The following is a 57,671-nucleotide window of genomic DNA, read 5'->3' as shown; positions in this document are numbered from 1 at the left end:
ATAATGAATACCGCATGTTACGTGCATAGAAGGAGGAATGGGAGGAAACGTGGCTGAGAACCTAAGCAACCAGTCTGTACCCGAAGCCGCGGCGCGCGTCGCTGCCGTGGTCAACCGCCTCGTTAACCGAATCGGCTCGAATGCCGAGTCCAGGGAGCGTCTCGCCGAGATCGAGATCCCCGAGGAGCTGCGCGACAATCTGGCGCTGTTCTTGCGCCTGGAGCGCCGTGTGCTTAGCGAGTATGATCCCGAGATCGCGGACCTGTTCGACAAGATTTTGACAGCCGAGATTGTGGTCAATGCCGGCAACCCCGGTACCTGCGCTGCCGACGAAGCCGTCGACGAGCAGGGCGTGCCCACCGCCGACGAGCCCACTGCCGTGGCATTTCGTGAGGTCGTCGATTTGATCGACAGCCTGCCGCTCGATAAGCAGCAGGTCATCGTTCGCGCCTTTACGAGCTTTTTCCATCTGGCAAACCTGTCGGAGGAGAACTACCGTGTGGCGCAGCTGCGCGAGCGCGAGGCCGGTGCGTCGACCGATACCGAGGTCGATCCTGCCAACGAGCTTACCGTTGCCTATCACCAGCTGGTGAATGAGCTGGGTGTCGAGGGTGCCAACGAGCTGCTCGACAAGCTCGAGTTCCACCCTGTCTTTACCGCACATCCCACCGAGGCCCGTCGTAAGGCCGTCGAGGGCAAGATCCGCCGTATCTCCAACCTGCTGGAGGAGCGTCCGCGTCTGGGCGGCTCCGACCTGGTGGAGAACGAGCGCCATATGCTGCAGGAGATCGACGCCCTGGTGCGTACGAGTCCCATCGCGCTCAAGAAGCCCACGCCGGTCGAGGAAGCCGATACCATCATCGACATCTTCGATAACACGCTGTTCGACGTTATCCCCGTTATCTATCGTCGTTTTGACGATTGGGTGCTGGGCGACAAGGCCGGTACTGTGCCGCCGCTGTGCCCGGCGTTCTTCCATCCCGGCAGCTGGATCGGTTCCGACCGCGACGGTAACCCCAACGTCACCGCCAAGGTGAGCCGTGAGGTCGCCGCCAAGTACTTTACGCACATGGTGCTCAAGCTCGAGGACAAGTGCCGCCACATCGGCCGCAACCTCACGCTCGAGGCTACCTACAGCAAGCCGTCGGCCGAGCTCATTAACCTGTGGAACCATCAGGTCGAGATGAGCCCTCGTTACACGGCCCGCGCCGAGCTGATCTCCGAGCACGAGCCGCATCGCGCCGTCATGCTCGTCATGGCCGACCGCCTGAACGCCACCGTCCGTCGTATCACCGACACCATGTACCACAGCGCCGACGAGTTCCTGGATGACCTGCGCGTCGTCCAGCGTTCGCTGGCCGCCTGCGGTGCCGTCCGTGCTGCCTACGGCCCGGTCCAAACCATCATCTGGCAGGTCGAGTCCTTCGGCTTCCATATGGTCGAGATGGAGTTCCGTCAGCACTCCGTGGTGCATGCCCGCGCCCTTAAGGATATCCACGAGAACGGTATCCATGGCGACCTGCAGCCCATGACGCGCGAGGTCATCGATACCTTCCGCGCTATCGGCTCCATCCAAAAGCGCTACGGCAAGAAGATGGCGCACCGCTACATCATCTCGTTTACCAAGAGCGCCCAGCATGTGGCCGACGTCTTTGAGCTTGCCCACCTGTCCTTTGCACACGAGGAGGATGTCCCCGAGCTCGACGTGATCCCGCTGTTCGAGCAGCTCGAGGACCTCGAGGGCTGCGTCGACGTGCTCGATCAGATGCTTACGCTGCCTGTGGTGCAAAAGCGCCTTGCCCAGACCAACCGCCGCATGGAGGTCATGCTGGGCTATTCCGACTCCTCCAAGGATGCCGGTCCTACCACGGCCATGCTCGCGCTGCACTCCGCGCAGGAGCGCATTGCCAAGTGGGCCGAGAAGAACGATATCGACCTGGTGCTCATGCACGGTCGCGGCGGTGCCGTGGGCCGTGGCGGCGGCCCGGCCAACAAGGCCGTGCTGGCGCAGCCCAAGGGTTCGGTCAACTGCTTCTTTAAGCTCACCGAGCAGGGCGAGGTCATCTTTGCCCGTTACGGCAACCGCACGCTGGCTCAGCGCCATGTTGAGTCCGTTGCTGCCGCAACGCTTTTGCAGTCGGCCCCGAGTGTCGAGAAGACCAACACCGAGACCACGCAGAAGTTCTGGGATATGGCCGAGAAGCTCAACACCGCAAGCCACGAGCGTTATCTGGACCTGCTGAACACCGAGGACTTTACACCGTGGTTCTCGACCGTGACGCCGCTGACCGAGGTCGGTCTGCTGCCGATCGGCTCGCGTCCCGCCAAGCGCGGCCTGGGTGCCAAGTCGCTCGACGACCTGCGTACCATTCCGTGGATCTTCAGCTGGAGCCAGGCACGCATTAACCTGGCCGCTTGGTACGGCCTGGGCACCGCCTGCGAGCAGTTTGGCGATCTGGACCAGCTTAAGGCTGCCTACCAGGAGTGGCCGTTCTTCCGCACCTTTATCGACAACATCGAGATGTCGATCGCCAAGACTGACCAGCGCATCGCCAAGATGTATCTGCACCTGGGCGATCGCCAGGATCTATCCGAGAAGGTCTTCACCGAGATGCAGCTCACTCGTAAGTGGGTCCTTGCCATCGTCGGTGACGAGTGGCCGCTGCAGCGCCGCCGTGTGCTTGGCTGTGCCGTTCGCGTGCGCAACCCCTACGTCGACGCCCTGTCCATCGCCCAGGTCCGCGCCCTTCGCGAGGTGCGTATGAACCAGGACGAGATGACCGAGGAGAAGAAGGCCGAGTACATGAGCCTGATTCTTTCGACTGTGACCGGCGTCTCGGCAGGATTGCAGAACACGGGGTAATCGATAGCCCTGTGGCTCTCACCGGGACCCGACGGGTTTCCCTCTGAATGCGTCCTCGCACTTGAAGCCCCCTTATCCTGCTCCTTCGGAGCTGCGGATAAGGGGGCTTCGTGCTGCGGAATGCATTCAGAGGGAAACCCGTCGGGTCCCTTCGTCCTCGGTCTTCGGGGATTGGGGCTGAGGGGAGAATGGCGCGCTTCGCGCGTTTTGGATGGGGCTTGTCCCGGCGGCGCGTTTGGCGCTTCACGCCTCGCGTCTTATCGATTGGGATTGAGATGCATGTGGCGCTTCTCGATTTACGACTGTAGCGGCCGCGGTCCCGTTTGGGATCGCGGTTGTTTTGTTGTGGGTCAAATATGAACGTTGTGTTAATGAGTCGGTGGACGGTGGTGTTTTTCGGTGAGCGGCGTATCCTTCCAACGGTTTATCTAGTGTGTCAGTTGAAAGGAAGAGGGCGCTCGTCATTGTTTGAATGTGAACTGCCGTTTGACCACAAGACGTTGCATCTGGAGCTCGAGGATAAGAACTTCGCGGGTGTGATGGAAGGTCATCAAAACGAGTTTAAGACCACGAAATCGCAGGAAGAGCTAGTAGAGGAGTCGCTTGCCAACCCTTATGGCTCGCCTTCGCTCGAGGAGCTTTGTGCTGGCAAGAAGGATATTGTCATCATTAGCTCCGATCATACGCGCCCCGTTCCCTCGCGTGTGACGATGCCTATTCTGCTGCATCACATCCATTCCGCTGCGCCCGAGGCTCGCGTGCGTATTTTGGTTGCTACGGGTATGCACCGTCCGTCGACGCACGAGGAGCTCGTCAACAAGTACGGCGAGGAGATCGTTGCCAACGAGGAAATCGTTATGCACGTCGCGACTGACGACAGCATGATGAAAAAGATCGGCACCCTGCCTTCCGGTGGCGAGTGCATCATCAACAAGATTGCCGCCGATTGCGATCTGCTGCTTGCCGAGGGCTTTATTGAGCCGCACTTCTTTGCCGGTTTCTCTGGTAGCCGCAAGTCCGTCCTGCCTGGCATCGCCAGCTACAAGACCATCATGTACAACCACAACGGTCAGTTTGTGAATGATTCCCACTCGCGTGCCGGCAACCTGTGCCACAACCACGTGAGCGAGGACATGTTTGCCGCTGCCGAGATGGCTCACCTTGCCTTTGTGCTTAACGTGGTGCTCAACGGCAAGCACGAGGTCATCGGCTCCTTTGCCGGCGACATTCACAAGGCGCACGAGGCCGGCTGTGAGTTCGTGAAGAGCCTTGCCGGCGTTGAGCCCGTCGAGTGCGAGATTGCTATCACCACCAACGGCGGCTACCCGCTCGACCAGAACATCTACCAGGCCGTGAAGGGCATGTGCTCTGCCGAGGCCACGCTTCCCGAGGGCGGCGTGATTATCGATGTCGCCGGTTGTGCCGACGGTCACGGTGGCGAGGGCTTCTATCACAACATCGCCGACAACGATCCTGCGGAGTTTGAGCGCGCCTGCATCGACCGTCCTAAGGACGAGACCCTGCCCGACCAGTGGACGAGCCAGATCTTTGCCCGCATCCTGGCGCATCACCCCGTGATCATGGTCACCGACCTGTGCGATCACCAGATGCTCAAGGATATGCACATGACGCCGGTCAACACTATCGAGGAGGCGCTCAAGCTCGCCTTTGAGATGAAGGGTGCCGATGCCAAGGTTGCCGTCATTCCCGATGGCCTGGGCGTTGTCGTCGCGCAGCACTAGTGTGCGGCCTAAACGAATCGTTTATAACCGACAAGAAAGATAAGGTTTTATGCTTACCAAACTCCTCTGTGAATTCGGCGCAACGGCCCTCATGATCATCTTTGGCGTGGGCGTGCACTGCGATACCGTGCTCAAGGGCACCAAGTATCAGGGCTCTGGCCACATGTTTGCCATCACCACCTGGTCTTTTGGCATCTCGGTCTGCCTGTTTGTCTTTGGCGGCGCCGTGTGCATGAACCCCGCCATGGTGCTTGCCCAGTGCATCGTCGGCTTGGTGCCGTGGGGCAACTGCATCCCCTTCATGCTTGCCGATATGCTCGGTGGCTTTGTGGGCGCCGTAATCGCCTGGTTTATGTATGCCGATGAGTTCAAGGCTTCCGAGGGCGTCGTCGACCCCATTGCCCAGCGCAACATTTTCTCGACCAACCCCACCACCGAGGGTACCAACTATGCCCGTAACTTCTTCTGCGAGGCTATCTGCACCTTTGTGTTCATCAGCGCCATCCTTGCTGCCGCTAGCCGCGCCGGCGAGAACGTTCTGATGCTCGCCATCTGCGTCGGTCTGATTGTTTGGGCTGTTGGCATGGGCATGGGCGGCATCACCGGCTTCGCCATGAACCAGGCACGTGACCTTGGTCCTCGCATGGCCTATCAGGTGCTGCCGATTAAGAACAAGGCTGACAACAACTGGAAGTATGGTCTGCTTGTTCCTGGCATCGCGCCGTTTGTCGGTGCTATCGTGGCCGCGCTGTTTGTGCATGGCTTCTTGGGCATGTTCTAGTCGAAGGCTACATAGTTGTCCGCTGGCCGCATGGGGTAACTTCCCAGCGCGTCCTCGGACATGCAAAAAGGCTCGCTGCGCACTTCGTGCGGCGAGCCTTTTTGCGTCCTGCGGAATGCGCTGGGAAGTTACCCCATGCGGCCAGCTGCGAGGTTTTAGTCGCGTTGGAACAAGCAACCCAACATATATATCTGAATATGGATGGGAGGGGCGCTTTGTTTTTGGGTGCCCTTACAAGAAAACGTGACTTGGGGAAGGGATGGGCGCTTTGTTGGGATGGCGCTTTGGGATGGGGGCCTTACTTAGCTGAAGAGGGGCTGTATGGCTGATAGGTAGTCTTTGGCTACGTCGGCTTTGTCGGCTTGGAAGTTGTGCCAGGCCCACCATTGGACCATTCCTACGAAGCTTGAGGCTATGTGGTGGAGGAGGAAGCTTCGGTCCATGGTGGCGGCGGGGCCGTTTGGGTCGGTGGGGACGGTTCCGGCTGCTCGTGACATGATGGTCTTGCGTAAGCAGTCGGCGAAGACGCGTGAACCGGCGCCGGCTACGAGGGCTCGTACGCCCTGGCGGCGTTCCCAGAGGTTGTTGAGGATATGCTCGACTTGTACGAGCGGATCATCGAGCGGTGTGCCATCGTCGTCGAGGGCGTGGGTGCAGATGTCGCTCACGAGTTCGGACAGTAGGTCATCTTTGCTCTTGAAGAGGCCGTAGAACGTGGCCCGACCCACATGGGCGCGAGCGATGATGTCGCCGACGGTGATCTTGCCGTAGTCCTCTTCGCGCAGCAGCTCGGAGAACGCCGCGACGATGGCGGCGCGGCTTTTTGCCTTGCGGGCATCCATAGCTATGCATCCACGTGAACAAGCAGGCAACGGAGCGTGCCAGAGCAGCCCTCGTAGGGGCGCTTGCCAGCGCCGTAGCCGACGGCCTCGATGCGGTAGCGGGCTGGCAGGTGCTCGGACGTGCGCAGTGCGGCGACGATGGCGGCACCCGTGGGCGTCACGAGCTCGCCGGCGACCGGTGCGGGCGTGAGGGCGATATTGCCCGCCTGGCACAGGTTGACGACAGCGGGGACGGGAATGGGCATGAGACCGTGGGCACAGCGGATGGTACCGTGACCCTCGGAGAGCGACTCGACCACGATGTCCTCAATACCAAGGTCATCGAGGCAGATGGCGACAGAGCAGACGTCGACGATGGAGTCGACGGCGCCCACCTCGTGGAACATGACGGTCTTGGGCGTTTTGCCGTGGGCCTTGGCCTCGGCGGCGGCGAGCGCGGTAAAGATGGCGATCGCGCGACGCTTGGCGCCATCGCTTAGCTGCGAGCCATCGATGATGGCGGTGACGTCCGCCAAAGAACGGTGGTGATGGCCGTGGGCGTGATGGTGACCCTCGTGGCCATGACCGTGGGCCTCATGGTCATGCTCGTGGCAGTGCTCGTGTTCATGCTCGCCATGATTATGATGGTGGTGCTCATGCTCATGTGTGTGCTCGGCAGCTGCTTCGTTACCGTAGAGCCAGGCCATGTCGTGGTCGTGGTTCTCGAGCTCCTCTGCCAGCTGAACGTCAAAGTCGCAGGTGTCGATGCCATGCTTGTTTGCGCGTGTAACGGCAATCTCAAAGCCGTCGACCGGCAGTGTGGCGAGCTGCTCGCGCAGATGCTCCTCGCTGGCGCCCAGGTCGAGCAGGGCCGCGACGGTCATGTCGCCGCTGATGCCCGAGGTGCCGTCGATGATAAGCGTGTGCTGATGGTTGGACATGAAATGCTCCTTAACGGGCGCTGGACGTGCCGGCGCTCAGATGATTGATAAGACTTGCCTGGTAGGCGGCACCAAAGCCATTGTCGATATTGACGACCGAAACGCCGCTGGCGCAGGAGTTGAGCATGGCGAGCAGCGCGGCTACGCCACCAAAGCTCGCGCCGTACCCCACGCTGGTAGGAACGGCGATGACCGGACAGCTCACAAGACCGCCGACAACGCTCGCCAGGGCGCCCTCCATGCCGGCGATGGCGATGACCACCTGCGCCTGGGCAAGTTCCTCGGCATGAGCGAGCAGGCGGTGCAAGCCGGCGACACCCACGTCGTAGAGGCGATCGACCTCGTTGCCGTAGAACTCGGCCGTCAGTGCCGCCTCTTCGGCGACGGGCAGGTCGCTCGTGCCGGCGCAGGCGACGACGATGCGTCCGTTGCCGTTGGGGGAGGGCTTGCCACCCACGAGGGCGAGCTGGGCGTCCGGGACATATCCCAGGTCGATGCCGTTGCCGAGGAGCTCCGAGGTGCGGGCTGCCTTTTCGTCGTCCAGGCGCGTGACCAGGATGCGCTCCTGGCCGGCATCGAGTAATGCTTTGATAATGGCGGCAATTTGCTCGGCGGTTTTACCGGCGCCGTAGACAACTTCGCCGGCTCCCTGGCGCACCCCGCGCGAAAGGTCGAGCTGCGCAAAGCCCAAATCGGCGGTCGGAGCCGTCTGGATGCGCGTGAGGGCGTCGGCAGGGGTGACTGCTCCGCCGGCAACATCGCTCAGCAGCTGCTCTAGATCTCGCTTATCCATATATGTTCCCTTCGACGGCGCAAAGTTTAGCACTCAAAGGGTATGTTTCCGAACACTAAGACAGAATTGTTCGGAAACTATAGGACAGACTGATTCAATTGCTAGACGGATTGGCTAGTCGCGCAGGATGATGTCCATGGCGAGCATCAGATTGCGCTCGTCGATGGCAAACGGGGCGGCCTCGCGCGTCTTGGGCTTGGCACAAAACGCGATGCCCGTGCCCGCGGCCTGAATCATGGGGATGTCGTTGGCACCGTCGCCGATCGCGACGGTGTGGGCCATATCGACGCCGCACTCAACTGCCCAGTCCAGCAGCTGGATGAGCTTGGACTCCTTGGTCACAATGTCGGCAGCCAACTTACCGGTGAGCTTGCCGTCCACGACCTCCAGACGATTGGCCAGGCAAAAGTCGATGCCCGCGGCGGCCACGATCTTATCGGCGACTTCGTGAAAGCCGCCACTCACGACGCCGACCTTCCAGCCCTTGCTGCGCGCCGAGCGCACAAGCTCCAGCGCGCCGGGAGTAAACGTCACGCGCTCAAAGGTGCGCTCGAACACGCTCTCGTCCAAGCCGGCAAGCAGCCCCACGCGCTCCTCGAGTGCCTGCTTAAAATCGAGTTCGCCGCGCATCGCACGCTCGGTAATTTGTGCTACCTGCTCGCCCGCGCCTGCCTCTTCGCCCAAAAGATCGATAACCTCCTGATTGATGAGGGTGGAGTCGATATCCATAACGATGAGGCGTGCAGTCATGTTGGGCCTTTCCGAGCGCGGTTGTATTGGGGCACATTGTCGCACGCGGCGTGCCTCGGCGACGACTGCGGTGCGCCAATTGTTTCGTCTCCGTCAAGTCTTTGGGCAGGAGCTACTTTTCCGCGGCACATCGACACAGGTGCGATAAGATAGAACGCCATGTCTGGCTGCGCGGTTTACGCAGGCCGGGCAAATCTGTACGACGCCGCCCGGAACGACACGGGGCGGCACAGATCCATAAAGGAGGATCACTGGTATGAGCCAGACCCGTCCCATTGACGAGCATTCCATGCACACCCGTACCTGCGGCGAGCTTCGCTTCGAGAACGTGGGCGAAGAAGTCACCCTCACCGGTTGGGTGAGCCGTCGCCGCGACCACGGCGGCCTTATCTTCTGCGACCTTCGCGATCGCGAGGGCATCACGCAGCTCACCTTCGACCCCGAGCATTCCGACGGCGATGCCTTTAAGATCGCCGAGACCATGCGTCCCGAGTGGCCCATCAAGATTCACGGCGTCGTGCGCGCCCGTGGCGAGGAGACCACCAACACCAAGCTCGCGACCGGCGAGATCGAGGTCCTGACCGATCATGCCGAGGTGCTCAACACTTCCGTCACCCCGCCGTTCCAGATCGAGGACGGCATCGAGACCAGCGAGGACACCCGCCTGCGCTATCGCTATCTGGACCTCCGTCGTCCCGAGATGATGGCCAACCTCAAGCTGCGCTCCGACTTTACCTTTGCCATTCGCGAGGCGCTGCACAACCGTGAGTTCATGGAGGTCGAGACGCCCTCCCTGTTCAAGTCCACGCCCGAGGGCGCCCGCGACTTCATCGTCCCCAGCCGCATCCAGCCGGGCAACTTCTATGCCCTGCCGCAGTCCCCGCAGCTCCTGAAGCAGCTGCTTATGGTCGGTGGCGTCGAGCGCTACTATCAGGTTGCCAAGTGCTTCCGCGACGAGGACTTGCGTGCCGACCGTCAGCCCGAGTTCACCCAGGTCGATATCGAGATGTCCTTCGTGGACCAGAACGACGTTATGAGCGCGCTCGAAGAGGTCCTGTCCGACGCCTTCGGCCGCATGGGTGTCGAGATGCCCACGCCGCTGCGTCGCATGGACTATTGGGAGGCCATGGACACCTATGGCTCCGACAAGCCCGATACTCGCTACGGCATGCACCTGGTCGACCTGACCGACATCTTTGCCAACTCCAAGTTCAAGGTCTTTGCGACTGCTGCAAACGAGGAGGGCTCTGTCGTCAAGGCCATCAACGCCAAGGGCGCCGGTGCCTGGGCACGTGCCAAGATCGATAAGCTCGCCGGCGTGGCCTCCACGTTTGGCGCCAAGGGCCTGGCCTGGATCGCTTTCCGCGAGGACGGCTCCATCAACAGCCCCATCGTCAAGTTCTTCTCGGACGAGGAGATGGCTGCTCTGCGCGAGCGCATGGACGTCGAGCCCGGCGACCTTGTGATGTTTGCCGCCGGCCCGCGCCTGCTCTCCGACGAGATCCTGGGCGGCATGCGTTCCCACATGGCCAACGCGCTCGAGATCAAGCGCGAGGGCCACGACTTCCTGTGGGTCGTCAACTTCCCGCTGTTCCACTGGGACGAGGATCGCAAGGCCTATGCAGCCGAGCACCAGCCCTTCACCCTGCCGACCGAGACCGACATCGCCAAGATCGAGGCCGATCCGTTGGCAGCCGGTTCGTGCACCTACGACTTTGTCATGGACGGCTTTGAGGCCGGCGGCGGCGGTATGCGTATCCACAACGCCGAGATGCAGATGTCCATGCTCAAGCTCCTGGGCTTTACCGAGGAGCGCGCCGAGTCGCAGTTTGGCTTCCTCATGGAGGCCCTCAAGTTTGGTGCGCCCCCGATGGGCGGTTTCGCTCTGGGTCTGGACCGCGTGTGCATGCTGCTCACCGGTTCCGACTCCATCCGCGACGTCATGGCGTTCCCCAAGACGGCCAGCGGCTCCGACCTCATGTCGGGTGCTCCGAGTGCCGTTTCCGGCGCCCAGCTCAAGGACGTCAGCCTGCGCCTGATGTAGGCGAGCGGCTACATATTGCCCGCAACGAGGGAAGGACGCGCGCCTTCCCTCGTTTTTTATGCGCCGAGATTGTGAGGGCATGGGATGACCGGGCGTCGCGGAAAGTGCGTCCCGGAATCTGCGTCCAGAACGGGTCGCGCTTTCCCAAAGGGGGTCCTCTGGGAAAGCGCGACCCAGAATTCGGCAAAATAATGGGACACAGTTTCCGGTTGAGCTGTCTAACGGAAACTGTGTCCCAGAATGAGCGCTCAAAACGGGCCGGGCTTTCCACAGCAACTGTCTGGCGGAAAGCCCGGCCCAGTTTCCTACAGCGAGTCTCTCTGAACGAGCTGCATGTGCATGACGGTGGTGGTGGGCTCGGCACCCTTGATCATGTCGAGCGCAATGTTGGCGGCCATGTGGCCTTCTTCGCGCAGGGGCTGGCGGACGGTCGTGAGTGCGGGGACGCAGCGCGTCGCAATCTCGTGATCGTCGAAGCCGACGACAGAAACTTCCGCCGGAACAGATAGGCCTGCCTCGTTGAGTGCGGTGATGACGCCAGCCGCGATACGGTCCGATCCGCAGAGCACGCCATCGAAAGCAATCTTGCGCGCGAGGATCTGGCGCATGGCCTGATAGCCGTCTCCGCTGTTCCAGCCGGTATAGATAACGTTTGCGTCTGGGAGGTCTTCGCCCAAGACGGCGCGGTAGCCGCGCAGGCGGTCGACAACAGCGGGGTTGTCTTGCGGTCCCAACACGGCGACGATATCTTTGCGCCCGCGCTCCTTCATGGCGTGTGCCGCAAAGCGTCCGCCCTCTTCGTCGTCAGAGTAGACCGTCGAGAACACATCGCGATAGGGGTGGCCCTCGAGCTGGCCGCACAACACGGTGGGTACGCCCAGCTCGCGCAGCACCTCGAGCAGCTCGCTGCCCTTGTAGGGGGAGACGTCGATCACGGCGTCGAACGAGCGGCGCTCAAAGTGCTCGCGTGCGCGGTTGCGCTCATGCGTAGAAGACGCCTGCAAGATAACGGGCAGATAGGACGACTCCGACAGTTCCTCGGTAATACCGCTCAAAAACTCGCTATAGGTGGGGTCGCTGAAGAGTTCACTCAGGGGCTCGGTCACGAGCACGGCGATGATTTCCGTGCGCCCGACAGCGAGCGCTCGGCCACGGGCATTGGGGACAAAATTGACTTTCTTGGCCGCCGCACGGACGCGCTTTTTGGTTTCCTCGCTAATGCGGGGCGAATCGTTGAGGGCGCGCGATGCCGTGGAGCGCGACACGCCGGCAGCTGCGGCAACCTCGGCAAGCGTAGGTGCGGTGCGAACTGGTTGGGTCATGGCGTCTCCTGGAAAATGCGGTCGATGTTGTCACTGATACGGGCTGGTGCGGATACAGCTTACTATAGTGCACCTGAACAGCGTTCATGATATCCGGTGACAGGTGTCGTTTTGCAACCAAGCCGCAATCGAATACGTCTCGTGTGGGTGAGATATCAGCGGGCGTGGCGGTTGCCTACGAGCTTAAGAACGATGTTTTGCGCTGAGTTTCGATACTCAGGGTGACATAAGTGTCGCAGCTGTACAACCGGTTGCACCGTTAATCCGACCAAATCGACCGTTCAGCGGACAACCGGTTGCACAATTTTTTGCATCGCCCGTAAGATAAGGACAACCGGTTGCACAAGAATCACTACGATGACGAAGGAGCATCACCATGGACGCCATTAACGATTGGGAAAACCAAGCGCTCACCCACAGGAACCGCCTGGCACCCCATGCGTACTTTATGGGTTACGAGACCGCCGATCTCGCCGCTACGTACAGCCGCGAGCTGTCGCGCGGGTTTGTCCAGCTGTCCGGCTCGTGGCAGTTCCGCCTCTTTGAGGGGCCTGCTGCCGTTTCCAACGAGGAGCTCTCCACGTACGAGCCCGAGTGGGATCACGTGGAGGTTCCGCACCTGTGGCAGGTGGATGGCTATGGCAACCTTGCCTACACCGACGAGGGTTTCCCGTTCCCGGTGGATCAGCCGTTCGTTCCCTCCGACGACCCCACGGGCGTCTACCAGCGCATCGTCAACCTTCCCGCCGTGCCTGCCGGCGCTCGCGAGATCATTCGCTTTGACGGCATCGAGAGCTATGGTGAGCTGTACGTCAACGGTCAGTTTATCGGCATGACCAAGGGTTCGCGCCTGTCTGCCGAGTTTGACGTGACCGACGCGCTCGTCGAGGGCGACAACCTGTTTGCGGTCAAGGCTCTGCAGTACAGTGATGGCAGCTATATCGAGGATCAGGACATGTGGTGGGCCTCGGGCATCTTCCGCGATGTGTACCTTATGCAGCGTCCCGCCGCGCACCTGGTCGACTTTAGGTTCCGCACGCACCGCGAGGGCGATGCCGCTCTGATCACGCTCGATACGGTGGCCGAGGGCGCTACCCGCGTTGTGTATACGCTCAGCGATGGCGGAAACGTGGTGGCTACGGGTGAGTGCGTCGACGGCCATGCCGAGTGCAGCGTTGCCGATGCCCACTTCTGGAATCCCGAGGACCCCTTCCTCTATGACCTTACGTTTGAGGTCTACGATGGCGACGAGGCCAGCGAGTACGTTCCGCATCGCCAGGGTCTTGCCGAGGTGACGGTCGAGGGCAATCATATCTACCTCAACGGCACCTACTTTAAGATGCATGGCGTCAACCGCCACGATCACGACGATCACAAGGGCCGCGCCGTGGGCCTCGATCGCATGCGCCGCGACCTGGAGCTCATGAAGCGGCACAACATCAACGCGGTGCGCACCTCTCACTATGCCAATGACCCGCGCTTCTACGAGCTGTGTGATGAGTATGGCATCATGCTGGTCGCCGAGACCGATATGGAGAGCCACGGCTTCGAGAATATCGGCAACATCGCCCTGGTCACCGACGATCCGGCATGGGAGCCGGCCTACGTCGACCGCATTGAGCGCCTGGTGATGCAGGAGCGCAACCACGCCTGCATCATTATGTGGTCGATGGGCAACGAGAGCGGCTATGGCTGCAACATCCGCGCGATGTACGCCAAGGCTCACGAGCTCGATGATCGTCCGGTCCATTATGAGGAGGACCGCAACGCCGATACCGTCGACGTTATCTCCACGATGTACTCCCGTGTTTCGCAGATGAACGACTTTGGCGAGCACCCATTCCCCAAGCCGCGCATCAACTGTGAGTACGGTCACTCCATGGGCAATGGTCCCGGAGGCCTGTCCGAGTACCAGGAGGTCTTCGATCGTTGGGATTGCATCCAGGGCCAGTTCATTTGGGAATGGTGCGACCACGGTTTGGCTGCTGTGACCGAGGACGGCGTTGCCTACGATATGTATGGTGGCGACAACGGCGATTACCCCAACAACAGCAACTTCTGCATCGATGGCATGGTGTTCCCCTGGCAGCAGCCGAGTCCGGGCCTTACCGAGTACGGCCAGGTTATCTGCCCGGTCCGCATGGCTTATGACGCCGAGGCAGGCGAGCTGACCGTCACCAACAAGCGTTGGTTCACCACCCTCGAGGATGTCTGCCTGTCGGCCGAGACCCTGGTGGACGGCGACGTGGTCTGCCGCAAGACGCTCATGCCCGGCGCGGTTGCCCCCGGCGAGTCCGTCCAGCTGCCACTGGTGATTCGCGAGGCCGCAGTGGGCGAGACCCTGCTGACCGTGCGCGCCTACACCATGGCCGCTCACGTCTGGTGCGAGCCGATGTTCCAGCTGGGCGCTAGCCAGTTTGCCATCGCAAACCATCCGGCGCCGACCATCGTGGCCCCCGCTCGTCCTGAGCTTACGGTTGAGGAGACCGAGCAGGAGATCCGCATCCACTCCCTCAACGGCGAGCTGACCTTCAGCAAAGTCAACGGTACCGTGAGCGAGTGGAAGGCATCCGGCCGCGACGTCATGGCCTCTGGTCCCCAGGTTGGTTTTTGGCATCCGCTCGTCGATAACCATGCCCAGGAGTATGACTCACTGTGGAAGGACAACTTCATCGATGTGATGCAGACGTCTACCCGCAAGGTTTCTTGGAAGCAGGATGGCAATGCGGTCGTCGTTACCGTGAGCCAGCGTATCGCTCCTCCCGTCCGCGCGTTCGGCATGCGCGTCGAGCTCGTCTACACCGTGCTTCCGAGCGGTCGCGTCGACCTCAAGGTTTCCGGCGAGCCCTACGGCGATTACTCGGATATCATCCCGCGCATCGGCATCTCCTTCGAGGTCCCCGGTTGCGATCGTGCCGTCGAGTGGTATGGCCACGGCCCGGGCGAGAACTATCCGGACTCGCTGCGCGCCAACCCGGTCGGTCATTACCGCACTACGGTCGACGACATGTTCACGCCCTACGTTATGCCTCAGGATTGTGCTAACCGCGAGGGCACCCGTTGGGTCGCCCTGCGCTCTAGCCACGGTGACGGTCTGGTCGTGACGCGTCCGAGCGACGCCGCTTCCAACCCGTTCTCGTTCTCGGCATGGCCCTATAGCTGCGAGGCCATCGATAACGCCAAGCACGTCTACGACCTTGTCAAGGGCGACACGGTTACGGTCAATATCAACGACCAGCTGCTCGGCCTTGGTTCGAACTCTTGGGGTTCCGAGGTGCTCGATTCCTACCGCACCCGTTTTGAGAGCTTCAGCTTTGAGGTGTCCCTGCGACCGCTGACGTCTGCCGATCTGGCTCAGGCGCTGGCACCCATTAAGGAGGCATAAGTCATGCATGTCTTTAACTCGCGCGCCGATTTCGACGCTCAGATGAAGTCCGTCAAGAAGTGGATGCGCACCGGTCAGGCGCTCGATGGCGTTGCCGACCTGCAGCACGACGTGGCTTACTCCATCGGCGACTCGTTGGTGTACTGGTGGGTCTATGCCCGCGAGGCCGCTACCGCCGATCTGGTCGGTCACCGTCGCTACCATGCCGTGCTCGCTCCGCTCGACGGCGACCTGACCGTCGAGGTGGCTTCCAAGGCGGATCTTACCTGCACGCGCACTTACAGCGATATCGACGATCGCGAGCGCTTTGAGGGTATGGGGGAGACCGTGACGATTCCCGCCGGCGGCGTTGCCGTCGTCGAAATTGACGAGGCCTACCGTGTCGTGGCCGATGTCGCGGATTCCCGCGTCGTGGTACTGCACGTGACGGTTGAAGGTTATTCCTTCCCCAACAAGTAGTATTCGTCCGTTTGGGCGTTTGCTTAGCGCCGTTAAGGGGGATGGCTTTGTTGACTCCCTTTTCCCCATTCCCCTTAGCAGGTGCGCCGTCCACGATTGCGCTTGCAGTCCGGACGGTTTTAGATGAGATATAACGGATGATTGGGAGGGCTTATGAGCTCTGAAAAACGAGGAACGATTGGTTCGTTCGCTCTGCTGGGCATGACGGTCGCCGCCGTGTTCGGTATCAAGAACATCATCAACAACAACGCGGCCATCGGCTTGGCAGCTGCGCCGTCGTTCTTCTTCGCCACGCTTTTGTACTTTGTCCCCTATACCCTGGTTACCGCCGAGTTCGTCGGCCTTAACAAGGACTCCGAGTCGGGCGTGTACGCCTGGGTCAAGACCTCGATGGGCGGCCGCTGGGCATTCCTGACGGCGTTTAGCTACTGGTTCGTTAACCTGTTCTACTTTGCGTCCGTCCTGCCTAACGTCATCATTTACGCGAGCTACGTGTTCTTTGGTGCCAATGCCGAGCTCTCGCAGCTGTGGATCACCATTATCGAGATCGTCGTCTTTGCTATCGCCACGTGGGTTTCGACCAAGGGCGCTAAGTGGATCGGCTCCATTTCCTCCTTCGGCTCGACCGCGGCTCTCGGCCTGACTGCCGTGTTCATCTTGCTGTCCCTGGCTGCTGCCTTTGGCGGCGTCGAGTTCGCTACGGCTCCTACCCCCGCTAACATGGCTCCCGACACGACCAACTTCGCAACTATGTGGGGCTTCTTCGGTACGCTTGCCTGGATCATCCAGGGCGTTGGCGGCGCTGAGTCTGTCGGCGTGTTCCTTAACGACCTTAAGGGTGGCGTCAAGGCCTTCGTGCGCACCGTCGTTATCGCCGGCCTGACCATCGGCCTTCTGTATGCAGGCGCTTCGCTGCTGGTCAACCTGTTCATTCCCGAGGGCGGCGTTGCCATCTCCACCGGTATCTTCGACGTATTCGGCGCTGTCTTTGCCCACTTTGGCATTCCCATGGAAGTGTCCACGCGCGTCATTGGCCTGATCCTTCTCGCTGCCACGCTGGGCTCCCTCATGATGTGGACCTCTGCTCCCATCAAGGTCTTCTTCACCGAGATCCCCAAGGGCGTCTTTGGTAGCAAGATCGTCGAGCTCAACGAGCACGGCATTCCTGCCCGCGCTGCCTGGCTGCAGTTTGCCATCGTCGTCCCCATCCTGATCATCCCGGCCCTGGGCTCCGGCAACCTAGACGACCTGCTCATGATCGTCACCAACATGACGGCTGCCACCGCTCTGCTCCCGCCGCTGCTGATCCTGCTTGCCTACTTTATGCTGCGCAAGAACTTCGACGCTGCTCCCCGTGGCTTCCGCATGGGTTCGCGTACCTTTGGCCTGGCCATTGCTGCATTCCTGCTTGTGGTCTTCTGCTTCGTGCTTATCTGCGGCACCATCCCGCTCGATCAGCCTCTGTGGCTGACACTGGTCTACAACGTTGGCGGTGTAGTTATCTTCCTGGGCCTTGCCGTGATGTGGTACAACCGCTACATCAACCGCCTGCGCGAGACCGATCCCGAGGCTGCCGAGAGCGAGCTTCGCCCCTCCGTCCTCGACATGATGGAGTAGCGGCTAGGATTAATCTGCGGCTGTGGAATAAATCGATTCCCTTTCCTAAGGAGGGGCCTTACGAGGTCCCTCCTTTTGTGTTTTGGGACATGGTTTTGGATCCCGTGGTCAAAAAATGCCAAATATGAGTACTGTTGCAAAAGAGGTGTCATATTTTTCGGCCCGTTCTGAGCGAAAATGGGCTCAAAATCAATTTATCTAACCCCCTTTAAAGGGCGTTTGACGGCTTTCAACCTCTTCGAATCGCTCAAAGTAGGCACTTTGCTCTCGATTTTGCTGCTACTAAATTGGTGACAGTACTCATATTTGCCACTTTTTGCCCACGAGGTGTTCAGAGGAGCTCTCGACAAGCATCTAACGCTACAATAACTACCACGTGGCTGGGTTTGCTGGCCGAATGTGCGATATCGTGGGAGGGGACATGGTCGAGTTTACAAAGACGATTAAAGATCCGTTGGGACTGCATGCCCGCCCGGTTGCGCTGCTCTACGACATCATTGCCAAGCACCGTAGCGACGTGTCGGTCAGTATCGGCGAGCGCCATACCGACGGTCGCGATGTGATGGGGCTCATGGCGCTCTACGGCGAATGCGGCGAGGACATCGTCTTTCGCGTTTCGGGCGTGGACGAGGCCTCGTGCGTCACGTCGATCAGAAACCTCTCGCTCTAAAGCGCAACAATGTGACGAAGGGACAGTCCCTTTGTCACATCTTTCTTTGTTGCATATAGGAAACTTTTCCGAAAACTGAATAGGAACCCTTTCCAAAAAGTTAGCCACGTGCTAGTTTACTGTAGCGAACATAGACGTGGTTAACTTTTGCTGCGTCGATGTTGAGGACGAACTGACGTTAGGAGCTCACTCATGTCTTGCGGACCGCAGATGCCGGCTATGCCGCTTTCGATGGTAAAAGCGGGCGAAACCGTGCGCGTGTCTCGCGTAAAGGGCAATGAGGACATGAAGCACCACCTCAAGGACCTCGGCTTTGTCGAGGGCAACGAGATTCACGTGGTGAGCTCGAGTGGCGCCAATATCATCGTCACCGTGCTCGGCGCGCGCTTTGGCATCGATTCCAAGGTTGCCATGCACATCATGACTGTCGGTTAGTTCGCAGCATTCCATAAAAGCTGAAAGGGGGAAAAGAATATGAAGACGTTGGGTGACGTTAAGGTGGGCGAGAGCTCTACCATCGTCAAACTTCACGGCGAGGGCGCACTTCGCCGTCACCTTATGGACCTGGGGCTCATCAAGGGCACTTCGTTCAAGGTCGTAAAGGTTGCACCGCTCGGAGATCCGGTCGAGATCAACGTGCGCGGCTACGAGCTCTCCATCCGCAAGGAGGAGGCTGCCGTCGTCGAGGTCCAGTAAGGGCCGGTGGCACATATTTCTGCAGATAAAGTTAGGTTTTTCTAACTCAATAATGCAGTGTTGAAGCACATTATCCAGCCCGCGCGGAGAAAGCAGCGCGGGCACACAAGGAAGAAGGATTGAATGGCGGATTCTCAGATCCATGTCGCGCTGGCGGGTAACCCCAACTGCGGCAAGACCACGCTTTTCAACCTGATCACCGGCGCCAACGGCTACGTTGGCAACTGGCCCGGCGTCACGGTTGAGAAAAAGGAAGCCAAGCTCCTGAGTGACAAGAACGTCACGATTACGGACCTCCCCGGCATCTACTCGCTTTCCCCCTACAGCCCCGAGGAGCAGTGCTCGCGCGACTACCTCATGAGCGGCGAGCCCGATGTCGTCGTCCAGGTGGTCGATGCCACCAACCTCGAGCGCAACCTGTACCTGGCGCTTCAGGTTATCGAGACCGGCCTGCCCGTGGTCGTCGCCCTCAACATGGCCGACCTGGTCGAGAAGAACGGCGATAAGATCGACACGGACAAGCTCTCCAAGAAGCTCGGCTGCCCGGTCATGATGATCTCGGCTCTTAAGAACAAGGGCATCACGGAGCTGTTCGAGCAGGTCAAGAAGTCCGCTGCTTCCAAGGGCCAGGTGCCGGAGCACAAGTTCGATTCCTCCATCGAGGACGTTCTGGACCACATCGAGAACAACCTGCCGGCGAGCGTTCCCGCCAACAAGCGTCGCTACTACGCCGTCAAGCTGTTCGAGCGCGACGCGGACGCCTGCAAGCTCATCAACCTCACTAAGGAGAAGGCCGCTCGCGTCGAGCAGCTGGTCGCCCAGTGCGAGCAGGATTGCGACGACGACGCCGAGTCCATCATCACCGGCGAGCGCTACGGCGTGATCGCCCACATCATCGACGAGTGCCTCACCAAGGCTCCGGCCAAGATGAGCACCTCCGAGAAGATCGACCGTGTGGTTACCAACCGTATCTTGGGCCTGCCGATCTTTGTGGTCATCATGTTCTGCGTGTACTACATTGCCGTCTCTACCTTGGGCGGCACGGTGACCGACTTCACCAACGACCAGCTCTTTGGCACCGACGGTTGGTATGTGCTCGGCCAGGGTCGCGACGCCTATGACGCAGCTGTTGAGGCTGCGGGTGACGCCGCCGACTCGGTCGACCCGGCACAGTACGGCCCCTATGTTCCGGGTATTACCACCGTGGTGCACGATGCCCTTGTGGCGGGCGGCACCGAGGACGGTGGCCTGGTCGATTCGCTGGTCTGTGACGGTATCGTCGGCGGTCTGGGCGCCATCTTCGGCTTCGTGCCGCAGATGTTCCTGCTGTTCGTGATGCTGTCTTTCTTGGAGGACTGCGGCTACATGGCCCGCGTCGCCTTCATCATGGACCGCGTGTTCCGCCGCTTTGGCCTGTCCGGTAAGTCCTTTATCCCCATGCTCGTGTCCTCGGGCTGCGGCGTCCCCGGCGTCATGGCTACCAAGACAATCGAGAACGAGAAGGACCGCCGCATGACGGTCATGACCACCACGTTCATTCCCTGTGGCGCCAAGCTGCCGATCATCGCCCTGCTCATGGGCTCCATCATCGGCGATTCTTCCACCACCGCCGCATGGATCAGCCCGCTCTTCTACTTCTTGGGCGTCTTTGCCGTCATCGCCTCGGGCCTCATGCTCAAGAAGACCAAGCTCTTCGCCGGTCGCCCGACGCCGTTCGTCATGGAGCTTCCCGCCTATCACTTCCCGGCGATCCGCTCTTGGGCGCTGCACGTGTGGGAGCGCTGCTGGGCCTTTATCAAGAAGGCCGGCACGGTCATCTTCGCGTCCACTGTCGTGGTTTGGTTCCTGTCCAACTTTGGTAGCTACAACGGTTCCTTTGGCTTCCTACCTGCGATGGACGGCATCCCCGAGGAGTTCATGGACTACTCCGTGCTTGCCATGCTCGGCAACCTGGTCGCCTGGATCTTCGCCCCGCTCGGCTTTAGCACCTGGCAGGCAACCGCGCTGACCGTCTCTGGCCTTGTCGCCAAGGAGAACGTTGTCGCCACCGCCGGTTCGCTGCTGTCCGTTGCCGACGCCGCCGAGACCGACCCGAGCCTGTGGACCGCGTTTGCGGCTATGTTCCCGACCATGGGCGCTTGCGTTGCCTTTGGCGCTTTCAACCTGCTGTGCGCTCCGTGCTTTGCCGCTATGGGTACCATCCGCAACCAGATGGACTCCGGCAAGTGGACCGCAATTGCCATTGGCTACGAGTGCGCCTTTGCTTGGGTGATCGGCCTGTTCATCAACCAGTTCTACAACCTGTTTGTGCTGGGACAGTTTGGTATCTGGACGATTGTGGCCATCGTGCTGCTCGTTGCGATGCTCTTCCAGATCTTCCGTCCCATGCCCAAACACGCATGGACCGACGAGGACGAGACCAACACCGCTTCTGCCACGGTTTCCGCTTAAGTCCGAATAAGGATTAGCCCCTTTTCACGAGCCCGGGTGTCCCAGCGACACTCGGGCTTTTTGGTGCAATGGGGGACAGATTGCTTTGCTCCAGAAGTTAAGATGTGACGTTTCCGCAGATAAAACCGACCAAAATAAACCTGTCCCTTTTTGGCAGGTGGAAGATGGGGTAAAGTAAGTGGTGGTTAACTAGAGGAGGCTTGCTATGGCACCTATCGATATTGTTGTGCTGGCCGTTATCGGCATTGCGTTTGTCGCCGTGTGCGTGCGCATCTACCGTAAGGGCACCTGCGCCGACTGCGCTCAGGGTGGCGTTTGCACGGGGCATTGCTCCAACAAAAAGACCTGTGCCGCGCTTAAGGGCGTGGATAAAATCGCCGAAGACTTGGGCCGCGGTATCAAATAAGGCCCGGACATCAAAGCGCCCCGCGAGCATTCGTTCGCGGGGCGCTTTGCGCATTTGGACGCGAGCGCGGCGAGTTGAAGAGTATTTTTAGGGTATCGTTAAATCAGTTGCGGTGAAATACGGACTGTTTTGGCTGTCAAAGGCCTTATCTACTCCGTATTCCACCGCAACTTTTTGTGGGGTGGGCTAGAGACGCTGCATGCGGTACCCGACACCCATGTGCGTCTGAATCATCTTAGGGTGAGAGGGGTCTGCCTCGATCTTCTTGCGCAGGGTGCGCATGAACACGCGCAGGCTCGCCAGATCGCTGTCCCAGCTCGTGCCCCATATCTCGCGGGTGATGAAGGTGTGGGTGAGCACCTTGTCGACGTTTTTCGCCAGAAGGACGAGCAATTTGTACTCGGTTGGGGTGAGCGAGAGCTCGCGTCCGTCTTTCGTCGCGTATCCCGCGGCGTAGTCGATATGCAGCGGACCGTTGTCGAACGTGCTCGCTTCTGTCGACTCACTCGACGCCATCGAGGAGCGCCTCAAATTCGCGCGGACGCGCGCGAGCAACTCATCCACAGAAAAGGGCTTGGTGAGGTAGTCGTCTGCCCCTGCGTCAAGTGCTGCAATCTTGTCGGAATCTTCGGTGCGCGCCGAAATGACGATAATGGGGACTGCCGACCAGCTTCGGATCTTCGTGATGACCTCGATACCGTCAATGTCGGGAAGGCCGAGGTCGAGCATGATGAGGCTAGGGCCGTGCGACACCGCATCCATGATGGCGGCCTGGCCGTTGCAAACCTTGCTCACGACATAGCCGTGGAGGTCAAGCGCGGTCGAAACGAGGTTTTGAACGGTCAGGTCATCTTCGACCAGGAGGATGCGTGGCTTAGCGGCATTATTCATGAATCTCGATCTCCTCGGCGGGCAGGGTAAAACGGAAGACGGCCCCATGGGGGTGGTTGTCGCGAGCTTCGATGACGCCGCCATGCGCCTCCACGATGGAGCGGCAGAGCGACAGCCCAAGGCCGATGCTTCGACGCGAATCCACGGGCCGCATATTGCGTGAGGTGAAGAAGCGCTCAAAGATATGAGGCTTGTCGCAGTCTGCCACACCCGGCCCATCGTCTGCGACGTCCACCACGACGAACGCGCCCTCGCGACGTGCGCTGATGGTGACAGTCGAGTCCTCGGGCGTGTATTTGAAGGCGTTCATGATGAGATTCGTAAGCACCTGCATGATGAGATGGACGTCGATGCGTACCAGCAGGATGTCGTCAGTGTGCTCGATGGTGACAACACGTCCATGCGATGCTTGTGCGACATGGCTGAGGGCGGCCTCGATGACCTCGTCGATAAGCTCGGATGTGAAGTTGAGGCGAATGGTGCCGTCCTCGACGCGTGTGATGGCGAGGAGGTTCTCCACGGTATCGATAAGCCAGAGGGAGTCGTCGTAGATGGCATCGGCGAGATCGCAGCGTTGTTCGAGGCTGAGCTTCTCGTCGCTCTTCCGAAGGATTGCCGCAGATCCGGATATAGCCGTGAGGGGTGTCCTCAAATCATGGCCGATGGAGCGCAAAAGGTTGGCGCGCAGCTGCTCGTTTTTCGCCAAGACCGCAGCCTCTTCGCGCTCTTGCGCCGCCCGGTCACTTTCGAGCGCCAAGGCGCATTCACCTACGATAGATAGGACGATCGAATGCTCGAAGGCTTCGATCTCGCGCCCCTCCAGGGCGATGCCGATGACACCGAATACCTTGTCGCCGGTGCGAACCGCGAGGTAGAGACAGCGCGCCTCAGGCAGGGTCCGCGTGCTTGCGCCCGCGCGCTTGTTGTTGGTGAAGGTCCAGGTTGCAACGGCGCGCTCGTAGTCGGTGAGCAGCGACGCGGATCGGTTTTCGGTGCCAGCGGACTCATAGAGCGCCTTGCCGAGCGTGCCGTGTTCGGCGGGGTAGAAGACCACGTCGAGTTTTAGCAGTTTGACGAGTTGGTTCATGGCGACGCGGGCGCACTCCTCCGCGCTATGGGCTTGCTGTAAGAGCTGGTTCGTTTCGAGGAGTACGCGCGTTTTGAATGCGTTCTCGGCGGAGGTACGGGCATTGTCGGCGATGCGCGCAGTTAACTCGCCGGCGACCATAGCGGTAGCGAACATGATGCCGAACGTGACCAGATAGCTTCGGTCGTAGCTGGCGAGCGAAAACAGAGGCGTTACGAAGCAGAAGTTGTAAAGCACTACAGAGAGCACGCTCGATACGATCGTGCAGATACGCCCCGTCGTGGTGACGGCGGTCAGCAGGGCCGTGAGGATATAGAGGGATATGATGCTGGAATCGGCAAATCCCAGATGGCGGAAAGCCGTGCCGATCGCCGTGGCGACAAGAGAGAGGGCCAGCGTGCGAAGCACGTTTCGGCTGCTGGGCGGCTGCAGGGCGAGCGCATGGCGGCGTCCTTTGGGTCGGGAGGGCGGAGTCGACTGGTCTGGAATGATGTAAATGTCGAGGTTCGGGGCGAATGTTATGAGCTGTTCTACGAGAGATTTGCGGCCAAAGAGGGCCTGACGGACGCTGCTGTGCTCGCCCGTGCGCCCCATGACGATCTTCGAAATACCCGACAGGCGCGCGAACTCGGAGATCTGAAACGCGACGTCGTCGCCATAGACGGTTTCCATATGTGCTCCGAGCTGCTCGGCTAGGGCGATATTGTCTGCAAGCTTGGCGCGCTCATCATCGCTCATGGCTTGCGTGCGTGGGCTCTCTACGAACAGGGCGACGAGCTCGCTGCGAAACGCTTTCGCCATGCGTGCGGCGGCACGGACGATGCGGGGATTGGTCGGCGCCGGGGAGACACAGACTAAGATACGCTCCTTGGTGTAGTAGTCACGGTTTCCCAGCACGCGTGCGGCGTCTGTGAGGTGGCCGGTGCGATCGGCGCAGCGGCGCAGCGCGATTTCTCGGAGTGCGGTGAGGTTCTCGACGGTAAAAAAATGCTGTTGCGCTCGCTCGGCTTGTGCGGGACGGTAGACGAGGCCGGCGCGAAGGCGCTCAAGTAGGTCTTCGGGCTCTATGTCGACGAGCTCGACCTGGTCGGCATCATCGAAGATGCGGTCGGGGATTCGTTCGCTCACGACAACGCCGGTGATGGATGCAACCATGTCGTTTAGGCTCTCGATATGCTGAACGTTCACGGTCGTATAGACGTCGATGCCTGCATGTAGAAGTTCCTCGACGTCTTGATAGCGTTTGTCGTGGCGAGACCTCGGCGCATTCGTATGGGCGAGCTCGTCGACAAGGATGAGCTGAGGGGCGCGTTCGATAGCCGCATCTAGATCGAACTCGCTGAGCGCAATGCCGTTGTGCTCGATGAGTTTGCAGGGCACGTTCTCAAGCCCTTGTGCAAGATGGGCAGTTGCCGGACGTTCGTGCGGCTCGATGTATCCCGCGACGACGTCGACACCTCGCCGCTTGGCGGCGTGGGCGGCTTGAAGCATCGCATAGGTTTTGCCTGCACCAGCAGCGTAGCCAAAGAAAATCTTGAGGTGTCCCCGGCTGGTTCGAGCGTCATCGGCGACCTCGTCTTTCTCAATTGCCTTGAGGATGAGGTCTGGATTGACGCGAGTGTCCGATGCGTCGCGCTGCATAGCGTAGCCTTTCTGAAACGTTGTCCATGCGTGCATGCGCGGTGAGGACGCCACTGTATGCTCGCGAGGTCGAGTATAGGCGCACTGCAGCCGCAATAGTGCTTTCTACCTGCATCTTTACGGCATCTTAAGGTCGTGAGCCCCAGCCCTCACGCCTCTTTAACACCTAGAAGCGTTTACTGTCCCCAGACGCTTGCGAGGGCAGGCGTCCGAGACATCGGACCGCGCGTGAAAGGGGCGGTAATGGACATCCTCATTCCCATTATCGGAGTCGTCTGCATTGGACTCCTTATCTATTACATCTACATTCTGATGAGGAGTGATTCGTAAACTATGGACGCTGCGATTCAGTACATCTTGTACTTTGCCGTGCTCGTCGTCCTGGCCGTTCCGCTCGGTCGGTTCATGGCCCATATCATGGATGGTGAGCATACGTTCCTGTCGCCTGTGATTGCTCCTGTGGAGCGTGGCGTCTATCGTCTGCTTCGCATCGACGCGGCAGAGCAGATGGGGTGTAGGCGCTATCTGGCAAGCGTGCTGGCCTTTTCGGGGATCGGCCTCGTGGCTCTTGTGGCACTCCAGGCGCTTCAGTCCTTCTTGCCAGGCAATCCCCAGCACCTGCCGGGTGTGCCATGGGACCTGTCGTTCAATACGGCTGCTTCCTTCATAACCAACACCAACTGGCAGTCCTACTCCGGTGAGACCACCCTGTCCTACTTCGTGCAGTTCATGGGCCTCACCGTGCAGAACTTCGTTTCCGCTGGTACCGGTATCGCGGTCATGTTCGCGCTGATCCGCGGCTTCCGTCAGATCAAGGAGCAGGGTCTGGGTTCCTTCTGGGTCGACCTCACCCGCACCGTCCTGTATGTGCTCATCCCGCTGAACCTCGTGTTCGGCATCTGCCTGGCTGCCGGTGGCGTCATCTCCAACTTCCAGCCGGCTCAGAAGGCTGAGCTCGTAGAGCCCGTCGCTGTCCAGCCTAATGCAGACGGCGGCTGGAGCGTCATCGACGGCGCCCAGATCGAGGGCGACACGGTCAAGGTCGACGGCAAGGTTGTCGAGGGCGCGCGCGTGGTCACCGAGCAGTTCCTGCCCCAGGGGCCCGCGGCTCCTCAGGTCGCCATCAAGCAGTCCGGCACCAACGGCGGCGGCTTCTTCGGTGTGAACTCCGCCCATCCGTATGAGAATCCCAGTGCCTTCACCAACATCATCGAGATGACCAGCCTGCTGCTGATCCCGGCCGCCTGCTGCTTCACCTTCGGTATCGGCGTCAAGAACACCAAGCAGGGCAAGGCCATCTTCGCGGCGATGCTTATCCTGCTCGTGGTCTTTACCGGCATCATCGCCGTTAACGAGCATATGGGTACGCCGCAGCTGGCCGATGGCGGCGCGGTCAACATCGAGATGACCGATGGCCAGGCGGGCGGCAATATGGAGGGCAAGGAGAGCCGCTTTGGCATCGCCTCCTCTTCCACCTGGTCCGCTTTCACGACGGCTGCTTCCAATGGCTCGGTCAACTCCATGCACGACTCCTACACCCCGCTCGGCGGGTTTGTCCAGATGCTCCAGATGGCTCTGGGCGAGGTCGTCTTCGGCGGCGTGGGCTGCGGCCTGTACGGCATGATCGGCTTCGCCATCCTCACAGTGTTCATCGCCGGCCTTATGGTCGGACGCACGCCTGAGTTCCTGGGCAAGAAGATCGAGCCGGGCGAGATGCGCTGGGCAGTTGTCCTGTGCCTGGCAACTCCGTTTGCCATTCTGGTGTGCTCGGCCATCGCCTGCATGGTGCCCGGTCTTGCCGACCAGCTCAACAATGGTGGCGCGCACGGCTTCTCCGAGGTGCTGTATGCCTTCACCTCATGCGGTGGCAACAACGGCTCGGCGTTTGCAGGCATGAACTGCAACAATCCCTGGATCAACGTCATGCTCGGCCTCGAGATGCTGTTTGCCCGCTTCATGCCCATCATCGGTACGCTGGCTATCGCCGGCTCGCTGGCCAAGAAGGGTAGGGTCGCCGAGAGCGCCGGTACCCTGTCTACCACCAACGGCATGTTCGTATTCCTGCTCGTGTTCATCGTTCTGCTGATCGGTGCCCTGAGCTTCTTCCCGGCCCTGGCGCTTGGCCCCGTTGCCGAGTTCTTCCAGATGATTGCGTAAAGGAGGACGCAGATTTATGGCTATGCAAAAAGACATGATGGGCCGCGCGGTCCGCGACTCGTTTGCCAAACTGGATCCTCGCGTCCAGATTCAAAACCCGGTCATGTTCCTGGTGTGGCTTTCCGCCGTCATGACCTCCGTCCTGGCCGTCGCTTCCATCTTCGGTGTGCAGGACGCGGGTGTGCCCACCTACTATGTGGTCACCATCGCGGTCATCCTGTGGCTCACCGACCTGTTCTCGAACTTCGCCGAGGCGCTTGCCGAGGGCCGCGGTAAGGCTCAGGCCGATTCCCTGCGTGCGGCCAAGAAGGATGTCGAGGCCCATCGTATCGAGTCCGTTGAGGACAAGGAGCACTTCACCGTCGTTCCCGGCACCGAGCTCACGCGCGGCGACCTGGTGATCGTACGCGCCGGCGAGCAGATTCCCGGCGATGGCGACGTCATCGAGGGCGCTGCCTCCGTTGACGAGTCCGCCATCACCGGCGAGTCCGCCCCCGTGGTCCGCGAGGCCGGCGGCGACCGCTCTGCCGTTACCGGCGGTACCACGGTGCTGTCCGACTGGATCATCGTCAAGATCTCCAGTGAGCCCGGCCAGAGCTTCCTGGACAAGATGATCGCGATGGTCGAGGGTGCCGCGCGCAAGAAGACCCCTAACGAGATCGCTCTGGAGATCTTCCTGGTGGCCCTTTCCATCGTCTTTATCCTGGTCACGCTGGCCCTGTATTGTTACTCCTGCTTCTCGGCCGGTCTTAACGACATGGTCAACCCCACGGCCGTGACCACGCTCGTGGCACTGCTCGTGTGCTTGGCTCCCACTACCATCGGCGCCCTTCTGTCCGCCATCGGCATCGCCGGCATGAGCCGTCTGAACGAGGCCAACGTGCTGGCCATGTCCGGCCGCGCCATCGAGGCCGCCGGCGACGTCGACATCCTCATGCTCGACAAGACCGGCACCATCACCCTGGGTAACCGCCAAGCCGCCGAGTTCATCCCGGTCGACGGCGTCGATCCCGCGGAGCTGGCCGATGCCGCTCAGCTTTCCTCGCTGGCCGACGAGACCCCCGAGGGTCGTTCCATCGTCGTGCTCGCCAAGGAGCAGTTTGGGCTGCGCGGCCGCACACTCGAGGATAAGGGCATGGAGTTCATCCCCTTCACCGCGGCGACTCGCATGTCCGGTGTGAACTACGAGGGCAATGAGATCCGCAAGGGCGCTGCCGATTCCGTGCGCACCTATGTGGAGGCAGCCGGCGGCGTGTTCTCCCAGGAGTGCGACGAGGCCGTCGAACGCATCGCCAAGGCCGGCGGCACCCCGCTGGTCGTGACCAAGAACTGCCGCGTGCTGGGCGTTGTGTACCTCAAGGACATCATCAAGTCCGGCGTTAAGGAGAAGTTCGCCGACCTGCGCAAGATGGGCATCAAGACCATCATGGTGACGGGCGACAATCCGCTCACCGCCGCGGCAATCGCCGCCGAGGCCGGCGTTGACGACTTCCTGGCCGAGGCCACCCCCGAGGGCAAACTCGAGAAGATCCGCGAGTTCCAGCGTGAGGGTCACCTGGTCGCCATGACCGGCGACGGCACCAACGACGCGCCGGCGCTCGCCCAGGCGGACGTCGCCGTGGCCATGAACACCGGAACCCAGGCTGCCAAGGAGGCCGGCAACATGGTCGACCTCGACTCCAGCCCCACCAAGCTCATCGAGGTCGTGCGTATTGGCAAGCAGCTGCTCATGACCCGCGGCTCGCTCACGACCTTCTCGGTGGCCAACGACGTGGCGAAGTACTTCGCTATCATCCCGGCCCTGTTCTCGCCGATCTATTCGGGACTGGGCGCCCTCAACATCCTGGGCCTCACCAACCCGTTGACGGCCGTGCTGTCCGCCATCATCTACAACGCGCTGGTCATCGTCGCGCTAATTCCGGCGGCTCTCAAGGGCGTTAAGTACCGCGAGGTCCCGTCCGGACAGCTGCTGACCCACAACCTGCTGGTGTGGGGTCTGGGCGGTATCGTGGCGCCGTTCGTATTCATCAAGATTATCGACATGCTGCTGGCCTTGTTCGGCATTGGCATGATGTAGACGGAGGTTTGTATGTTCAAAGGTATCGCACCGCGCGCACTTGGCGTGTTCGCGTTGTTTACCATCGTCTGCGGCCTGGGATACACGCTCGTGGTGACCGGCATCGCTCAGGTTACGTTCCCGTATCAGGCGAACGGATCGCTCATTACGGTCGACGGCAAGGTTGTGGGTTCCGAGCTCATCGGCCAGAACTTCGATGACGATGCCCACATGTGGGGTCGTATCCAGAACGTGTCAATTGTCGAAGGCGAAGACGGCGAGCTCATGGCGTATGGTGCCCCGTCCAACCTGTCCCCGGCGAGTGAGGAGTATCGGCAGCTTGTGGATGCGCGCGTGAAGAAGATCCGCGCCGCCAACCCCGATGCCGATATGGACGCTGTGCCCGTCGACCTGGTGACGTGTTCGGGGTCCGGCCTCGACCCGGAGATCTCCCCCGATGCCGCCGAGTACCAGGTACCGCGCCTGGCGAAGGCCACGGGCAAGAGCGAAGGCGAGGTGCGCGACATCATCGCCCGGTGCACCAGGGGCCGATTCCTGGGCGTCTTCGGCGAGCCCACGGTCAACGTGCTCAAGGTGAACCTTATGCTGGACGGCGCGCTGTAGGTGAGGGAGTGGCGGATGAGGGCATGACTGACTATCTGAGCCCTCAATTCCACCCCGCCCATCAGTTGCGGTGAAATACGGACTGTTTTTGCTGTCAGATGCCTCATCTATTCCGTATTCCACCGCAACTTTTTCGTGAGGGTCGGGATTGAAGGTGGGGAGTGCGAGCGAGTGCAGATACGGCAGTTGCTGATACGATAGGTACATCAGCAACTGCCGCCGAGCGGCTCAAACGAAAGGAAGCCTGCATGGAGTCTTCAGCCTACCCGATGCTCTTTAGCCCGATCAAGGTCGGTACGACCGAGGTCAAGAACCGCGTCTTTATGCCGCCGGTGTCTACCAACCTGGCCGATCACGGCTATGTGACCGACGATTTGGTCGATCATTACCGCGCCCGTGCCAAAGGCGGCGTGGGCCTGATCATCACCGAGGTCGTGACGGTCGAGCCCACCTATACCTATCTGCCGGGCGACATGTGCTGCTACGACGACACGTTTATCCCCGGCTGGGAAAAGCTCGCTGCGGCCGTCCACGAGTACGGCTGCAAGATCATGCCGCAGCTCTTCCACCCTGCCTACATGGCCTTTAACATTCCGGGCACGCCGCGCCTGGTCGCTCCGTCCTTTGTGGGTCCGTCCTATGCCCGCGAGGCGCCGCGCCCCATCACGGTTGATGAGATCCACGAGCTCACGCATCAGTTCGGCGACGCCGCCGTGCGTATGCAGAAGGCCGGCGTCGATGGCGTCGAGGTCCATGCGGCGCACGCCCACGGCATGCTCGGTGGCTTTTTGACCCCGCTCTACAACAAGCGTACCGACGAGTACGGCGGCTCGCTCGACGCCCGCATGCGCTTCTTGCTCGAGGTCATCGCCGAGATTCGCGAGCGCTGCGGCAAGGACTTCATCATCGACGTCCGTATCTCGGGTGACGAGTACACCGATGGCGGCCTGACCCTCAACGACATGATCTACGTCTCGCGCCGTCTGGAGAAGGCCGGCGTCGACATGATTCACGTGTCGGGCGGTACCACCATCAAGCGCGGCTCTGCAATTCCGGCCGCCGGCACCCAGCAGGCCTCGCACGCCGCCTGCTCGCGCGAGATCAAAAAGCATGTGAACATTCCCGTTGCCACCGTCGGCCGCATCAATGAGGCATGGATTGCCGAGGAGCTGATTGAGGACGGCGCCGCCGATATCTGCATGATGGGCCGCGCCAATCTGTGCGACGCCGAGTTCTGCAACAAGGCGGCCGCCGGCAACGCCGACGAGATCCGTCCCTGCATCGGTTGTCTGCGCTGCCTGAACGGCATCATGTTTGGCAAGCGCATCTCCTGCACCGTCAACCCGGACGTTGAGCGCGACGAGGCCGGCTACGAGCCTGCCGCCGAGGCAAAGAACGTGCTGGTTGTGGGCGCCGGTCCTGCGGGCATGGAGGCAGCCTACATTGCCGCCAAGCGCGGCCATAACGTGGTGCTCGTGGATAAGCAGGACGAGCCGGGCGGCGAGATGCGCATTGCGGCCGTTCCGCCGGCAAAGCAGGAGCTCACCCGCGTAATCAAGTATCAGTACCGTCGCCTAGCCGAGGCAGGCGTCACGTGCGTCTTTGGTACCGAGCTTTCGGCCGAGGACATTCAGCGCGACTACGCGGGCTACGAGGTCGTCCTGGCTTATGGTGCCGAGCCCATCGCTCCGGCCTTCATGCAGGGCTTTAAGCAGGTTATGACGGCCGACGACCTGCTGGGCGGCAAGGCTTTCCCGGGCAAGAAGATCGTCATCGTGGGCGGTGGCACCGTTGGCTGCGAGACGGCCGATTACCTGGCCCCGCTGGTCAACGACCTTTCGCCGGCCAATCGCGATGTCACCGTTATCGAGATGACCAAGACGCTCGCCGCCAACGAGGGCGGTGCCGGTCGTGCGGTGCTCATCACGCGCATGCTCTCCAAGGGCGTTCACGTGCTGACCGAGGCCAAGGTGACCGAGATCACCGAGGACACCATCAGCTACGAGAAGGACGGCGAGGTCCACACCATCGCCGATGCCGATACGCTGGTGCTTGCCATGGGCTACCGTCCCAATACCAAGCTGGCCGATGACCTTACCGCTGCCGGCGTTGCCGCCCACGTGCTGGGTGATGCCCAGAAGTGTGGCAACATCCGCGACGCCATCGGCGATGGCTACAAGGCTGCCTGCGAACTCTAGTCAACCCCTTGCTGCATGAGGAGGGGCGTCTCTGCGCCATCCGATAGCAAAACAGCGGTGGTGTCCCGGGTTTTGGGATGCCGCCGCTTGCTCTTGTGATCCTGGCGACGCGAGCGCGCCCTATTTCACCTCAACTGAGGGAATGGGGGATGCGATAGTATTGCATGGTGGTATTCGACAAACCGTGGGCTTCATCCGAGGGCTTTATGGAACAACACCAGCATTATCAGAGCCTGCAAGACCAGGCATACAACGCATTGCGCTCCAAGATCATCTATGCCGAGCTCAAGCCCGGCACGCGCCTTTCGGCGATTGGTCTGGAAAAGGAGACGGGAATCGGGCGCACGCCCATTCGCGAGTCCTTTGTACGCCTGCGTGAGCAGGAGCTGGTGGAAACGCGCCCCAAAAGCGGCACCTACGTCTCTAAGATCAGCATGGAACACGCCGAAAACGCCTGCTTCTTGCGTGAGAAGCTCGAGAGAAGCGTGCTTATTAAATGCTGTTCGGCCGCCACGCCCGAGCAAAAGCATCGGCTCGAGCAGATTCTTGCCGAGTCCGAGTCGCTCGACCATAGCGAAACGCGTCGCTTTTTCGATCTGGACAACCTGTTCCATGAGACGTGTTTTGAGATTGCCGGCCGCCACATGTTGTGGGATTGGATGAAGAGCGTCAATACGCATTTTGAGCGATACAACTGGTTGCGTATGGTGTCGCAGAATCTGGATTGGGAACCGATTCGTCGGCAGCATCGCCGGATTCTCGAGGCCATTAAGAAGGGCGACACCGACACGGCGAGCTATCTGGCAGAGACGCACCTGCACCTGATGCCCGAGGAGCAGGGCCCGGTTATCGCCTTGCATCCCGACTATTTTGAGCTGTCCAAAGACTCGTTCATCTAATCAATCCCCATATAAGTTGCGGTGAAATAGGGACTGTTTTGCGACCTAGGTGGCGCAAACAGTCCCTATTTCACCGCAACTGCGTTGGGGCGTAACCGGGGCACGAAAAAGCTGCGGCGCCGCTTGGAGGAAAAGACCGGAAGCAAGGGTCTATTCCTCCAGACGGCACCGCAGCTGTTTTGGTGGCTCGGCTTTTGTCGAAGTGGCTTAGTTGAGCGCGACGGCCAGCCGAGTAGGCAAAGCGGCTTGGAGGCGTGTCGCTTCCGTCACGTTCTATCAGCATACAAGACGGTTTTGGTTCTTGTTCGTGACGGAAACGGCGCGCTTCCGAGCCGCTTTAAAAGAAAGGGGGCGAGGTTTAGGGCACGCCCCCTTTCACGATAGAGAGCTAAACCTAGCCGCGGACCTTCTTGACGACGTCCATGGCCTCGTGGGCGATCTGCTCGACCTTGGAGAAGTCGCCGTCGGCAAACAGGGCCGGCTTGACCATCCAGGTGCCACCGCAGGCGATGATGGCGGAGGAGCTCAGGTACTCCTCGACGTTGGCGGTGCTCACGCCGCCGGTAGGCATAAAGCGGTGACCGACAAACGGAGCGGCGAGGGCCTTGATGGTGTTCAGGCCGCCATACTGGGACGCGGGGAAGAACTTGGTGACCTTGAGGCCCAGGTTCTCGGCTGCGGTGACCTCGGAGGGGGTCACGGTGCCGGGAAGGACGGGCAGGTCGATGTCGATGCAGTGCTTCACGACGTCCTCGTTGTAACCCGGGGAGACGATGAACTTGGCACCGGCTGCGCGGGCCTGCTCAACCTGCTCGACGGTCAGGACAGTGCCGGCGCCAACGCACATCTCGGGCTCGGCCTCGGCCATAGCGGCGATGCACTCGGCGGCGCAGGCGGTGCGGAAGGTGACCTCGGCTGACTTCATGCCAGCTGCCATAAGGGCGTGGGCGAGCGGAGCGGCGTCCTCGACCTTGTCGAGCACAACGACCGGCACGATGCCCAGGGACTCAAGCGTGGTGTAGAACTGATCGAACATGATGTTCCTTTCGATGTGTGGCGCGCATGGGCGCGTGATTGCCAAATGTGCTGGTCAGGAGCCGATTTTGGATTGGTTATCGGAGGCACTGCTTGGGGTTCAAGCAATTCCAAAACCGGCTGCTCGACCAGTCATGTAGGGAATGCCAGGCAAAACCGGAATGGGACTGGTGGTTTTGCCCGGTCGGAGGAATCGGGGAGCGGGCCGCAGGGGTATGGGATTGGAAAGCTGCGGCCCGCGGAATGGAGACGGACTAGCGCGCGACGCGGGTGCCACCGTCGGCGGCTGATGCCACGGCTGCGATCTCGTCTGCGGTCACCAAGTTGGAATCGCCCTTGATGGTGAGCTTGAGGATCGACGCTGCAATGGCGTAGTTGACGGCGTCCTGCGGGTCAAAATCGTTGATGAGGGCATGGACGAGGCCGGCGTTGAAAGCGTCGCCGGCGGCAACGCCCTCGAGCGCGTGCACGTCGTGAGCAGGGGAGAACCAGTGCTCGCCGCTCTCGGCGTCAAAGAGCATGCCCATCCAGATGGAGCGCTCGACGCAGGAGATGTTGCGGACGACCGAGGCGACCTTCTTGCAGCCGTACTCGGCGCAGATCTGGCGGGCCATCTCGACGTAGGTGTCGCGCTCCTCGATGCCGTGGGCAAGGGAACCGGAGACGCAGGTCATGCCGAGGCCGGCAGGCGCATCCTCGTCGTTGGCGATGCAGATGTCGACGAGCGGCAGGAGTTCCTTCATGGTGGCCTGCGATTTCTCGGGCGACCACATCTTGCCGCGATAGTTCACGTCGCACACGGTGGTGATGCCCTTGGCGCGGCAGGCGGCGAGCGCCTCCTTGCAGGCGGCGGCCATCTCGTCGGAGACGGCGGGGGTCACGCCGGAGAAGTAGAAGACATCGATGCCCTTGAGGATCTCGTCCCAGTCAAAAACATCGCGCTTGGCCATGTTGATGGCAGAGAACTTGCGGTCGTAGACGCAGCCGTTGCCGCGCTGCGAGGCGCCGACCTCAAACACATAGGAGCCAAGACGGTCGCCCTGACGCACGACGCGCGTTGTGTCGACGCCGTAGGCCTTCAGCGAGCGCAGCGCGCACTCGCCTAGGCGGTTGGCCGGAACAACGGAGACGTAAGCGGCCTTGTCGCCCTGGTAGGCCAGGGAAAGCGCAGTGTTGGCCTCGGCGCCGCCGTAGCGGACGTCAAACTCGGTTGCCTGCTCAATACGCAGGTGGTCTTTGGGCGAGAGTCTCATCATGATCTCGCCGAAGGTAAGAACCGTTTTACCCATGGTCGCGCAGCTCCTTTTACTCATGCGTACACCTTTGATATGGCGTTGGCACGCAGGTGCCAAGACGGTAGGGTGCGTCTTTGCACCTGCGTGCCAACGCTCGCCGAAATCGGTTTACGAAATCGGTTTCGTTTCGAGTTGTAGTATACTCACCTACAACGTTTTGCAACCGAGATTTTTAAAAAAATGCCTAAAATGGCTCAGATCGCCGACAATTGGGAAACGGGGTGCGTTATGGCGCAGATGAGAATCAAGGACATTGCCGCCGAGGCGGGCGTGAGCCCGGCCACGGTCTCGCGCTATCTCAACAACCGCCCCGGGCAAATGACCGAGGAGACCCGTGCTCGCATCGCGGCAGTTATCGAGCGCACCGGCTATCGCCCACGTGCCGCCGCGCGCAATCTGCGCAGCTCGCGTACGAACCTCATCGGTGTGATTCTGGCTGACATCGCCAACCCGTTCTCGAGCGCCATGCTCGAAGGGCTTTCCGCCAGCGCCGCCGCGCGCGGCTGCTCGCTCATGACGGCCATTAGCGGCAACGACCCCGCTAAGGAGGCCGAGTCGCTCGCCAGACTTATCGATGCTGACGTGGACGGCCTGGTCGTTAACACCTGCGGAGGCAATGACGAGGCGATCGCCGCGGCAGCGGGACGTCTGCCCGTCGTGCTGCTCGACCGCGACGTTGCCGACGGCGGTGTCGATCTAGTGACATCTAACAACCGTGAGCTGGTCGCCGGTCTGGTAGACGCCTTGGCCGCTGCAGGCAGCGAGCGCCTGTGCCTGCTCACCGAGGCAAGCGACGACAGCCCCGTGCGTCGCGAGCGTGCCGAGGCCTTTGCCGACGAACTTTCGCGACGCGGCCTTGCGGGTGAGGTCGTCACTCTGGCCGACGGTGGCGCCTCGGGCGTCGGCCGCTTGGACGAGACCATCCGCGGCTATGCAGGCAAAAAGCTCGGCCTCATTGCTGTCAACGGCCTGGTTTTCCTGCGTCTGACCGAGGCGCTGGCGCAGCTTGGTCCCTCGCTGCCGGCGGGGCTCAAAATCGCGACGTTTGACGACTACCCCTGGAACCATGTGCTCTTTGGCGGCGTGACCACGGCCGCGCAAGACACCCTTACAATCGCCGAGCGCGTGGTCGAGCGCCTCTCCGAGCGCATCGACGTTGTTACCACTACCGTGGGCGAGGCCGCAAGGCTGGCTCCCAAGCGCATCGAGATCCCCGGCCGCATCGAACACCGCGCTTCGACCTCGCGCTAGTCTGTGTGATAATATATAGACAATGTCATACAGGAGGTATCCATGGCTGCGTCTGTACTGAGTGTGCGAGTGGACTCGTCAATTAAAGATTCATTTGCCGAGCTGTGCGAAGAACTTGGCATGACTTCGTCTGTTGCAGTCAATATGTTTATGAGACAGATGCTGCGCGAGCGTTCGCTGCCGTTTGTCCCTTCACTCGGTAAAAGCTCTGCGAGCGGAAGCGTCGCGGCGGGCATTTTGGATACCGCTCAGATTGAGTCCGCTGTCCGTGAGGCGGCCAGCCCGATTCCCGCCATCAAAAGCGTGATTCTTTTTGGCTCGTATGCTCGTGGCGACGCGCGTGCCGATAGTGACATTGACTTGCGTCTCGAAGTCGATCGCGATCAGGGCTTTGGCCTTTTCGCGTTGTCGGCATTCGGCGAGGCGGTGCGCAAAGAAACTGGGAGGCAGGTTGATCTTGTCTCGAGCGACCATCTTGATGCCGATCTTGCCGCGGTAATCGAGCGCGAAGGAGTGATCCTTTATGATCGCGCGTAAGTCAGACGGCCTGTTCGCGCACGTTTTTTGAGCGCTTGATACGCTTTAACCCTGCGGAAACATTTTTCTGCGATAGTATCTGCGATATAGACCAGTCGAAACCCGCCCGAAAGAAAGGGGAGCGACATGAACCAGCAGAACATCGATTACGTACTCCGCTCCGTAGAGCAGCGTGACATCCGCTTTGTGCGTCTGTGGTTTGTCGACATTCTCGGCCGCCTCAAGAACTTTGCCATTAGCCCCGAGGACCTCGAGGTCGCTTTTGAGGAGGGTATTGGCTTTGACGGCTCCGCTATCGAGGGCTTTGCCACGCCCGAGGAAGCCGACATGCTGGCGTTCCCTGATGCCTCGACCTTCCAGATTTTGCCGTGGCGTCCGAGCCACAACGGCGTCGCCCGTGTGTTCTGCGACGTGTGCACTCCCGATCGCGAGCCCTTCGCCGGCGACCCGCGCGCTGCGCTGCGCCGCATGTTCCATAAGGCCGAGAAGGCCGGCTACCTGCTCAACGTTGGTGCCGAGCTGGAGTACTACTATTTCCCCGACGAGCGCACGCCCGAGCCGCTCGACAACGTGGGCTACTTCGATCTTTCGGTGAGCGACGCCGCGCGCGACCTGCGCCGCAACACGGTCCTTACGCTCGAGAAGATGTCCGTGCCCGTGGAGTACACCTTCCACGCCGCCGGTCGCTCGCAGCACGGCATGAGCCTGCGCCACGCCGAGGCCCTGAGCATGTCCGACGCCATTACCACGGCCAAGCTCATCATTAAACAGCAAGCTTACGAGAGCGGTTGCCACGCCTCCTTTATGCCCAAGCCGTTGGCGGGCGAGGATGGCAGCGCCATGTTTTTGCATCAGTCGCTGTTCGACCACGACGGCAACAACGTCTTTTGGGGCGAGGCCGACGAGAGGTACCATCTCTCCGACGTCGCCAAGCACTACATGGCCGGTATCTTGGCGCACGCGCGCGAGATCAGCGCCATCACCAACCCCACCGTCAACTCGTACAAGCGCATCACCACGGGCGGCGACTCCGTGCCGCAGTACGCCACGTGGGGCCTGCGCAACCGCGCAAGCATGGTTCGCATCCCGGTCTACAAGCCCGGCAAGCAGCTGTCCACGCGCATTGAGCTTCGTAGCCCCGATCCCATGGCCAACCCGTATCTGGTCAACGCCGTCACGCTGGCTGCTGGTCTCGACGGCATCGAGCGCAAGCTGGAGCTCCCGCCCGAGGCCACGGCCGAGACGCTCAAGCTCAACGACCGCCAGATGCTTGAGGCCGGTTATACGCCGCTGCCGCGCTCGCTTAAAGAGGCACTCGACGTCTTTGAGGACTCGCAGTTTATGAAGGATGCCCTCGGCGAGCACATCCATAGCTTCTTCCTCAAAAAGAAGCGCGACGAGTGGCATAAGTTTGAGTCCACGATCACCGAATGGGAGATCAAGCACTACCTGGCGAACTCCTAATCGCGCTGGCTTGTCCCAGTACGATTGAGCTCATTTCTTTGGAGGCCGATATGTCCGAAAAGAGTGCCCTGTTCATGGCGCGCACGACGCGCTTCCACGAGTTTGCCCGCAGCTTGACGACCACCCTGGGTGTCGAGGTGAGTCTGGCCACCCCCGATTCGCCAACTGCGGCGCACGACTTTGACCTGCTGATCCTCGATTCCGATGGCATCCGCAGCGACCGCATCGATCAGATTGCCAAGTGGCTCGACGATCGCGGCGGCGTTCCCATGCTGGTGATCGTCGACGACGAGGCGCTCGGCACCCTGCGCCTGCCCAATCACGCGCATGCCGACTTTGTATGTCCCACGGCGACGCCCAACGAGCTCAAGGCTCGTGCGCAGCGTCTGATGGGCGAGGAGGAGCCCGTCGCCTCCGATGATGTGCTCAACATCGATAACCTTGAGATCAACCTGGCCACCTACCAGGTGACACTCGATAGCGAGCCCATCGACCTGACGCTGATGGAGTACTCGCTGCTGAGCTTTTTGGCGACGCACCCCAACCGCGCCTACAGCCGCGAGGTGCTGCTGCACCGCGTGTGGGGCTTTGAGTACTGCGGCGGCACACGCACCGTCGACGTGCACATCCGACGCATCCGCTCCAAGGTGGGCCCGCAGATCGCGGCACACATCACCACCGTCCGCGGCGTGGGCTATCTGTTTAAAGACTAGATTTCCACCACAAAGGGGACAGGCACTTTTGTGGTGGTTTTGACGCAGGTACGGATTCCTTTCGGGTCTGCGGCAGAACTTAAGCCTTCCTAAAAGATTGCGTTCTCATACACTTGCGCCCGCATATTGGGGTACAACTCAACGTGAACAATGATGGCCCGCCACATGTTTGGCGGGCCTTTGGTTATTTGACGAAAGGATCGCAGCCATGAGCGAGTACGATTCCCAGCGTCCCCAGGATGCGGGCAACGCCGGCGAGACCCAGCAGCAGCCGCGTGTGCAGGTGGAGTCGACGCCTGCCGGCAGTAACATTCCCTACGTGCAGGCCTACGACACGCAGACCGGCAAGCCGCTGGGTGGCCAGCAGGTCGTGAACAAGCACACGGTGGTCAAGACCAAGACCAAAAAGCTGCCGATCTTTATTACGGCGCTTGCCGGCTGTGCCTGCGGAGCCCTGCTGGTCATTGCGCTCATTATGAGCGGCACGCTCGATATCGGTGGTGGCAAGAATGCCGTGACGGCGGGTGCTTCGGGTTCGTCGACGCAAAAGATCACCATTGACTCCGAGGACACCACGCTGGCCGAGGCCGTTTCTGCTAAGGCCCTGCCCTCCGTCGTTTCCATTACCGCCACTTCGAGCGGCAGCCAGAATGGCTCGCTTTCGCAGTCTGCTGATGAGTCGGATAGCTCGGGCAGCGTCGGTTCGGGCGTCGTGCTCGATACCGAGGGCCACATCCTCACCAACAACCACGTGGTCGATGGTTACGACCAGTACGTGGTGACCATGGACGACGGCACCACCTACGAGGCTGAGTTCGTGGGCAACGATGCCTCGAGCGACCTGGCCGTCATCAAGCTCAAGGACGCCGACGCCTCCAAGCTCACGCCAATCGAGATTGGTGATTCCTCCAAGCTCAACGTGGGAGAGTGGGTTATGGCGATCGGCTCGCCGTTTGGCAACGAGCAGTCTGTCTCCACGGGCATTGTGTCGGCGCTCTACCGCTCCACGGCCATGAGCTCTACCAGCGGTAACACCATCTATGCCAACATGATCCAGACCGATGCCGCCATCAACCCGGGCAACTCCGGCGGCGCGCTCGTCAACGACAATGGCGAGCTGGTGGGTATCAACTCGCTCATCGAGAGCTACTCGGGCTCCAGCTCAGGCGTGGGCTTTGCTATTCCCGTTAACTACGCCAAGAACATTGCCGACCAGATTATCGACGGCAAGACGCCGGTGCATCCGTACATGGGCGCTACGCTTTCGAGCGTCAATGCGCTCAACGCCCGCACCAACAAGCTGAGCACCGATAGCGGCGCGTATGTGGCGAGCGTCGTCGAGGACGGTCCTGCTGCCAAGGCCGGCATTCAGGAGGGCGACGTCATCACCAAGCTGGGCGACGACGAAATCACGAGCGCCGATGGCCTGATCATCGCGCTGCGCAGCCACGAGGTGGGCGAGAAGGTCGAGATCTCGCTTATGCGCGGTAAGGACGAGAAGAAGGTCACCGTCGAGCTGGGCTCTGACGAGGAGCTGCAGAACCAGCAGCAGGACGACAGTTCGACCGACACCGGCAACGGCGGTATTACCGACGAGCAGCTGCGCCAGTACCTGGAGGAGCTGCTAGGCCAGCAGGGCCAGGGCCAGGGCTACGGCCAGGGTTTCTAACGAGCTGTATCGCATATGCCGAAGCCAGAGGGGCTGTCCCGCCAAGTGTGGGACAGCCCCTCTTTTCTTGTTGATCCGTTGGGGACGGAGGAAAACGGATCACTTGGGGCTGACAAGAGGCCTGGTTCGTAATGGTCTGGACAGTTAGTTCAGATACGTATAAATCTGGGGCAGCTTGGGATGCGTTTTGAGCAATTTTTGATTGGGATGGGGCTCGAATGGGTGTTTGGAAGGGAGAGCGGGACGTTTACATGGTCTCGAGGAGCCCAAATTAGTTGAAACAGGGGTGTTCGTGCCTGATTCAGCTCTAGGATTTATACGTATCTGAACTAACTGTCCACCCCGGTCTGGCGGCTGCCGATTCGGTGCGGTTCGAAAGGGCTATTCGACCCCATTGCGACCGGTGGTACTCTAGTATCCGTTTGAAATCGAGCGAAGGAGTGCTGCTATGGAGCAATCGAGCCTGTTTGGTGACGGTGTGGACATCGATACCGAAACGCCCGCGACCGCGGAAGCCACCGCACCGACCGATGCCCGTGCCCAGGCGGCAGCGCGCGCGGCCGAACTGCGCCACGAGCTCGACTACCACGCCTATCGCTACTACATGCTCGATGCGCCCGAGATCACGGACGCCGCCTTCGACAAAATGCTTGTTGAACTGCAGGAAATCGAGGCCACCTACCCCGACCTGGTGACGCCCGACAGCTATACCCAGCGCGTGGGCGGCTACGTGAGCGAGCAGTTTACGCCGGTCACGCATATGGCGCGCATGTATTCCATGGACGATGCCATGGACCTGGACGAACTCGACGCGTGGCTCCAGCGCACTGAGGATGCCCTCGGTGCCGGTAGCGTCACCTATACCTGCGAGCTTAAGATCGACGGTCTGGGCGTGGCCCTTACTTACCAAAACGGCACCTTCGTACGCGCAGCCACACGTGGCGATGGCACCACGGGCGAGGACGTGTCGCTCAACGTCCGTACTATCAAGGATGTGCCCATGCACCTGTCCGAGCCGGCGCTCGCCCACATGGGCGCCGACCGCGAGCGCACCATTGAGGTACGCGGCGAGGTCTATATGCCCAAGGGCAGCTTTGTGCGTCTGAATGAAGAGGCCGATGCCGAGGGCCGCGACCCCTTCGCCAACCCGCGCAACGCCGCCGCCGGCAGCCTGCGCCAAAAGGACCCCAAGGTCACGGCGCGCCGCGACCTGGCCACCTTTATCTATGCCATCGCCGATACCGACCCGTTGCACGTCCACAGCCAGCGTGAGTTTCTCGATTGGCTGCGTAGCGCCGGCTTTAGCGTCAACCCCAACGTGGCACGCTGCGCCACGCCGGCCGAGGTCCACGAGTTCTGCGCCCAGGCCCTCGAGCACCGCGGCGACTTGGACTACGATATCGACGGCGTGGTCGTAAAGGTCGACAGCTTCCAGCAGCAGCTCGACCTGGGCTTTACCGCCCGCGCGCCGCGCTGGGCCATTGCCTTTAAGTTTCCGCCCGAGGAAAAGCAGACCGTCCTGCGCGAAATTCGCATCCAGGTGGGCCGCACCGGTGTGCTCACACCGGTCGCCGAGTTCGACCCGGTGACGGTCGCCGGCTCCACCATCGCGCGCGCCACGCTGCACAACATCGACGAGATCCGCCGCAAAAACGTGCGCGAGGGCGACACTATCATCGTGCACAAGGCGGGCGACGTAATCCCCGAGGTTGTGGGCCCGGTGCTCGACAAGCGCCCGGTCGATTCGGTCGACTGGCACATGCCCGAGGTCTGCCCCGTGTGCGGCAGCCCCGTTGTCCACGAGGATGGCGAGGTCGCTTACCGTTGCGTCTCCATCGATTGCCCCGCACAGCTCAAGGAGCGCTTGCTCCACTGGGTGAGCCGCGGCTGCATGGACGTCGACGGCCTGGGCGACGAGATCGTCGACAAGATGATCGCCGCCGGCCTGATCCACGATGTCGCAGACTTCTACCAGCTCACGGTCGACGACATCGCAGGCCTGGACACGGGGCGCACCTATGCCAGCTCCAACAGCAAAAAGGGCGTCAAGAAGGGCGACCCCATTCCGGTGGGCCTCAAGACGGCCGAGAAAATCATCGCCGAGCTCAACAAGTCCAAGAGCCAGCCGCTCGGTCGCGTGCTGTTTGCCCTAGGTATCCGCCATGTGGGCAAGAGCGTGGGCGAGGTCATCGCCGAGCGATTCCTGTCGATTGACAAGCTTATCTTGGCGAGCGAAGAGGACATCGCCGAATGCGAGGGCATCGGTCCCAAGATTGCGGCGAGCGTTAAGCAGTTCCTGGCCGTGCCCGAGAACCTTGCCGTGCTGGAGCGCCTGCGCCAGGCGGGCCTGTCGCTCGAGGTCGATTTGGGCGCCGCGCACGCGCAAGCCGCAGCCGACGCTGGCGTGGCGGGCGAGCTCGCCGACGCACAGCCGCTTGCGGGTCTGACCTTCGTGCTCACCGGCACGCTCGTCAACCGCACGCGCGACGAGGCAGGCGCGGCGCTCAAGGTGCTTGGTGCCAAGGTCTCGGGCAGTGTTTCAAAGAAGACGAGCTATCTGGTCGCCGGCCCCAAAGCGGGCTCCAAGCTCACCAAGGCCGAGCAGCTGGGCGTGCCCGTGCTGGACGAGGACGCACTCGAGCAGATCCTGGCGACTGGTCAGGTGCCCCAGGCTTAGGACATCGATAATCAAATTAGAAAACCTCCCGGAAAGGTTGATACTTTCCGGGAGGTTTTTATTTGGGCGTGGTGGCGGGCAGCATGATCCGCGTCATGTAGGTTGCTGAGGGTGACCCTGCGGAGCGGTGTCGTTCCGGAGCGATAGAAGATTCATACAAAGCAAAGGGGCCCCGCAGTGAGGTCCCACAACAGGGCTGCCCCATCGTGATGAGTTTTATACACTTTAACATTAACATTAACGTGTATACTTAGCAGTAAAGATATATGTTGAGAGGAGCAGTTATGGTTACCGTCGCGTTTTCGGAACTGCGCCAAAACCTTACGCAGGTGGCCGAAAGGGTTGCCAATGATGGCGAGGAGGTTGTGGTCTTCAAGCGGAGCAAGCCGTTGTTCAAGATCGTGCCGCTCGACTATGAAAGCCCCGTTGCGGTGGAATATGACGCTGCTCAGGAGCGTGGGGGCGCAAAGCCGGCGTGCGGCACGGACAAGCCCAAGCGCGACGTGGGTACGATGTGGCATCCCAAGATCACCTGGAAGGAGATCCGTGAGATGCTCGCGGAGAATGAGGACTACCAGGAGTATCTCGATATCGTGGCTAACATGCCAAAGGGAACGCCGCTCGATACGATGACGGTTGAAGATGAAAAGCGCGTCGCGAGGGAGCGCTACCTATGAGGGCATTTCTTGATACCAACTTTCTGCTCGATTGCGTGCTTCCGGGCCGGCTGGAGCACGCAGCGGCGCAAACGATCAAGGGGCTCGTTGACGTGGGACTTATCGAGGGTGTTGTTTCGGCCTGCTCTCTCAAGGACGCGTACTACATTCTCACTAAACAGACAGACGAGGCGCGCGCCCGCGAGGTAGTGCGCGACTGTCTTAAGAGCTACTCGGTAGAGCCTCTCGACCAAGAAGCTTGTTTTACCTCCGCCTATTCCGATGAGCCGGACTTTGAGGACGGCTGTATCCGTGCGATGGCCGAGCGTGCCGGCGTGGACTTTATCATCACGCGTGACCGCGCCGCTTTTGTGCGCTCGACCATCAAGACCTTCTCGCCTGCAGAGTTCATCCGTGCGTTTCCGATTCCGGAGGAGTAAAACCGCCATATCGGGGATTGTCCCCGGCGTTTGGCGAGCTTGTTGGGAGGCTCCTGGTCCAGTGACTGTTACAAAAAACGGCTATAGCAAATTTGTTGTACTTCGATCTGAAGACTATGACTTCATGGTTCAGGAACAGGCTAAGGCTCGTCTGATGGCTCGTATAGCTGTGGCCGAGCGGGAGCGTACTGCTGGCATGGCGCGTGATGCCTTTGAGGCTCTCGATGACCTTGAGGCAAAATATGGCCTATAACGTCAAGATTCTGCTTTCAGCCGAACGTTTTCTGGGCAGTTCTTATTTGGACGGGGCAACCGGCACCGTGATCTGCGTCACGTAGGTTGTGGGATCGTCGCTGATGATGTCGTCGATCAGGGCAATCTCACGTTGCCCCGCTACGCTGCCAACTTGTCAAAAGCCCCGCGCCGGTTGAGCACGGTAAACGCGACAACACAGATGACCGCCGACAAAATCGATCCGCACGGCGAGGCGATGCCCATGGGAAACAGCGTGTCGGAATAGGCGTTCGACAGCAGCCACGCGCCCGGCACGCGAATGAGCGCCACGGCTAGTACGTTGTGCGCAAAGCCGATGTAGCTCTTGCCATACGCAGCGAAAAAGCCGCTAAAGCAAATGTGGATGCCGGCAAAAATCGCGTCGAAAATATAGCTGCGCATATAGCCGGTGCCGGCCGCGACTACCGCGGCGTCCTTGGCAAAAAAGCCGATAAACGCCGGCGCCACTAGCCACATCAGCACCGTGATCAGACAGCCGTACACCACCGAGATCGTCATGGCGTCTTTGAGCACCTGACGTGCACGGTCGCCCTTGCCCGCGCCGGCGTTTTGCGCCGTGAGTGCACTGACGGTAGCGCCCATGGAACTCGGCACAATGAACAAAAAGCTGATCATCTTTTCGGCCAGGCCCACGGCGGCAGCGTCGACGAGCCCTCGGTGGTTGGCAATGACGGTGATGAACATAAACGCCACCTGGATGCAGCCGTCCTGCACGGCCACGGGCACGCCGATCTTAAGAATGCTGCCGAGCACCTCGGGCTGGGGGCGCAGGTCGCTACGCTTAACGTGGATGTTCGTGCGACGGCTCTTGAGCCACACGAGCGCGAGGGCAACGCTTGCCGTCTGGGCGGTTACCGTGCCGAGCGCCGCACCCACGGGGCCGAGTCCCATGTGGCCGATAAATAGAAAGTCGAGCGCGATGTTGATGATGCATGCCACGCCGATCACGTACATGGGCGAGCGCGAATCGCCCAGCCCGCGAAAGATGGCCGAGAGGATGTTGTATGCGGCGATAAACGGAATGCCGACAAAGCAGATGCGCAGGTAGGCGGCGGTTCCTTCGACCGCCTCGGCCGGCGTGCCAATGAGTGCCACAATCTGCGGACACAATGCAAGCAGGACAGCGGCCAGCACCACCGAGACGCCCATAAAGAGCGTGATGGTATTGCCGATGGCGGTCTCGGCGCGGTCGAAGCGGCGCGAGCCCACGGCGTGGCCGACGATCACCGTCGTTCCCATGGCCAGGCCCACGAGCGTCACGGTAATGATATAGAGCGTCTGCGCGCCATTGCCCACGGCGGTGATACCGGCGGCGCCGCTAAACTGCCCCATCATGTACAGGTCGGCCATGCCGTAGAGCATCTGCAAAAAGTACGAGAGCATATAGGGCAGGGCAAAGACCGCGATGGTCTTAAGGACATTGCCGCGTGTGAGGTCGTGTTCCATGGGCGGGGCTTTCTGGCTGGGTTTGTTTACGTACCAGTGTAGTGAAAACCCTACAACGATTGTAGAGTCAAGGTTTGTGTTGACGCCGGAGCGAAAAAGTCTCGCGCACCATTATTCCGAGTGAATATGGACACACATCACGAGAACTCGCCGCCGGCGCTAACCTTGCAGAAAACGATTTCGGAATACTTGACACCATTATTCGGCGCGCAATAATACGTGCGTTTGCGAACAACGTTTGATGGGGGTTGAACCTGCGTGCGCAATCTCAAAATACTGTTTTCCTATCTAGGGGCATACCGTCGCGATGCCATCCTCGGCGTGTTCTTTGTGTCGGTCGAGACGGTGCTCGAGCTGTTTATCCCGGTCATCATGGCCAACATCATCGATGTGGGCGTGCCTGCGGGTGATATCAACTACATGCTGCTGCAGGGCGCGTACATGCTGGTGTGCGCTGCGCTTTCGCTGGTACTGGGCTTGGGTTATGCCTGCACGTCCGCCCGCGTTGCCTCGGGCCTAGGCGCTAACCTGCGCGAGGCCGAGTACAAAAAGATTCAGACGCTCGCTTTTGGTAACCTGGACAACTACGACGCCAGCTCGCTCGTCACCCGCATGACCACGGACATCACCGTTATCCAAAATGCTGTGGGCAACGGCTTTCGCCCTATGGTGCGCGGCCCGGTGACGCTTATCGTCGGCCTTATCTACGCGCTGATGCTGTCGCGCCCGCTCGCCACCGTCTTTGCGATCATCTTGCCCGTGCTGGCAATCGTACTGGGCGCCATCACCTATCGCGTCAGTCCGCTCTACCGCCAACTCCAGACCTCGATGGACCACCTCAACGGCGTGGTACAGGAAGACCTCACCGCCGTGCGTGCCGTCAAGGCGTATGTGCGTGCCGAGCACGAGGAGGCCAAGTTCGACACCGTCAATACCGAGCTCGCCGGCACTGCGACAAAGACCTTTGGCAGCGCGGTGCTCAACCTGCCGGTGTTTCAGCTGTCGATGTACGTGGCTGCGCTCTCTATCCTGTGGATTGGCGGCCGCATGATTCTCGCCGGCAAGCTGGGCGTGGGCTCGCTCACGGGCTTTATGAGCTACGTGCTGCTGATCATGAATTCGCTCATGATGATTTCCAACGTGTTTTTGCTGCTCACGCGCGCTCTTACGAGTGTGGGCCGTATCGCCGAGGTGCTCGATGAGGAACCCTTTATCGCCAACCCCGCGGGAGACCTCGCGATTGCGGCGCCAGCGGACGGCAGTATCGAGTTTCGCGACGTTTCCTTTAAATACCGCGCGGATGCAGCCGAGGATGTGCTCCAGCATATCGACCTTCGCATCGAGAGCGGCTCGACGGTGGGCATCCTCGGCGGCACGGGCTCGGGCAAGAGCTCGCTTGTGCAGCTGATTGCGCGCCTGTACGACGCCACCGAAGGCGCCGTGCTTGTGGGCGGACGCGACGTGCGCGACTACGACCTCGCCGCCTTGCGCGACGCTGTGGGCATTGTGCTGCAAAAGAATGTGCTGTTTACGGGTACCGTGCGCGAGAACCTGCAGTGGGGCAATCCGCAGGCGTCGGACGATGAGCTCCTCGCGGCTTGCCGCGCGGCGTGCGTGGACGAGTTCCTTGATCGCATCGGCGGGCTGGACGGCGAGTTGGGCCAAGGCGGCGCCGGTGTCTCGGGTGGCCAGAAGCAACGCCTGTGCATCGCGCGCACGCTGCTCAAGCATCCGCGCGTGCTCATTTTTGATGACTCCACCAGCGCGGTCGATATGGCGACCGACGCTAAGATTCGCGAGCACATCGCTCGGATTCCCGATGCGACCGTGCTCATCATCGCCCAGCGCATCGCGAGCGTCATGGATGCCGATCGCATTGTGGTGCTGGACGACGGTCGTGTCCACGGCGTGGGCACGCACGAGGAACTGCTGGCGGGCGACAACATATACCAGGAGATTTACGCCTCGCAGATGGAGTTTGCGAGGAACGCGGACGCCGGCGACGGCAGCGACGATGGTTGCGCGAATGATCCGTTTTCCTCCGTCCCCAGCGAATCGCCCTTGGAAGGGGGTGAGCGCCATGCCTAAGACCGCAGCCCAAGCACGCCCGGCCGACCTCAAGCGCACTGTGCGCCGCTTACTCTCCTACATGGGGCATGCCAAGTTCTCGTTGCTGGCGGTGGGCGTGCTCGCCTCCGTCGCCGCCATCGCGAGCCTCGCCGGCACCTACATGGTGCGCCCTATCGTTAACGGTTTGGCTACGGGCGGGGAGGAACTGCTCGTCAAGCAGGTCATCCTGACGGCGATCATCTACGCCGCGGGCGTGCTCTCGGCCCTGGGCTACTCGCAGATTATGGTGCGCGCAGCCCAACGTGTGGTGTCCGATATTCGCCGCGACCTGTTCGCGCACATCCAGACGCTGCCGCTCAGTTACTTTGACAGTACGCGCTCGGGCGACATCATGAGCTTCTTCACCAACGACGTCGACACGGTCTCCGAGGCACTCAACAACAGCTTTGCCAACGTGATTCAGGCGACCATTCAGGTGATCGGCACCACAGCCATGCTCATCATTCTTAACTGGCATCTCACGATTATCACGCTCGCGTGCGATGTTGCCATTGTGCTGTACGCGCGCTACTCGGGTGCCCGCTCCAAGCGCTTTTTTGCCGCCCAGCAGGCATCGCTCGGCGACTTGGACGGATACGTCGAGGAGATGGTCTCGGGCCAAAAGGTCATTAAGGTCTTTAACCACGAGCAGGCCAATGTTGCCGGTTTTGACACGCGCAACCAGGAGCTGCGCCGTACCGGTGGCGCCGCACAGGCCTACGCCAACTCGATGGTGCCTATGACCGTGGTGATCGGCTACGTCAACTATGCCATCGTCGCCGTGGCGGGCGGCATGCTCTGCATCAAGGGCCTGGCCGACGTGGGTGCGCTTGCAAGCTACCTGGTCTTTGTGCGCCAAGCCGCCATGCCCATCAACCAGTTTACGCAGCTGGGCAACTTCTTGCTCAATGCGTTGGCCGGTGCCGAGCGCCTGTTTGCGGCTATGGACCTTAAGCCCGAGGTGGACGAGGGCTGCGTGGAGCTGGTGCAGACGGGCGACGCCGCGTGGGCGTGGAAGATTCCCGAGGGCCAGGGTGTGGGCACGTATGGACATCTGCACGACGTGGCCGCCGTTGATGAATCGGGTCGTGCGGTGGCGGCCGATGGTACCGAGCTTGTTACCGGTCTGGTCCCGCTCGCCGGCGACGTGCGTTTCCACGCCGTGGACTTTTCCTACGTGCCGGGCACGCGCGTGCTCACGGACCTCAACCTGTTCGCCAAGCCGGGGCAAAAGATCGCCTTTGTTGGCTCGACGGGCGCCGGAAAGACGACCATCACCAACCTCATCAACCGCTTCTACGAGGTCGATGACGGCGAGATCACGTACGACGGCATCGACGTCAAGCACATTGCCAAGGCCAGCCTGCGCGGGTCGCTCGGCATTGTGCTGCAGGACACACACCTGTTTAGCGGCACCATTGCGCAGAACATCCGCTTTGGCAAGCTCGACGCGACCGACGAGGAGGTACGCGCCGCTGCCGAGGCCGCCTGCGCCGACTCGTTTATCCGCCGTCTGCCGCGGGGCTACGACACACCGGTCACGGCCGACGGCGCCAACCTGTCGCAGGGTCAGCGTCAGCTGCTCGCCATCGCGCGCGTGGCCGTCGCCGATCCGCCGGTGCTCATCCTGGACGAGGCCACGAGCTCCATTGACACGCGTACCGAAAAGCTCATCGAGCGCGGTATGGACCGCATCATGCGCGGTCGCACCACGTTTATGATCGCGCACCGCCTGTCCACTGTCCGCGGCGCCGACGCCATCATGGTCCTCGAACACGGCCGCATCATCGAGCGCGGCACGCACGAAGAGCTACTCGCCCAGCACGGCGAGTACTGGCAGCTGGCGCATGGCTTAAAAGAGCTGGATTAACCCGTTCGAGCACGATACTTTGACCCCTCCGTGCCCCTCACCTCGCCTCAAACCGTCACAACATTCGACGTTTTTTGCCAAAATCGGGAAAAGCATCGAATGTTGTGATGGTTTTTCTGCCACTCGACCGGGTGGAATCGCTTTCTTGCGCACGAAGGTGTGCGGACCCGTGGGCAGGGGAATAAGGTTGGTTATCCGACTCCATTGGAGGGCTCATGGACCTGCCGATCGTCCTGTCCCATAAGACTGCCTGGCTGTACCACAACGTGGCGCGCCCGTCCGAGCCGCTCTCGCGAGCAAGCAGCCTATACGATGAGGACTCGCTTACTAACGAGGCGGAGCCGACCGCGAGCCTGCCCAAATTGGGGCTCGATGCCAAGGGGCTGAGGGCTTCAACGGCAGTTGGGATCGTTACCGACTATCTGGTTGCGCTCGGTATTCCACGAGAAGAGCTCGATCATATCGACACGCTCGTCAACTTCGATTTTGAGCGCTCGACGCCGGCTGGATTTAGGTGCCACGTGTTTGGGGCGCCGGTACCTCCAGGCCATCTTATCGAGGTGGCAGAGGGCCTTCTGGTGGTTGATGAGGCCATGTGCTTTGTCCAGGCGGGTTCGTGGATGAGTGAGCCCGAGCAGCTGGAATATGGCTACGAAATCTGCGCCCGATACCATTTGAATCATCTGTCGACAGGCGATTATATCGAGATGGGGCAGAGGTATACCGTTGCCGACTTGATTGCCTATTGCAATGAGAACCGATCTCGTCAGGGGGCTATACGCGCGGCCGCCGTGCTCAAGCGCGTGCACGATGGCGCGCGGTCGCCCATGGAGACGGCCACCGCAATCATGGTCGTAGCAAAACGTTTCCAGGGCGGGCTGGGATACGCCAAAATCGAGCTCAACCATAGGGTCGATGTTCCCAACGAGTTCAAGTGTCTCGCAAAGGCCGGGTATTTCGAGATCGACGTATATGCGCCTGCGAGCGGTACGGGGATTGAATACAACGGCTCGGACCATCTTGATAAACAGCGCAGCGCGTCGGATGCGGAGCGTATGACCGTACTGAGCGCGCTGGGCTTTAGGATGATCGTCCTCACCGGGACTCAGTTTGCCCATCAGCTGCAATTGCACCGGGCGATGAACGCCATTGCGCTCGCTATGGGCCTCAAGTGCGACCGAAGCGAAGCGTTCCAAAAGCGGCAGAACGACCTTCGAGAATTCGTGATTCGCCACTGGGACGGCGGCCTCTAGGGGCGCTTTGGTCTTTCTACGGGGTGCCGTGGGCAGGCAAACCATCACAACATTCGACGTTTTATGCCAAAAACGGGAAAAGCATCGAATGTTGTGATGGTCTGTGTGTTGAGGATGGGCTTGGGAAGTCCGTTTTGCTCGAAGCGACCTGTCCTGTCGTACGGGTGTCGGCATGATTCTCTCGTGGGGTATTATGTTTTCCGAAGAATAAAACGCCGCGTGAGGGGAGGGCTGCGTGGACGGGCACGTGCAACATGACGGCTTTGGCCGCGATATCAACTACCTGCGCATTGCCGTTACCGACAAGTGCAATTTCCGCTGCATTTACTGCATGCCGGCCGATGGCGTGGCGCCCCGTGCACACGACGAGCTACTCAGCGCCGAGGAAATCGCCCGCTTTGTGCGCTTGGTGGCGGGGGAGGGCATTCGCCGCGTACGCCTGACGGGCGGCGAGCCGCTGGTCAGCCGCCGTATCATCCCGCTCATTCGCGACATCCGCGCGATTCCGCGGATCGAGGACATCTCGCTCACCACCAACGGAGCCCTGCTGCCCAAGCTGGCGCCGCAGCTCAAGGACGCGGGGCTTAACCGCGTCAACATTTCGCTCGACACGCTCGACCCTACGCTCTTTGGAAAGATCACGCGCCTGGGTCGACTCGAGCAGACCATGGCTGGCATCGACGCGGCGCTGGCTTGGGGCTTTGAGCCCGTTAAGGTCAACTGCGTTGTTGTGCGCCGGCTCAACCAGGATGTGGCGGCCCTCGCACGACTGACCGTCGACCGCCCCATCCACCTGCGCTTTATCGAATACATGCCCATCGGCGACGAGCGCACGAGCTCGCATTGCGCCGTGGACCCTCACGCACCCACGCTCAACCCCGAGTTGTGGGATGCGAGCGACAGCGTGCCGAGCGACGAGCTGCGGGCGCGCGTCAATGCCGGGGCCGCCGCGATGGGTCTGGGCGAGCTCGAACCGCTTGACATCACCGACGCTCCTGCCGGCGCGGGCCCCGCGCGCTATTGGCGCTTTCCGGGCGCGGCGGGAACGGTCGGCTTCATCAGCGCCATGTCCAACCATTTTTGCGCGAGCTGCAACCGCCTGCGCCTGACGGCCGATGGCAACGTGCGTCCGTGCCTGTTCAGCGATGCCGAGTATTCGGTGCGCGAGGCGTTGCGCCGTGGTGATGATATGCAGGTACTTTCGATTTGGCGCGATGCTGTGGCCCACAAACCGCAGGAACACGCGATAATTGAGGGCACGCAACGATTTATGTCCCAAATCGGAGGATGATCATATGGCCAAGAGCAGGTACGCCGATGCCACCAAGGCCGCTCGCAGGGCCGCGATGTCTGCCCATAAAGCCACGGCTGCTGCCAGCAACACCGCTGGGTCCGCGGCGGTACAGCCGTCCGCCGGCACTGTTGCCGAGCCCGCCCGCGACGCCCGCCGCGACGAGCTGACGCACGTGGATGCCAAGGGCGAGGTGCGCATGGTTGACGTGTCCGACAAGGCCGAGACCCATCGCATTGCCATCGCCGAGGGCACGATTCTTATGCACCCCGAGACGCAGGCCATGGTGCTGCAGGATGGCGCTAAAAAGGGCGACGTGCTCGCTTGCGCACGCGTTGCGGGCATCATGGCCATCAAACGTACGAGTGACATCATCCCCATGTGCCATCCGTTGCTCATTACCAAGAGTAAGTGCGATATCGAGCCTATCGCGCCGGCGGGGACGCCTGCCGAGGACGTGCCCGAGGGCTGGGCGCCGCCGCGCGCGGACGGGCAGGTTGGCTTTCATGTGTTGGTCACGGCGGGCGTGACGGGCAAGACGGGTATTGAGATGGAGGCCCTGACCGGCGCGAGTGCCGCGTGCCTCACGATCTATGACATGTGCAAGGCGGTCGACCGCGGTATGGAGATCGTCGACGTGCGCCTGCTGCACAAGGAGGGCGGCCGCTCGGGCGTGTGGGATCGCGCAGGGCGTCAGGCCGCTGCTGTTGAAGCCGTGGCCGCTGACGGTGCCGCGCCCGCGAGCGCATCCGTCGCCGTCGCGCCCGCAGCTCCGACACCGGCCGTCCCCGCGATCGCGTTTATCGGCTACCAAAACTCGGGCAAGACCACGCTCGTCGAGAAGGTCATTGCCGAGCTCACCCGTCGCGGCCTGCGCGTGGGTTCGCTCAAGCATCATGGGCATCATGGCTTTGATATCGATGTGCCCGCTAAGGACACCTGGCGCCATCACCAGGCCGGATCCAAGCACGTGGGCCTCATCTGCGCCACGCGTTGGGCGGAGTACGCCGACACGCGCGAGGAGAACGAGATGCCCGCGCGCGAGCTGCTGTCGCGCTACAACGATGTCGACGTGGTGATCATCGAGGGCTACAAGACCGAGGGCTTCGACAACATCGTCGTCGCGCGATCTGGTGTCGACCGTCTACGCGGCAAGAGCTCGCTCGACCTGGTCGACGGTCACACGCTGGCCCTTGCCTGCAACGAGGCCCTGGCACGCCAGGCCTTCGACGCCGGCTTTGCGACCCGAGCCATCAACATCAACGACGCTCGAGCCATCTGCGACCTTATCCAAGATCACCTTTAAGGCTTGACGCTGCGCTGTCATAACGTGCCAAAAAGGGACAGGTTTATTTTGGCAGGTTTTATCTGGGCAAACGTCATTCCACCACAAAGGGGACAGGCACCTTTGTGGTGGTTTTTGCTTTGGTAGATTATCGGGACATGCCTTACAATCTACCAAGTAGTTCATGACGGGCGAAAAACGGAGAAAAGGGGCTCGATGCGTCCTTAATGTTTCATGCGGATAGATTGATTTGACAGACGGTGGCGAATGCCCACCGCCCGTATTCGTATGAAACAAGGAGTCTCCATGCTATCATCTCTTTTCTCAAAGCCTCAATCGTCGCTGTCCGTGCAGGCCAAGCGCCTGGTGGCAATGCGCTTCCTCATCTACACCGGTTTTCAGACCAGCTACTTTATCGGCGTCATCGGAACGCTCACCTATGCAGACGATGCCTCAGTCGTGGCGACATCGCTGGCCGTCCTGTTTATGAATGTATTTGTGATCCTGGGGTCCTTTGCGGGCGGCGCGGCGCTCGACGCCTGGGGTCCGCGCCGCCATTTCTTGCTGAGCATCATCGGCGCTCTTGCAACTGGCACGGCAATCATCGCCTTTGGCAGCACGACCGGAACAGTCCTTGCCGGTGCGATGCTCCTGGGCTTTACGATGGGATTCGCCCAGCCCATTGCCACGTCCTATCCGGCCTACCTCACCGACGATCCTGTCGAGCTCAAAGACATCAACTCCGCCATCGCCATGTTCTCAAACGTGAGTATTATCGTCGGACCCACGTTGGGCGGCTTTGTCGCGGCGGCTGCGTCGTCGCGCGCGGTGTTTGTGCTTATGATGCTCTTTACCGTGCTGGCGTTCGTCGTCGGTTGGGGCTTTAGGCCGCAGACCAGCCATGTCGCCGGGGATGCGGATGCCGATTCGGCGGAGGAAGGGGAGCGTGCGGGACAAAGCTCCAACCCCAGCACGTCCGCCCGCGCCACCTTCGCAGCCAGCATCAAGACAGTCTTCACCAACAGCGTCCTCGCGCTACTTTTCTGCATCATTTTTCTTTCGAACTTTGGCTATGGAGCCTTCGACCCGCTCGAGTCGTTCTTCTATCGCGATGTCCTGCATGTCGGCGTTGAGTGGATGGGCTGGCTCTCGTCGGCCAGCGGTGTCGGCGCGGTGCTGGGCGCCGTCCTCGCGCTCCGCTTGCCGCCGCACCTGGTCAACCTTAAAACGCTGCTCGTGGCGCTTATGTCCGTGGGCCTGGGAAGTTTGCTCTATGTGGGAACACCGTACGTGGGTGTAGCCCTCGTCGGCCAGATTTTCCTGGGCGTGGCGTGGGGCGTCGTCAACCCGCTCCACAACACCATTGTGCAAACGACGGCCCCGCTCGAGCAGCTCGGTCGAGTGAACTCGGTCATGGGCTTTGGCAATATGTTCGCCGGCGTGGCGCCGCTGGCGATTGCCCCGTGGCTGGCGGCGACATTTGGCGTACAGCAGACACTCGTGGGGGCAGGCATGGTCGTGACGGCGGTCCCTACGGCGTTGCTGCTGTTTGGACGCCGGCATTTTGATCGTGCCGCAAGGCAGTAAAAACCATCACAACATTCGATGGAAATCTCAATTATGGCGAAAAACATCGAATGTTGTGATGGCTTGGCCCGCAAACGTCACTTCCACCACAAAGGGGCCAGGCACCTTTGTGGTGGTTTTTGCTTTGACGGGCCGCACCTGCGCCTTGGTATACCATGTACGCCGTTCACGAATACACCCCACACCGCCGCACAACCCAGAAAGGCCCCCATGGACACCACCTTCAGCCACATCAAAGCCGTGTTCTGCGATATCGACGGCACGCTGCTCACGAGCCAGCACACGGTGTCCCCGCGCACCGTGGCGGCGATTCGCGCCCTGCGCGAGCGTGGCGTGCTCTTTGGCCTGTGCACCGGGCGCGACGCCCACGCGACCGAGGCCATGTACGAGCTCTGGGGCATTGAAGGCCTGGTAGACGTGCTGGTGGGCTGCGGCGGCGCCGAGGTCATCGACCGCGCGCACGACATCAACGAGCTGAGCTACCCTCTGCCGGGCGAGACCATCGCGCGCATCTGCAAGCACATGGCGGACCTTCCGGCAACGCCCGTCTGCCCCCGAGACGGCGTGTTCTACGTGCCCGAGAGCAATGCGTGCGTCGAGCACCTGTCGCGCGTCGACGGCGTGCCCTATCAGGTGGTCGATTTTGCCGAGTTCTTGAGCGAGCCGCAGCCCAAGGTGATGTTTACTATGACGCCCGAGGTAATGCCGCGGGTGATTGAGCGGGCATCGACGTTTGCCGATAACACTGTTAAGGCGGCGGCTCTGCAAACCACGCAGCGACTCTACGAGTTCATGGATCCGCGCGTGTCCAAGACGCGCGGCCTTGTGCGCGTGGCGGAGCTCAACGACATGGAGCTCCAGAACATCTGCGTGTTTGGCGATGCCGATAACGACACCTGCATGGTGGCTGACGCCGGCGTGGGCGTGGCCATGGCAAATGGCAGCGATGCCACCCGCTCCGCCGCCGACTTTGTAACCGCCAGCAACGACAAAGACGGCATCGCGACCTTTATCGAGGAGCATCTGCTGTAGCGCAGGGGGGAGAACCACCACAAAGGGAGCAGGCGCCTTTGTGGTGGCCTCAGGCGATTTGGGCGAATTGATACCGAAAATCTGCGCGAAAATTCAAATATGGTCGTCAGAACATTACGCTTCTAATCACCGATGGGTTTAAGATATTCTCACCAATTTGATAGGATATTCATCCCGGTTAATGGCCTACCGCTCACGGTCGATTTTCGATCGTTCACAGGATGTTTGCTCTTGAGCAAAATGTTGTGCAAATAAATAAAATGCTATTAAAAAACTGATAGCTGGCTTAATTACCAGTAGAAATAGATATTTCATAGCGAATAAACGAAGGTTAATCCGAGCAAATGTCAAGAGAATTGAGAATTCGCTACAAAACTATCGGTATTTTTGCCTAGATGTTCAAACAATCGTTATAATTGCATCACTTAGCGAGCGCAATTACAGATTGCGCAGATACGTTTGGATCGCGTCGA

General features: G+C 60.7%; 43 protein-coding genes. 33 read left to right on the top strand and 10 right to left on the bottom strand.

Translation table 11 applies throughout. The annotated features are described in order from the left end of the window. The first annotated feature begins 37 nt into the window (after positions 1-37). The 3 genes from AAAX31_RS02010 to larD all read left to right on the top strand — a co-directional run bounded on the left by AAAX31_RS02010 (position 38) and on the right by larD (position 5,386). The gene (locus AAAX31_RS02010) at positions 38-2,863 is read left to right on the top strand and encodes a phosphoenolpyruvate carboxylase (RefSeq protein WP_217107545.1); all 2,826 of its coding nucleotides are present in this window, start codon (positions 38-40) and stop codon (positions 2,861-2,863) included. Between the two features lie 464 nt (positions 2,864-3,327). Beyond that, on the top strand, positions 3,328-4,605 hold the full coding sequence (larA, locus tag AAAX31_RS02005) for a nickel-dependent lactate racemase (protein WP_035136844.1): 1,278 nt from the start codon (positions 3,328-3,330) through the stop codon (positions 4,603-4,605). Positions 4,606-4,654: 49 nt separating this feature from the next. Further along, positions 4,655-5,386 (top strand): D/L-lactic acid transporter LarD, encoded by a 732-nt coding sequence (larD, locus tag AAAX31_RS02000; protein ID WP_346972076.1) that lies wholly within the window; start codon positions 4,655-4,657, stop codon positions 5,384-5,386. Positions 5,387-5,688: 302 nt separating this feature from the next. On the opposite strand, the gene AAAX31_RS01995 is transcribed toward larD, so the two are convergent. The 4 genes from AAAX31_RS01995 to serB form a co-directional block, all read right to left on the bottom strand. Beyond that, on the bottom strand, positions 5,689-6,228 hold the full coding sequence (locus AAAX31_RS01995) for a TetR/AcrR family transcriptional regulator (protein ID WP_118385309.1): 540 nt from the start codon (positions 6,226-6,228) through the stop codon (positions 5,689-5,691). A 2-nt stretch (positions 6,229-6,230) separates the two neighbouring features. Next, positions 6,231-7,148 carry a LarC family nickel insertion protein gene (locus tag AAAX31_RS01990; RefSeq protein WP_349076023.1) on the bottom strand — a complete coding sequence of 306 codons (918 nt, stop codon included), beginning with the start codon at positions 7,146-7,148 and terminating at the stop codon, positions 6,231-6,233. 10 nt (positions 7,149-7,158) lie between these two features. Then, on the bottom strand, positions 7,159-7,941 hold the full coding sequence (gene larB / locus AAAX31_RS01985) for a nickel pincer cofactor biosynthesis protein LarB (RefSeq protein ID WP_349076022.1): 783 nt from the start codon (positions 7,939-7,941) through the stop codon (positions 7,159-7,161). A gap of 114 nt (positions 7,942-8,055) precedes the next feature. Continuing rightward, the gene (serB, locus tag AAAX31_RS01980) at positions 8,056-8,691 is read right to left on the bottom strand and encodes a phosphoserine phosphatase SerB (protein ID WP_349076019.1); all 636 of its coding nucleotides are present in this window, start codon (positions 8,689-8,691) and stop codon (positions 8,056-8,058) included. Positions 8,692-8,947: 256 nt separating this feature from the next. On the opposite strand from serB, the gene aspS reads away from it, so the two are divergent. After that, positions 8,948-10,735 (top strand): aspartate--tRNA ligase, encoded by a 1,788-nt coding sequence (gene aspS / locus AAAX31_RS01975; protein ID WP_118385312.1) that lies wholly within the window; start codon positions 8,948-8,950, stop codon positions 10,733-10,735. A gap of 305 nt (positions 10,736-11,040) precedes the next feature. On the opposite strand, the gene AAAX31_RS01970 is transcribed toward aspS, so the two are convergent. Then, positions 11,041-12,057, bottom strand: coding sequence for a LacI family DNA-binding transcriptional regulator (locus AAAX31_RS01970; protein ID WP_117817674.1), 1,017 nt, complete (start codon positions 12,055-12,057; stop codon positions 11,041-11,043). 376 nt (positions 12,058-12,433) lie between these two features. On the opposite strand from AAAX31_RS01970, the gene AAAX31_RS01965 reads away from it, so the two are divergent. The 8 genes from AAAX31_RS01965 to AAAX31_RS01930 all read left to right on the top strand — a co-directional run bounded on the left by AAAX31_RS01965 (position 12,434) and on the right by AAAX31_RS01930 (position 21,741). Next, entirely contained in the window at positions 12,434-15,442 is a 3,009-nt protein-coding gene (locus AAAX31_RS01965; RefSeq protein WP_117797114.1) for a glycoside hydrolase family 2 TIM barrel-domain containing protein, read from the top strand. Between the two features lie 3 nt (positions 15,443-15,445). Next, the gene (locus tag AAAX31_RS01960) at positions 15,446-15,901 is read left to right on the top strand and encodes a hypothetical protein (protein ID WP_117842808.1); all 456 of its coding nucleotides are present in this window, start codon (positions 15,446-15,448) and stop codon (positions 15,899-15,901) included. A gap of 153 nt (positions 15,902-16,054) precedes the next feature. After that, positions 16,055-17,518 (top strand): amino acid permease, encoded by a 1,464-nt coding sequence (locus tag AAAX31_RS01955; protein ID WP_117842809.1) that lies wholly within the window; start codon positions 16,055-16,057, stop codon positions 17,516-17,518. 421 nt (positions 17,519-17,939) lie between these two features. Continuing rightward, on the top strand, positions 17,940-18,188 hold the full coding sequence (locus tag AAAX31_RS01950; protein WP_158571684.1) for an HPr family phosphocarrier protein: 249 nt from the start codon (positions 17,940-17,942) through the stop codon (positions 18,186-18,188). Between the two features lie 192 nt (positions 18,189-18,380). Next, positions 18,381-18,623, top strand: a complete 243-nt coding sequence (locus AAAX31_RS01945) for a FeoA family protein (RefSeq protein ID WP_022094360.1) — start codon at positions 18,381-18,383, stop codon at positions 18,621-18,623. Between the two features lie 39 nt (positions 18,624-18,662). Beyond that, positions 18,663-18,884, top strand: coding sequence for a FeoA family protein (locus AAAX31_RS01940; RefSeq protein ID WP_006234774.1), 222 nt, complete (start codon positions 18,663-18,665; stop codon positions 18,882-18,884). Positions 18,885-19,007: 123 nt separating this feature from the next. Next, complete coding sequence (locus tag AAAX31_RS01935) at positions 19,008-21,335, top strand: ferrous iron transporter B (RefSeq protein ID WP_349076014.1); 2,328 nt, start codon at positions 19,008-19,010, stop codon at positions 21,333-21,335. Positions 21,336-21,540: 205 nt separating this feature from the next. Further along, positions 21,541-21,741, top strand: a complete 201-nt coding sequence (locus AAAX31_RS01930) for a hypothetical protein (RefSeq protein WP_035136858.1) — start codon at positions 21,541-21,543, stop codon at positions 21,739-21,741. Positions 21,742-21,927: 186 nt separating this feature from the next. Here AAAX31_RS01930 and AAAX31_RS01925 read toward each other — a convergent pair whose 3' ends face one another. After that, positions 21,928-22,632: a response regulator transcription factor gene (locus AAAX31_RS01925; protein ID WP_117583373.1), complete on the bottom strand. Its 705-nt coding sequence runs from the start codon at positions 22,630-22,632 to the stop codon at positions 21,928-21,930. Then, a complete protein-coding gene (locus tag AAAX31_RS01920) occupies positions 22,625-25,360 on the bottom strand; it encodes a sensor histidine kinase KdpD (protein ID WP_349076010.1) in 2,736 nt (911 codons plus the stop codon). Before AAAX31_RS01920 ends, AAAX31_RS01925 begins: the two co-directional genes overlap by 8 nt. Before the next feature lie 333 nt (positions 25,361-25,693). On the opposite strand from AAAX31_RS01920, the gene kdpA reads away from it, so the two are divergent. The 5 genes from kdpA (at position 25,694) to AAAX31_RS01895 (ending at position 33,294) form a co-directional block, all read left to right on the top strand. Then, a complete protein-coding gene (kdpA, locus tag AAAX31_RS01915) occupies positions 25,694-27,517 on the top strand; it encodes a potassium-transporting ATPase subunit KdpA (protein ID WP_117773167.1) in 1,824 nt (607 codons plus the stop codon). Between the two features lie 16 nt (positions 27,518-27,533). Beyond that, positions 27,534-29,594: a potassium-transporting ATPase subunit KdpB gene (kdpB, locus tag AAAX31_RS01910; protein WP_349076008.1), complete on the top strand. Its 2,061-nt coding sequence runs from the start codon at positions 27,534-27,536 to the stop codon at positions 29,592-29,594. Positions 29,595-29,606: 12 nt separating this feature from the next. Then, positions 29,607-30,197, top strand: coding sequence for a potassium-transporting ATPase subunit KdpC (gene kdpC, locus AAAX31_RS01905; RefSeq protein WP_349076006.1), 591 nt, complete (start codon positions 29,607-29,609; stop codon positions 30,195-30,197). Between the two features lie 248 nt (positions 30,198-30,445). Next, the gene (locus AAAX31_RS01900; RefSeq protein ID WP_349076004.1) at positions 30,446-32,395 is read left to right on the top strand and encodes an NAD(P)/FAD-dependent oxidoreductase; all 1,950 of its coding nucleotides are present in this window, start codon (positions 30,446-30,448) and stop codon (positions 32,393-32,395) included. A gap of 206 nt (positions 32,396-32,601) precedes the next feature. Beyond that, entirely contained in the window at positions 32,602-33,294 is a 693-nt protein-coding gene (locus AAAX31_RS01895; protein WP_349076003.1) for a GntR family transcriptional regulator, read from the top strand. Between the two features lie 394 nt (positions 33,295-33,688). On the opposite strand, the gene eda is transcribed toward AAAX31_RS01895, so the two are convergent. Together eda and AAAX31_RS01885 are read right to left on the bottom strand one after the other, a co-directional pair. Continuing rightward, entirely contained in the window at positions 33,689-34,330 is a 642-nt protein-coding gene (eda, locus tag AAAX31_RS01890; RefSeq protein ID WP_035136869.1) for a bifunctional 4-hydroxy-2-oxoglutarate aldolase/2-dehydro-3-deoxy-phosphogluconate aldolase, read from the bottom strand. A gap of 253 nt (positions 34,331-34,583) precedes the next feature. Continuing rightward, on the bottom strand, positions 34,584-35,618 hold the full coding sequence (locus AAAX31_RS01885) for a sugar kinase (protein ID WP_349076000.1): 1,035 nt from the start codon (positions 35,616-35,618) through the stop codon (positions 34,584-34,586). Between the two features lie 195 nt (positions 35,619-35,813). Between AAAX31_RS01885 and AAAX31_RS01880 the strand changes: the two genes are divergently transcribed. The 9 genes from AAAX31_RS01880 to AAAX31_RS01840 all read left to right on the top strand — a co-directional run bounded on the left by AAAX31_RS01880 (position 35,814) and on the right by AAAX31_RS01840 (position 45,284). Next, entirely contained in the window at positions 35,814-36,875 is a 1,062-nt protein-coding gene (locus tag AAAX31_RS01880; RefSeq protein WP_349075999.1) for a LacI family DNA-binding transcriptional regulator, read from the top strand. Positions 36,876-36,917: 42 nt separating this feature from the next. After that, a complete protein-coding gene (locus tag AAAX31_RS01875; protein WP_271738483.1) occupies positions 36,918-37,412 on the top strand; it encodes a type II toxin-antitoxin system RelB/DinJ family antitoxin in 495 nt (164 codons plus the stop codon). A 126-nt stretch (positions 37,413-37,538) separates the two neighbouring features. Beyond that, positions 37,539-38,876, top strand: a complete 1,338-nt coding sequence (locus tag AAAX31_RS01870; RefSeq protein ID WP_349075998.1) for a glutamine synthetase family protein — start codon at positions 37,539-37,541, stop codon at positions 38,874-38,876. Positions 38,877-38,926: 50 nt separating this feature from the next. Beyond that, a complete protein-coding gene (locus AAAX31_RS01865; protein ID WP_117583361.1) occupies positions 38,927-39,589 on the top strand; it encodes a response regulator transcription factor in 663 nt (220 codons plus the stop codon). 208 nt (positions 39,590-39,797) lie between these two features. Beyond that, a complete protein-coding gene (locus tag AAAX31_RS01860; protein WP_117770058.1) occupies positions 39,798-41,258 on the top strand; it encodes a trypsin-like peptidase domain-containing protein in 1,461 nt (486 codons plus the stop codon). 448 nt (positions 41,259-41,706) lie between these two features. Next, complete coding sequence (gene ligA / locus AAAX31_RS01855) at positions 41,707-43,935, top strand: NAD-dependent DNA ligase LigA (RefSeq protein WP_117770057.1); 2,229 nt, start codon at positions 41,707-41,709, stop codon at positions 43,933-43,935. 284 nt (positions 43,936-44,219) lie between these two features. After that, on the top strand, positions 44,220-44,612 hold the full coding sequence (locus tag AAAX31_RS01850) for a type II toxin-antitoxin system Phd/YefM family antitoxin (RefSeq protein ID WP_158556910.1): 393 nt from the start codon (positions 44,220-44,222) through the stop codon (positions 44,610-44,612). After that, positions 44,609-45,031 carry a PIN domain-containing protein gene (locus tag AAAX31_RS01845; RefSeq protein WP_117770055.1) on the top strand — a complete coding sequence of 141 codons (423 nt, stop codon included), beginning with the start codon at positions 44,609-44,611 and terminating at the stop codon, positions 45,029-45,031. The genes AAAX31_RS01850 and AAAX31_RS01845 overlap by 4 nt, the downstream gene beginning before the upstream one ends. 124 nt (positions 45,032-45,155) lie before the next feature. Continuing rightward, the gene (locus tag AAAX31_RS01840; RefSeq protein WP_255413492.1) at positions 45,156-45,284 is read left to right on the top strand and encodes a hypothetical protein; all 129 of its coding nucleotides are present in this window, start codon (positions 45,156-45,158) and stop codon (positions 45,282-45,284) included. A 140-nt stretch (positions 45,285-45,424) separates the two neighbouring features. On the opposite strand, the gene AAAX31_RS01835 is transcribed toward AAAX31_RS01840, so the two are convergent. Further along, positions 45,425-46,771, bottom strand: coding sequence for an MATE family efflux transporter (locus tag AAAX31_RS01835; RefSeq protein ID WP_250786861.1), 1,347 nt, complete (start codon positions 46,769-46,771; stop codon positions 45,425-45,427). A 258-nt stretch (positions 46,772-47,029) separates the two neighbouring features. Between AAAX31_RS01835 and AAAX31_RS01830 the strand changes: the two genes are divergently transcribed. The 7 genes from AAAX31_RS01830 to AAAX31_RS01800 all read left to right on the top strand — a co-directional run bounded on the left by AAAX31_RS01830 (position 47,030) and on the right by AAAX31_RS01800 (position 57,198). Beyond that, positions 47,030-48,859, top strand: a complete 1,830-nt coding sequence (locus AAAX31_RS01830) for an ABC transporter ATP-binding protein (protein WP_349075995.1) — start codon at positions 47,030-47,032, stop codon at positions 48,857-48,859. Then, positions 48,852-50,750: an ABC transporter ATP-binding protein gene (locus AAAX31_RS01825; RefSeq protein WP_349075993.1), complete on the top strand. Its 1,899-nt coding sequence runs from the start codon at positions 48,852-48,854 to the stop codon at positions 50,748-50,750. Before AAAX31_RS01830 ends, AAAX31_RS01825 begins: the two co-directional genes overlap by 8 nt. Positions 50,751-50,965: 215 nt before the next feature. Further along, complete coding sequence (locus tag AAAX31_RS01820) at positions 50,966-52,003, top strand: hypothetical protein (protein WP_117839982.1); 1,038 nt, start codon at positions 50,966-50,968, stop codon at positions 52,001-52,003. 235 nt (positions 52,004-52,238) lie between these two features. Then, positions 52,239-53,294 carry a GTP 3',8-cyclase MoaA gene (gene moaA, locus AAAX31_RS01815; RefSeq protein WP_233543397.1) on the top strand — a complete coding sequence of 352 codons (1,056 nt, stop codon included), beginning with the start codon at positions 52,239-52,241 and terminating at the stop codon, positions 53,292-53,294. Positions 53,295-53,298: 4 nt separating this feature from the next. Beyond that, positions 53,299-54,600, top strand: coding sequence for a molybdopterin-guanine dinucleotide biosynthesis protein B (gene mobB, locus AAAX31_RS01810; RefSeq protein ID WP_349075990.1), 1,302 nt, complete (start codon positions 53,299-53,301; stop codon positions 54,598-54,600). Between the two features lie 285 nt (positions 54,601-54,885). After that, on the top strand, positions 54,886-56,166 hold the full coding sequence (locus AAAX31_RS01805; protein WP_349075988.1) for an MFS transporter: 1,281 nt from the start codon (positions 54,886-54,888) through the stop codon (positions 56,164-56,166). A 210-nt stretch (positions 56,167-56,376) separates the two neighbouring features. Beyond that, a complete protein-coding gene (locus tag AAAX31_RS01800; protein WP_349075986.1) occupies positions 56,377-57,198 on the top strand; it encodes an HAD family hydrolase in 822 nt (273 codons plus the stop codon). The last annotated feature ends 473 nt before the right edge of the window (positions 57,199-57,671 follow it).

Origin of the sequence: Collinsella sp. CLA-ER-H5 (assembly GCF_040092375.1) — a bacterium.
GTDB lineage: Bacteria > Actinomycetota > Coriobacteriia > Coriobacteriales > Coriobacteriaceae > Collinsella.
The sequence above is the reverse complement of the archived record's forward strand: the minus strand, read 5'-3'. Positions and strand labels throughout refer to the sequence as shown.

Bases quoted from the DNA above. Each gene is read 5' to 3' on its own strand.
- AAAX31_RS01800 (WP_349075986.1), top strand. From the start codon at position 56,377: ATGGACACCACCTTCAGCCACATCAAAGCCGTGTTCTGCGATATCGAC.
- kdpB (WP_349076008.1), top strand. From the start codon at position 27,534: ATGGCTATGCAAAAAGACATGATGGGCCGCGCGGTCCGCGACTCGTTT.
- AAAX31_RS01860 (WP_117770058.1), top strand. From the start codon at position 39,798: ATGAGCGAGTACGATTCCCAGCGTCCCCAGGATGCGGGCAACGCCGGC.
- AAAX31_RS01925 (WP_117583373.1), bottom strand. From the start codon at position 22,632: ATGAATAATGCCGCTAAGCCACGCATCCTCCTGGTCGAAGATGACCTG.
- AAAX31_RS01950 (WP_158571684.1), top strand. From the start codon at position 17,940: ATGGTCGAGTTTACAAAGACGATTAAAGATCCGTTGGGACTGCATGCC.
- AAAX31_RS01960 (WP_117842808.1), top strand. From the start codon at position 15,446: ATGCATGTCTTTAACTCGCGCGCCGATTTCGACGCTCAGATGAAGTCC.
- AAAX31_RS01885 (WP_349076000.1), bottom strand. From the start codon at position 35,618: ATGGGTAAAACGGTTCTTACCTTCGGCGAGATCATGATGAGACTCTCG.
- AAAX31_RS01835 (WP_250786861.1), bottom strand. From the start codon at position 46,771: ATGGAACACGACCTCACACGCGGCAATGTCCTTAAGACCATCGCGGTC.
- AAAX31_RS01945 (WP_022094360.1), top strand. From the start codon at position 18,381: ATGTCTTGCGGACCGCAGATGCCGGCTATGCCGCTTTCGATGGTAAAA.
- AAAX31_RS01895 (WP_349076003.1), top strand. From the start codon at position 32,602: ATGGAACAACACCAGCATTATCAGAGCCTGCAAGACCAGGCATACAAC.
- AAAX31_RS01995 (WP_118385309.1), bottom strand. From the start codon at position 6,228: ATGGATGCCCGCAAGGCAAAAAGCCGCGCCGCCATCGTCGCGGCGTTC.
- AAAX31_RS01875 (WP_271738483.1), top strand. From the start codon at position 36,918: ATGGCTGCGTCTGTACTGAGTGTGCGAGTGGACTCGTCAATTAAAGAT.
- AAAX31_RS02010 (WP_217107545.1), top strand. From the start codon at position 38: ATGGGAGGAAACGTGGCTGAGAACCTAAGCAACCAGTCTGTACCCGAA.
- kdpA (WP_117773167.1), top strand. From the start codon at position 25,694: ATGGACGCTGCGATTCAGTACATCTTGTACTTTGCCGTGCTCGTCGTC.
- AAAX31_RS01970 (WP_117817674.1), bottom strand. From the start codon at position 12,057: ATGACCCAACCAGTTCGCACCGCACCTACGCTTGCCGAGGTTGCCGCA.
- AAAX31_RS01825 (WP_349075993.1), top strand. From the start codon at position 48,852: ATGCCTAAGACCGCAGCCCAAGCACGCCCGGCCGACCTCAAGCGCACT.
- mobB (WP_349075990.1), top strand. From the start codon at position 53,299: ATGGCCAAGAGCAGGTACGCCGATGCCACCAAGGCCGCTCGCAGGGCC.
- larD (WP_346972076.1), top strand. From the start codon at position 4,655: ATGCTTACCAAACTCCTCTGTGAATTCGGCGCAACGGCCCTCATGATC.
- eda (WP_035136869.1), bottom strand. From the start codon at position 34,330: ATGTTCGATCAGTTCTACACCACGCTTGAGTCCCTGGGCATCGTGCCG.
- AAAX31_RS01920 (WP_349076010.1), bottom strand. From the start codon at position 25,360: ATGCAGCGCGACGCATCGGACACTCGCGTCAATCCAGACCTCATCCTC.
- kdpC (WP_349076006.1), top strand. From the start codon at position 29,607: ATGTTCAAAGGTATCGCACCGCGCGCACTTGGCGTGTTCGCGTTGTTT.
- AAAX31_RS01870 (WP_349075998.1), top strand. From the start codon at position 37,539: ATGAACCAGCAGAACATCGATTACGTACTCCGCTCCGTAGAGCAGCGT.
- AAAX31_RS01880 (WP_349075999.1), top strand. From the start codon at position 35,814: ATGGCTCAGATCGCCGACAATTGGGAAACGGGGTGCGTTATGGCGCAG.
- AAAX31_RS01940 (WP_006234774.1), top strand. From the start codon at position 18,663: ATGAAGACGTTGGGTGACGTTAAGGTGGGCGAGAGCTCTACCATCGTC.
- AAAX31_RS01820 (WP_117839982.1), top strand. From the start codon at position 50,966: ATGGACCTGCCGATCGTCCTGTCCCATAAGACTGCCTGGCTGTACCAC.
- AAAX31_RS01955 (WP_117842809.1), top strand. From the start codon at position 16,055: ATGAGCTCTGAAAAACGAGGAACGATTGGTTCGTTCGCTCTGCTGGGC.
- ligA (WP_117770057.1), top strand. From the start codon at position 41,707: ATGGAGCAATCGAGCCTGTTTGGTGACGGTGTGGACATCGATACCGAA.
- AAAX31_RS01805 (WP_349075988.1), top strand. From the start codon at position 54,886: ATGCTATCATCTCTTTTCTCAAAGCCTCAATCGTCGCTGTCCGTGCAG.
- AAAX31_RS01845 (WP_117770055.1), top strand. From the start codon at position 44,609: ATGAGGGCATTTCTTGATACCAACTTTCTGCTCGATTGCGTGCTTCCG.
- AAAX31_RS01930 (WP_035136858.1), top strand. From the start codon at position 21,541: ATGGCACCTATCGATATTGTTGTGCTGGCCGTTATCGGCATTGCGTTT.
- AAAX31_RS01990 (WP_349076023.1), bottom strand. From the start codon at position 7,148: ATGTCCAACCATCAGCACACGCTTATCATCGACGGCACCTCGGGCATC.
- AAAX31_RS01850 (WP_158556910.1), top strand. From the start codon at position 44,220: ATGGTTACCGTCGCGTTTTCGGAACTGCGCCAAAACCTTACGCAGGTG.
- AAAX31_RS01865 (WP_117583361.1), top strand. From the start codon at position 38,927: ATGTCCGAAAAGAGTGCCCTGTTCATGGCGCGCACGACGCGCTTCCAC.
- aspS (WP_118385312.1), top strand. From the start codon at position 8,948: ATGAGCCAGACCCGTCCCATTGACGAGCATTCCATGCACACCCGTACC.
- AAAX31_RS01840 (WP_255413492.1), top strand. From the start codon at position 45,156: ATGGTTCAGGAACAGGCTAAGGCTCGTCTGATGGCTCGTATAGCTGTG.
- larB (WP_349076022.1), bottom strand. From the start codon at position 7,941: ATGGATAAGCGAGATCTAGAGCAGCTGCTGAGCGATGTTGCCGGCGGA.
- AAAX31_RS01900 (WP_349076004.1), top strand. From the start codon at position 30,446: ATGGAGTCTTCAGCCTACCCGATGCTCTTTAGCCCGATCAAGGTCGGT.
- AAAX31_RS01965 (WP_117797114.1), top strand. From the start codon at position 12,434: ATGGACGCCATTAACGATTGGGAAAACCAAGCGCTCACCCACAGGAAC.
- serB (WP_349076019.1), bottom strand. From the start codon at position 8,691: ATGACTGCACGCCTCATCGTTATGGATATCGACTCCACCCTCATCAAT.
- AAAX31_RS01935 (WP_349076014.1), top strand. From the start codon at position 19,008: ATGGCGGATTCTCAGATCCATGTCGCGCTGGCGGGTAACCCCAACTGC.